Raw genomic sequence first — 57,671 nt, forward strand, 5'->3', positions numbered from 1 at the left:
CCCGGGTCCCCAGTCGTTCAGATCGCTTATCGTTTGCCAGATCGTGTATCGCAAGGTGTCCCAGATCACCCCACCGGTGACACAGGCGTCCCCCGCCTCGGGAAGGTTGACCTCCCAGATCCACTTCCACACAGCCGTCAGGGCCGCCGTGTCCACACTGTGCAAAACAAGCGACGAAACGAAACATTCCAGCGAATCCACCACCGCCCCCGTCGAATCTCTCGCCTCACACACCCACCGGACATGAACCGTATCCCCAATCCGGAAATTCTTCGCCGTCAAAAAGGCATAGGCTGTGAGGGTGTCTGTCACCCGCACTGTATCCAGATGAACCGTATCTTCAATCACGATCCCATCCAGCGTATCCACAGGGACCAGCGTGCCCCACTGAAGATCCTGGAGTTCAAACACTTCCTCACTTTGCGCCCAGAGCGGAAGAGAAAACACCAAACACAGCAACCCGATCTTCTTCATCGCCTTGCTCCTGCGAGGAATCTTCCCTTAAAGGAACCCAGGGGACTCTGGACCCGAAAGAGATAGATCCCGGCAGGCAATCCCTGAAACCGAAGAAGATGCCGCCCTGCAGGAACGTGAATGTCCCGGGAAAGCACCCTTCGTCCGAGAACGTTGAACACCTCAAGATGGACCGATATCGGTTCCGGAAAAGAAAAGCGAAGGGCACCCGGAAGGCCGATCACTTCGGGGTGAACAGGCGGGGCTGAGGAGCCGGAAGAGAAGGGAAGGACGTCGGTTTCCCGGGTACGGACCCAGAATGTGCGAACGCTCACCTCCCGTGGAACAAGGTGGACCAGTGTCCGAAATCCCTGGCGACTCACCACCGCCTTCATGGGTTTTCCCTTCGGAGCCACTGCAAGGGGAATTTCCCGGGTCTGGACGGGGAGCGAATCGGGGAGAAGGGAAGGGGACACGGGGATCAGCGTGACAAAGAACAAGAGAGCATGCGCCATCAAAAACCCTCCTGTTTTATCCGGCCTTCATGATAGCCCCCCCCTGACGGTTTGTCAAGGGGGGTAAGGTTCGTCCACGATCTTCCCGGGCGGTTTGGGAATCGAGATAAATGGCCGAGCGCACGTTCATGCGCTCCCCGTAACATCCCCAGCTTTCTCGGTGCCAAACTTGCAGGTTCCGGCACGATTCCATACACTCCGGACATGCTGGTGGTTTCCCTCCTCCGGGATCTCCTGGATCTCTGGCGCACCCGGTGGCGCAGGCTCCTTGTTCCGGCGGCTCTGTCCGTGATCCTGAACCTGGTGGTGCGAGGACTGAAGGTCTTGGGGTCTCCCGAATTCCTGGCCTCCCTTCCCCGGGATCTCTATCTTCGCGTCGAAACACCTCTTTTGATCGTCAGCTTCTTCTTTCCCTTCGTCTTGCTGTTCCTTTTCGATGGACCCCTCCGATCCCTCGTTCTCACCCTTTTCTGGAATGGAGCCCACCGGGAACGGCTGAAACTGGACCGAAAGGAGTGGAATCACGCTGCCGTGTCGGGCATCCTCGGGGGATTGATCCTGCTTCTGGGCGTCTATCTTGTCGGCGGAGGCATCCTCGGGGGCATCGCCTGGTGGCGATGGAAGGTCTTTGCAAAAGACGCAATTTACTGGCCCATGTTCATGTTGCTGGGCCTCCCCACACTGGCGGCCTTCGTGCACGGAATCCTGTTTCCCCTTTTCGTCCTGGACGGATTGCAGTTCGGCCCCCGGGGATTTCTCGTGAGCCTTCGCTCTCCCTGGCGGTGGATCGGGTATTCCCTCCTCCTCGATCTTGTGCTGGCCCTTCCGGCCCTTCCCATTTTCGCACTTTCCTTCGTCATCCCCCGGCACGCGCCGGCGCTGTCCTGGCTTCCTCCCCTCCTTTCCGCCGTGTTCGGGGCCACCCTCTCGGACCCCGGCCTTCTCGTGATCTATCGCAGGGTTCGGGGACGCGACCCGATCAGGTCTTGAGGTCTTTGCGCTGGGCCGCGGGGAAGAGGATGTTGTTCAAAATCAGGCGATAGCCCGGGGAATGGGGGTGTTTGGAGAGATCGGTGGGAGGGTCCCCCACAAAGTGCTGATAATCTTCCGGATCATGCCCTCCAAGATAACTGAAAAACCCTTCACCGAAGGAGCCGTAGATGTATTTCACCTCCTCCGTCCCCGGGACCTCGCCCAGGATCACCACACCTTTTTTGAGCCGGTTCCGTCGGAATCCCGTGTCCTGTCCGAGGAACTCTTTCACCGCCCGGGTGTGGTTCTGGGTGAGGATGGTGGGAACCTGATCCAGTTTGGCTGAGAATTCGTGGAGAACAAAGTAGGTGTTGGGTCCCCGCAGGGCTGCCTGCCGGGTCACGTCAATGTCCGAGTGCTCATACAGAAACGGCTGCGGAAACACCTGAAAATCCGTGAAAGCCAGGGTCTGGCTGTAGTCCAGTTTTTGCTGGTAGTCCGGATCCACGGGCGTCCCGTCATAGAAGGCGTCCACGATGTCCACCCCTTCCGCAGCCAGGGCAATGTCCAGGGTCACGGGTGCCGAACACATGGCGAAGAGAAATCCGCCCTTTCGCACGAACTCCTTGATTTTCCGGGCCACCGCCCCCTTCATGTCCGCAACCCGCCGGAACCCCAGTTTCGCCGCAAGCGTCTCGTCAATCTTCTTGTGTTCCTGATACCAGGCCTCCGCCGCATACATCCCGAATTTGCCAAACTGTCCGGTGAAATCCACGTGGTGAAGATGGAGCCAGTCATAGTTTTTGAGGGCGCCGTTGAGGATTTCCTCGTCATAGATGCGGTCATAGGGGATGTCCGCGTATTCCAGGGCAATGGTCACCGCATCGTCCCAGGGCTCAAAATAGGGGGGAACATACACCGCCACCCGGGGCGCTTTCTCCAGTTTCACCTTGTCCATGTTGCGCTGTTCAATCAGCGCCTCGATCTGAAGGCGTTCCCCGTCCGAAATCGTCTCGCAGGTCACCCCCATCAGGGCACACCGGCGCCGAACGCTTCCAGCATCGGCAAGGAGAAAACTTCCTCCCCGGTAGTTGAGAAGCCAGTAGGCTTCCACCCCCTCGGACACCGCATGATAGGCCACCCCATACGCCCGGAGATGATCCGTCTGGGCTTCATCCATGGGGATCAGAATCCAGGCAACCAAAAATAGCATCACGACACACCTTCCCGCACCGGCACAACCGTTCCTTCAAGATCCAGGGATGGAGCAAGCTCGGAGATCCGGACGGACACGATTTCGCCGAGAGGGGCAGAGTCCGGGAGGCTCACCGAAAAGTCCACGTCCGGTGCATCATAAGGGGTGCGCCCCTCGCCTTTTCGATCCACCAGAACCTCCAGCGTTCTTCCCACCAGGCGCTCCTGGGCTTCCCGCATCAGGTGCTCCGCAAGGGTCCGGAGTTCCTCCATCCGGGCTTCCACCACATCGGGCGGGATTTTGTCGGCATACGTATGGCTCAGGCTTTCCGGCTCATCGTGATAGGAGAAGATGCCGATGCGCTCAAACCGCGCTTCCTCCAGAAAATCCAGGAGTTCTTCAAAGTCTTCGTCCGTCTCTCCAGGAAAGCCCACGATCACCTCGGTGCGCAAAAAGGCTTCGAGCCACCGCGTCCGGAACGCTGCCACCGCTTCTTCCACCGCCTTCCGTCCCCCCGTCCGGCGCATCCGGTGGAGAACTCGAGGAGAGGCGTGCTGGATGGGGAGTTCAGCGTAAGGAACGACCTTTGTGTAGGCGCGGAGACGATCCACGAAGGCTTCCGTGATCCCGGAGGGATGGAGATAAAACAGGCGCACCCACCGGATCCCTTCGATATCCTCCAGGCCGTCAAGAAGCCGGAAGAGGGCATCGGGTTCGCCCCGGTCGTGACCAAAGCGCACGGTGTCCTGGGCCACCAGGTTCACCTCCCGCACGCCCAGGGCAGCCATGGCCCGGGCTTCCTCCAGGAGACGTTCCACCGGATAGGACACCTGTTTTCCCCGGATGGCGGGGATGATGCAGAAACTGCAGGTGCGATCGCACCCTTCCGCGATTTTGAGATAGGCGAACACGCCCGTGGTCAGGGTGCGGCTGAAGTCGTGGCGGAGGACGAAGCGGTTTCGGGACAGGTGCCCGTGGGTTTTGCGTTCCAGAAGGGCGGGAAGGGCATCCAGATCCTGCATGGTGAAGAACACGTCCACATCGGGATATTGCTTCACCAGAACCGGTCCCATCCGTCCCACGAGACATCCCCCCACCGCCACCGTCTGAACCGAACCGGAGCGTTTGCGTTCCAGGGCCTCTTCAATCGTGTCCCGGGACTCGTCCACGGCGGGTCCGATAAATCCGCAGGTGTTGAGGATGAGGACATCCGCTCCGTCCGGGTCTTCCACGAACTCAAATCCCGCCTCCAGGAGGCGGCCCAGAATGTGTTCGCTGTCCACCTCGTTTTTCGGACATCCCAGGGTGATCAGGGAAAACCGCATCGCTCACCTCATGTTTCGGGGGATCGCCCCGCGTTCCTGCGCCGGAGGTAGTGTATGGAAGATCCGAGAGACTTTCAATCGCTATCTTGTAGCATTACACAAGAGATTTATGGCGTGTTCGGGGTCGATCCCTTCTTCCCTGTGGTTCTTCTGGATGACCTGGCTGTGCTGTATACCACGGAGTTCCTCCCCGAAACGGAGGGGGGCAAGATCTGCTGAAATACTACGCTATTCTTTTTTCTGTGTTGGAAGCAGCATGCCCAGAATACCAATTCCTGCGGCGAGAAGAAGAGCGGATCCAAGCAACGTGTCAAAAGGGGCGATGGAGAGAGCGAACCCCATGGCAAAAACAAGGGGAATAAGTCCTTCTACCCTGGAGAACCCGATGTATCCCCTGGATTTGCGAAGTGCCTCATTTTCCCGGGTGAAAGGTGCCATGGGGAGCAAGCGCTCCATGTTGAGGATCTCCTGGAACTTTATTCGGTTAAGATTTTGGAATTGCAAGATTTGGGCCCACCACAGGATGGACAGGAAAAAGCCTCCCGCAAAGAGAATCCTTCGTGCAAGGGATACGGGACGGCCGAAACTCTCCACGACCTGGGGAAGCCATGGACTCCAGGCCAGAACAAACAACCCGGTCAACAGTGTGAGAAAAAAACCGTTGGTCTGGATACGTCGGGTGGAGACATTTTCCGCGGTCTCCACATACATGCGATAAATCGCCGCCATCATTTCCCGGTGCTGGATATCCTCCCCCGGTTGCTTTTCACGTGGATCCTTTTCCATGTTTCGCCTCCTTTAAAGGGCATGTTCCCGGATGGCTTTTACAATGCTGTGGGTATTCCATCCTACAATTTCCTTTGCGGTATTTTGAACCACTTCAGGAATTCGTTCCTGCCCCCAGGGTTTCACCCCAATGATGGGCTTACCCATCTCTTGAGCCATCTCGATCTCTTTCTGGATCCACTCGCGGTATGCGGCATACATACCCGAGAGAACAATCACGACGTGGACAGGCCGGATCTGTTCCCGGAGTTCTTTCTCAAGTTCTTCGGCATCGTCAGCGTCCAGCGGTTCGTGTTCCGGCACACTGAAGTTTTTCCATTTGAAGTTCGGGGCTTCATCGAGCATTCCCTCAAGGCGCTCATAGTCTTCGTCGTATTTCCAGGCATGGCTGATGAACACATGGTAGGTGCGGAGTTCGGGCATGGTTCACCTCCTGCTTCTTTTTCGGGGTTCACTTTCCCACCACCATCTTGATGGTTGTCTCTGGCAGGCTCACCACATACCCGCCAGGCAGAAGTCGGAGCGTGCGGGTTTTCCCCGAAAAAACTTTCCGGCCTGTCAGGTCATAGACCACTACGGGATAGGGTTGACGCAACGCGAACCCTCCCGGAATCAGGCGAAAACCATGATCACTTCCGGGTTCGGGACGGGTTTCTTCCACGTCGGTGGGGCGGTCCAGAACCCACACCCCCGCTGAACTGCTCATCACGATCTCCGATTTTCCGTCGTTGTCCACATCCCCGGCGCTGGCATGGCACGACCCCGCTCCACTGTATGGAAGACCCCACAGAATGTCCCCCCAAGCGCTCAAAAGATACTGGTTGTTCGTGGTGCAGACAAAGATCTCCAGGCCCGAATCCGGTGAAAAATCGCCCACCAACAACCGGCCCACGATGTATTCCGATGCCGGCAGCGTTCGCTCCCAGATGAGCCCACCCGTGTCATCCACCAGCCGGACGGTTTTGAACCCCACCCAGCAGGGCATCTCCAGACGGCCATCCTGATTGACATCCGCATAGGCCGCACTTGCACACAGAACAAAATCCTCCTTGAGGTTTCCTGTGGGACCATCCAGCACATAGGTGTGACCGATAAGAAACCCGGCGCTTCCCCCTGCGATCACATCAGGAACGCTGTCCCCATCCCAGTCGACGATGGCAGCGGGGGTCAGGATGCTGTCGTCTCCGAACGGCATCTGACTCCAGAGTGTGTCCCCGGTGGCGGTGAACACGATGAGGGGAACGTACCATCCCCGCCAGACGGCCAGTTCAAGCGAATCGTTTCCATCCAGATCCCCCATGGGAATGAACAACGGATGGGGAGAGGGCGCCAGTTTCCACACCAGGCTGTCCTCACAGGCGCCACCGGAGCAGGTGATGCGAAAATAATAGATGCGCGTTCGGTATCCCGGATCCAGGGAATCCTGACCCGTCACCACAACACCGGGCGTGCCATCGCCTTCCAGATCCACCGCATACAGCGGACTCCGGGGGCAGGCCTCGGGAATGGGGTCAAACACCGGCAGCCGGATCATGTGGTCCACCCGCCCATCCCGCCCGTCCAGAATCCACACCCGGCTGGAGTCTTCTCCCGCCACCACCTCCAGCACCCCATCCCCGTCCATGTCCCCCAGGGTAGGAGTGTTGTAGTGGCAATATCCACCAAAGCGCGCAGAGTCCGGCGGAGAAAAGCGCCAGAGAAGGGTGTTCGCAGGCACATTCACCGCGTAGATCTCTTCATGATGCATCACCACCAGCTCATTTTGACCATCTCCGTTGATGTCCCCCACCAGAGCCTCCACCAGTCCCTCTCCAGTTCCAAACGTATCCCGAAAGGCCACGGCCACCTGACGGAGGTCCTCCCCGGGTGCCGTTTGAACCCCCGTCAACCCCAGACTCCCCCGGTGGGTCATCCACCATCCGTTGTGGGCCGCATCCACCGGGGGAAGCAGAGGCTGGGCCAGAAACAGCACAAGCAGCATGGCACGCTCCTTCCGGGGGAGGGGAGGTCCCTCCCCCACCCGTTCATCGTGCAAACACCACCTTCTTCTGAAGGGCGCGCCCATCCGGCAGCGTGGCCCGGAGGACATACACTCCCGAACGGGGCACCGGCAGAACCGCCCGGATTCCTTCCACCCGAACGTCGGCAACCCGACGACCCGCCACGTCAAACAGGGCATACCGCACCCCTGGCCATCCGCTCCCCACCTGCACCGCCAGACCCCCCGGAAGAGGCCGCACCACCAGCACGGGATGCACCCGCACCTCCCCGGCCTGGGATCCGCCTACCCCCGTTTCCGCAAAGTCGATCACACGATAAGGAGGCGACCCGGGGAAATTGGAAGGGTCCCACCCCGTGGGCTGGACGGCGACCATGCGGATCTGGCCATCTCCGGTGGGGGCGATGTGGAAGCCGGTGAGGTTGCCCGGGTCCATGAGATAGTCCTCTGGACCCCAGGATGTCCCGTCATACACCCGTTTGAACAGGCCTGACGCAGGCGGCTGGAGAGGCGAACGCCGATACAGCACCACCCCGCCTTCCAGGGCCAGCAGGGTTCCGTTCGTGAGTCCATAGGGGCTTCCCCCCTTGCCCCGATCATCCCGCCAGACCACCCGGATGGAGTCCCCTTCCTGCCAAGCAAAGAGATAACCTCCCGCCAGGGTGTCCACCAGGGGCGTGGTGCCGGAGGTGGAAAGGAGGAGACGATTCCAGGTGCCACCGGAACGGAAGGCCGCCCAGATCTCCGGTCCTTTGGCATACACCAGGGCCACCCGCCCGCTGTCCAGCGCCGCCACGTCGGCCTCGCCCGGACTGCCTTCAAACCGGTCCACCAGCACCTGGTGGTGCACCTCCTGGGGCCCGCTCTGCAGCCAGTACACACCGATGGCCGTGCCTTCCTGAAGAAGCACAACATGATGGAGGAAGGTGTCCGTGGTGGTGAGGGTGTGGAAGACGATGGGCAGGGTGAAGGTGCGGAGGGTTTCCCGGGGCACCCAGCGCCACACCGTGCTGCTGCCGGTGGTGTCTTCCCACCAGCAGGAGCGGAACAGATGGGTTTCCCGGACATACACCGCACACAGCCGCCGGACGGGAATGAGGGAGGCGGTGGGGTCGGTGGAAATCCATTCCGTGAAGCGGGCCAGGGCGGGATGGTGGCCCAGGGTGTCCATGGGCCAGCCCGCCTCCCAGGTCCATCCCAGGTCGTCCGGGGCTCCGGTGGCCCGGGCGAGATAGATCACATTTCCGGATTGATAAAGCATGAACAGGGTGTCGCCCCAGGAAGGCCCGCCGGCCAACAGACGGCGCTCCTGGGGATGACCCAAGGCACTGTCCCGATCCGTCTGGATGAAGTTTGTGTACAGGTCCAGCATGACCTGGCGATTCTGCTCATCCACTCTGACGTTCCGGATCACGACGTGGGTGGCCAGGAGACGGGCGATGTTGCGTTCCTTGTAGGGGAGATAGGTGTAGGTGTGGCCACAGGTGTCCCGTGCTGTGCTGTCATACAGCACCCCTCCGGGGAAGGAATCCCTCCGAACATAGCCATGATACATCAGGGTGTCCAGGCGGGAAGGCCAGGTGTATTCGGCCACGGCATAGCCCCTTGAGGAGGGGTTCGTGAAGTCCGTCAGCGCTGTGCGGATGATGTTCCCAAATTCCGTGTTGATCTCCGTGGGAAAGAGGTCATAGGGAGAGGAGGCGCTGTAATCGGGATTGTGGTCAATCACGTGATCGGCCACGAAATTGCCGAAACCTTCCGGGAGATAGCCCCATTCCGCAATGCCCACATCGTGAAGATCATAGCCCCACACCGGATCCTCAAAGGAACCCGGCAGGGCCACCCCCGTCGTGTCCCACAACCCCACCGCCAGCAAATTGTCTGCCGGAGGGTATTTCTCCCCAGGCCATTCACTGATATATTCGGGTTGCCCTCGCGTCAGCTGGACCAGGAGGCCGCCTTCGTCCATCAGGGGCCGGGTAAAGGCGGTGGTATCCTGAAAATAGGCCGCCAGCAGCAACGACTGCTCCGGCACGTTGAACTCCGCCGGGACCGGGATGGGAATGCGATACACCACACCTCCGGAAGCATAGAGGTCCGGAAGAACCAGGTTCTGCAACGCGTTTTCTCCAGGAAGGTCCACCACGGGCACAAAAGGGGACGATCCGCCAAACACCTCCTGCAACCGCCAGTGGTCCCAGGGACTCAAGGGGACGAGTTTCGGAAACGGTCGGGGCTTCAGGGTGACCATGAGGGAATAGATCCCTTCCCGGCTGCTCTTGCTGTGGGGATGTTCCACCCGGCACTGGGCCAGATTCCGTCCTTCGCCGAAGTCATAGCGATCTGGCAGGCCCAGATGATGGCCGTATTCATGGGCTGCTCCGTATTTGAGGTTCTGGATGCCCTCCGGGTCGAACAACTTCCGCAAATTGCGGGCATAACTCAGCGTGCTCCCGCTCCGGAACCCAACGGTCACCCCGTCCTGGGTCACATAGGTCGTTCCCAGGTTGGGATGACCGGCCACATAGCCTCGATGCCGGTACCGGGGGATCACCACGGTGATGGCCCCCTCGTCCACCGTGCCATCTCCATCTCGATCGTACCGGGAAAAGTCAATCCAGGGATCCAGAAGCCCAAACACATCCCGGACGAACCGGCCCCGGTCAAAGGTGTTTCCATCACCGTAGACATCGGGAAGGAGGATCACCGTGTCCACGGCCAGTTCCCCCGCGATTTTCCACCGCCCCTGGGATGCCCAGTACCAGAAACTGGACAGACTCCACCGGTACGATCCCACATGGAGCAGGGACGTGTCGAAGGGCCAGGGGATGAGAAGAGAGTCCCAGGCAGGGGGAAGGGCGGTGGAAAAGCCACTGGTATCAAAATCCACATCAATGCCGGCCACCACAATGAGATGACGATGGGCATCGCTGATGTTGGTGAGGGAAGGGGCATTTATCTGCTGGGTGGTGTCAAAGACTTCGGCGCACAGCCATTCGTCATCCGTGTATGGCTGGGTCTGGGTGATGAGGAGGAGAGGAGAGGAGAGGAGAGGAGAGGAGCATGAGGCTTAAGGCAATCATGACAACCCTCCTGTTTGGACCAATCACCGGGAAGATACAGGGTGGAGGAGAGATTGTCAAGACTTTCAATCTCCACCTTGAAATTCCACACCCTGCCCCGGATCATACGGATGATCCCCAAAAGCGACCAGGGGGTGTGGCCCATGAACAACGTCTGGCCCTGGTTTGTCGCCGCTGGAACGCCCTTCGGGATTTTGCTCCTCTTCACCCTGGCCTACATCTTGCTGTATTCAGCGAGAGTCCCGGAGTCCAGAATCAAGGAGATCCTCGCCCGGTGGGGGGTTGTGCTGATCACCCTCAACATCATGATATGGACCCTGATTGCCCTCTGGAGAATCGAGAAGGATCTGGCTTTCGATCCCTTTGTGTGGAAAGGAACAACCGAGTTGTTCACTTTTCTCGTGGCGTTCCTTGGCCTTCATCTTCAGAGGCAAGTCTTTCGCCTGTTCCGTTTCGAAATTCCAGGTTCCGTCCGCTTCGATTTTCCCCTGGGTCTTTTGAGCGTTGTGGGTGCGTTTGAAGAAGTGATTTTCAGGGCATATGTGCAGAACGCCTTTGGAGGGGTCCCGGGATACCTCATCTCCACCCTCTCCTTCGGGCTGCATCACATCGGTGCGAGCTTCCAATACTTCGTGTACGCCTTGGTGGGCGGCCTCATCCTTGGGGGAATCTACTGGATCACCGGAGCCTTCTGGGGCGTGTTTTTCGCCCACGGTCTTTATAACCTGAGCGCTGTGATTCTGAAGCATCGTCGTCAAGCAACAAAATAAGGGTATCCGTTAGCCGGGAGGAGAAATCGCCATGTCGGGCTGGTTTCTTTTTATGATCGCGCAAATCGGGACACCGTGGGGACTTGAATACATCCGTGCCGATCAACTCCCCGATTCTGGTGTGGTCGCCCTTTTCATGGCTACAGCGCGGGGCGACACCCACGTCCTTGCGGAATTTCTCGCCCGTGGAGGCGATCTCGATACGGTTCGGGACGCGCAATGTCGGGGGATCGCCCATGTGGCTACAGCCACAGGTCAGACAGACCTGCTCCACTGGCTGTTCCGGCACAGAAACCGTGTATGGTTCCACGATTTCGGAGGCCAGGATGGAACCCCCCTCTATTTCGCCCTTCAAAGGCGGGACCGGGACATGGTCCGGTTCTGGACAGAGGTCTATATGGATCGGGCGCTTCAGGCTTTGCCTGAGGTGATGTGGGGCGCAGCCTATGTGGGCGATTCCATCATGGTGATGGGCATTCACGAAGCGGGGGTAAAGGAAAAAGATCCGGAGGCTCTCCGGTGGGCGCTGGAGGGAGGAAATCCTTCGATCGTGAACCTTCTTCTTTCAAGAAGATGGATGCTTCCTCCTCCCGACGAACAGATCGCGCAGGACCTTCTTCACGCGGCGGTGCGTTCGGGGAACCTGGAAGCGGTGCGTTTCCTGGAAAAGGTGTGGGGAAGGCTTCCGGTGGAAGATTCGGGCTGGACAGCCCTTCATGTCGCGGCATCCCGGGGCTGGGCCGAGATTCTTGAGCATTTGCTTGCCTATGCCTCCACACCGGATCCGGTCGTTTACAGCACGTATCTATGCAACGGAACACCTTTCCTTTATGCCCTGGCACAGGGGCACCTGGACGCAGCCGGGGTTCTTTTGCGCCATGGCGCTTCCTGGAGTCCCCCGGTGGTCAACCGCGCATGTGACGGATTCACCGCCATCCATGCAGCGGTTCGGAGCCAGAAGGAAGCGGTGGTGCAATGGGTTCTCAGGCGATGGAACGGTGCGCTGGAATCAAAAACGTTTCTGGGGAATTCCGCCCTGCATGTTGCTGCGGGGGAAGGGTGGCTGGAAGGTGTGCGCTTTTTCCTCCGCAGGGGGCTGGATCCCTTCATGCCGGGGCGGAATGGCGAAACCCCGTATGACGTTGCCGTCAGGAACTTTCGAAAAGACGTGGTGTTCTTCTATCTCGACTCCCTGCAGGCAGACCCCCTGAAACCCCTTTCGGTGTGGACGGAACAATTCCTCAAGGAGCTTTTGCGCCTCGAGTGGATTTACGGTGCCCCTGAACCTCTGAAACGCCTTGGTCTGCGGGTGCTCGCTTCCCGTGACGCGGCTGACGCTTTTGCAAAAAACGTGATCCGCGAGCTTCTTGCGCGCGTGTCGCCTGAGGTTTTGAAATCCCTTCCGAAGGAGAGAGAAGCGCTTCTTCAGGCCTATGCCTTTGTGGGAGATGCGGAGGGAGTTCGCAGGGTTCGCCCCCAACTTCCTCCGGATGCATGGTGCAGGGCGATCCCGTATGCCGTATATTCCGGGGATCTCAACGTGCTTGCGCTGCTCCTTGAGGGGGATTGTGACGCGGCATCCGTGTGGAAGAAAGCGGTTTCTCATGGAAAACCGGAGACGATACGGGAAGTGGCCCGGTGGTTTCCAGAGGTCGTGAGGGAGAAAAGACCTGAAGTTCTGTTTATGGCACTTGGCAATCCCCATCCCGGGGTGATGGACGTTTTGCTGGATCTGGGCTGGTCTTCCCAAACCCGGCATCCACGGTCCGGGATGCCTGTCCTGTATGGTGCGGTGATGCGGTGTCATCTCGATGCGGTGGACGCCCTGATCCGTCGCGGGGCGTCGCTGAACGTCACGCATCACGGGTCCACCCTTCTTGATGCTGCGATGACGGGGATATGTCCGGAAGGGGTGCGTTTGCTGCTTCGTCGGGGAGCGCGGGTGGTGTCCGTATCGTCCATTGGGAGTGCGCTCTGGGTGAACTGGCGGATGGTTCAGGACGTTTTGCGAACGGAAGGAATGAAGTTTCGCAAGGATCGAAATTACAGCGCGTGTGATGCGGTACGACGCATGGTGGGGTGCATGCGGAGGCTGTTGCGCCCATACTGTGAGGGGGAGGAATGAAAAGGGGGGCGTACAGAACCGAAGATCGGACATTCCCCTCCGTGGTCCATTTTTTCGGGATGAACGAGCGTATGCGTGTTTCCGTTGTCCTGAATCCTCCCCGTCCCCCAACCCCTCCCGCTATGGGAGGGGAGAAAACACCCCATGCAATTCTTTTGGGGAATTGCATGGTGACCCCGTCAACGTTCACGGAAAAACTCTCTATATTCGGGGTCCCCACGTGGTTTTCCAAAGAAAACCGCGTGGGGTGCACTCTGTGGGGGTGTCCGAACCCATGTCCGGAGTTCTGCATGGGATCGTTGAAGATCCCGTCCGGGCGCTGGATCATTTGTTCACACGAACAGGAGGTGACGGGATGAAAACCTTTGTCCTCAAGGTGGATGGCATGACGTGTCAGGGATGTGTGCGGACAGTGACGAAGGTGCTGGAGAAGGCCGGCGCTCAGGAGGTGCAGGTGAGTCTGGACGAGGGACGGGCTGTGTTCAAAGCCGACGGAGATCCCGCCACCTTCATCCAGGCGGTGGAACGGGTGGGATACGGCGCTGCCCTGGAGGAGGTGAGGGAGGGGTAACACCCCGGTTTTCTCAAAACAGGAGGAATGAGGTATGCGCCGTCTGTTTGCTCTTCTCATGGCGGTGGGGATGCTCGTGCTCCCCGCATGTAACATCCTCACGAAGCCCGGGAACGACGATACAGGGGGGAACGGTGATACGGGAACGACAGGTCCCATTGACAGTGTCTGGGTGATCATTCTCCTGGATTCGATTCGTCTTCCGGACTCGATCACAGGCTACACCCTGTGGTCGAGGAGGTACCGGTATGGGCCAGGGGAATCCAGGGTGTTTGACCAGGCGTTTGACCGGTCGCAGGACTGGACAATGGCCAATGCGTTTGTGGGGGTGGGTGCAGCGGACACGCAGTACGGGTGGATCAGCCGGGAGATCGGTTATGTTGGGAGCGAGGGGAGTGATACCCTGTTTGCGGGGTTTGCTCCAGCCCCCTTCGGACCCGTGGGCTGGCATATTCCGGAGGATTTACCGGATACGATGGACCTGAGGTGGTTTTGCTTGGCCGTGTATGGTCCGATTATCGAGGTGTATACGACGTCTGGAGACACAGGGTACGACCCTGTTTTCCCGGAGGCGGGTCCTAACGATAGTCTCTTGTATATCTGGCTGAACGACCGTGCGAATTATCCCTGGTGGCGCCCCTTTGTGCTTACCAACGACACGCTGGTGATTGGGGTTGGAGTGGATTACGGCATGGATGGATCGTCTCTGGTCTTTAAGTCTGGATGTACAGGACCGTATGCGGGGCTTTATTACCGCATCATCAGTGGGGGGCAGGAGGTGGTGCTACCATGAAACGGTGGGGGACCGCTCTGGTTTCCGCAATCTCTGGAGGATTTTCTTCGGGGTTGCACAGAACTTCTCCCGGACCTCTGGAGGTTAGGGTCACGCTGGATGAAGTGTACAATTGACGGAACGATGGCAAACCCGTATGTTCAGACTGGTCGCAGACGAGTCAAAAGGAGATGGGCGAAATGCCTGAAATTGGAGCCTGTGAGGCAAGAGCGAGATTCGCCGAACTCCTTCGGCGGGTCGAGAAGGGAGAACGATTTGTCATCACCCGTCATGGCGTCCCCATCGCGGTCCTGGAAGGCCTGTCGCCCCGCCGTCAAAACGTAAAAGAAACGATTCAGGCCATCCGGAAATTGCGCAAAGGACAAAGACTTCAGGGATTGAACATCAAGGAGCTCGTGGAGGAAGGCCGGATGTGAAGGCCCGAGCGACCTTCGTGCTGGATGCGTCAGCAACGCGCTTCTCATGACAGAACGACGGAAAAGACGAACCCGGGCAACCGTCATGGCTTTTCTGGAACAATGGATAAAAAGGTGAAACGGCGAATTCTGGCCATCGGAGGCATGGGGGACCGGGAGACCGGGGATCGCCTGTTCCGGGCGTTTCTGGACCTTGTGGGCAAACCCTCTCCCGTGGTGGCCTATCTCGGCACGGCAAGCGGAGACCGCATGGGAGGGGTGGAACTCTTCGTGTGGCGGTGCGTGCGGATGGGGGCGGTTCCCCGGGTGGTTCCCCTGTTTCAGCGCACCCCCGACCTGGAAAAGACGTTCGCCGAAGTGGACGCCGTCTATGTCGGCGGAGGCAACACCTTCAGCATGCTGGCCGTGTGGAAAGCATGGGGGCTGGACACCATTTTGCGCATGCGGTATGAAGAGGGTATCCTTCTCGGCGGTGTGAGCGCCGGCGCCATCGGCTGGTTTGAACAGGCCCTCACCGATTCCTGGGAGGAAGAACTCCGGGTGATTCCGGGACTTTCCTGGCTTCCCGGGTGCGGGATCCCCCACTACCGCCTGGAGAAAGACCGCAAACCCGCAACCCGCCGGTTCCTTCAGGAAGGCGTGATCCGGGAAGGAATCGCCATCGACGACGGTGCCGCCGTGCTCTTTGAAAACGAACAGCCCGTAGGCGTCATCCAGGCCCACCCCGATGCCCGGGCCTATCGGGTGCGCTGGCAAGACCACGATCTTGAAGAAGAACCCCTTCCCCTCCTCCGTCACCCGAAGGACCTGGTTCCATGAAAACCCTCCTCATCGCCACGGGCAACCCGGACAAACTCCGGGAGATCCGGGAGATCCTGAAGGACCTTCCCGTGGAACTCAAAAGCCTGGGGGATCTCGGGTTTGAAAGCCCGGAAGAAACGGGACTCACCCTTGTGGAAAACGCCCTGATCAAGGCCCGCAACGGATTTGAACGCACAGGACTTCCCACCCTGGCCGAAGACACGGGTCTCGTGGTCCCCGCCCTTCACGGGATGCCCGGCGTGTTTTCCTCCCGGTTCGCCGGAGAACAGGCCACCTATGCCGACAACCGCCGGAAACTCCTGGCCCTCATGGAAGGGGTGAGCGATCGCCGGGCGGCTTTCGTCTCGGTGGTGGCCTTTGTGGACGGCAGGCGGGAAGCCCTCTTCGAAGGGAAGGTGGAAGGCTGGATCGCCCGGGAGGAACGGGGAGAAGGGGGATTCGGTTATGATCCGGTGTTCATCTATCCTCCCTGGGGCTTATCCTTCGCCGAAATCCCCCTCACCTGGAAAAACCGCATCAGTCACCGGCGGAGAGCATGGGCAAGCGCAAAACATTTTCTTCAATCCTTAATATAAGATTACTTGACAATGCCCGCCCTGTCCTTTATCCTTCCGGGCGAAACAACATCGTGCAAGGAGGTGGACGATGAAAGGACTTCAGGGATTTTCCCTTTCAGAACAGGCCAGGAAGCTCCTTCACCGGGCAGAAGAGGTCGCCCGGGAAGAAGAGTCCCCTGTGGTGGACACGGATCATTTTGTGGGGGCCCTTTTCCGGGAGAAAGAAGACAACCCCTTTGTGAAGTGGCTGCGCAACCGGGGGATTGCCCCCGAAGCCCTTGAAGGGGAAATTGCCAAGGCGCTGTCTCAGCTCCGGGATCAGATGGATCGCGCAACCCGGAGCTACCGGGAGGCGCTGGATCAGGTGGGCACGCAGCTCGCCGGATCCTATGGAGTTCGTCTGGCGGAAAAGACTCTCGTGGCCCTGCTGGAGCACCTGGATCAGGTGCTGGGGGATCACCTGGCCGGACGGCGAATCACGGATTTCGAGCGGGTGCACGTCCGCCGGTGGGTGCCGGTCACCAGCCGTCCCCGAAGCCTGATCGAGAGCCTGTTCCCGGAATTCGGTGCGCTGTTTGAAGAATTTGAGCGGTCCACCCGGGAATGGACCTTTCGGGAAGACGTGGTGGAGGTGCCCCGTGCCTTCGTGGAACGCATCCGGAAGCTTGCCGCAGAAGAAGGGCTGTCGTCGGAAGACACCGACCAGCTCCTCTATCAGATGGCCGACGTGGAGGAGAAATTCCGGGAAGCCTTTATCCAGGTGGCGGACAACGGGCTGGATCCCCGACGGATCATCCGGAAGCTGCTGGTTCATTATGAACCTTCCCGCAAAACCGAGCCCGAGGCATCGGCCTTTCTTCAGGAGATGCTTCGCAAAGCCCGGGGACGGGGGGACGGCAAGGCCATCGGCGTGAGCCAGATGGTGGACGCCCTTCTGGAGATGCCCCGGACGGTGGGCGGTCAGATTCTTTCGCAGGTCATTCAGGCCATGGATCGTGCAAGGGGGGAAACCATGGACAACAAACGCATTTCTCAGGAGCTCCAGGAAGAGGAAAAATCTGCTCTCGAACGTTTCACGGTGGATCTCACCCAGTTGGCCCGGGAAGGGAAGCTGGATCCCGTGATCGGACGGGACCGGGAAATCGCTCAGGTGATTGAGGTCCTTTCCCGGAGGCAGAAAAACAATCCGGTGCTGGTGGGTGATGCTGGCGTTGGAAAAACGGCCATCGTGGAGGGTCTCGCCCAGCGGATCGCCGCGGGAGATGTGCCGGACCACCTCAAGAACAAACGGATCCTTCAACTGGATATGGGCGGACTCCTTGCGGGAACCAAATATCGTGGGGAGTTTGAGGAGCGCCTGAAAGCCATCCTGGAAGAGGTGAAGAAGGCCGGTGACGTGATCCTGTTCATCGACGAGATCCACACCGTTGTGGGCGCCGGAAAAGCCGAGGGCACCGCGGTGGACGCGGCCAACATGCTCAAACCCGCCCTGGCCCGTGGGGAATTCCAGGTGATCGGGGCCACCACGCCGGACGAATACCGCAAATACATCGAAAAGGATGCCGCGCTGGAGCGGCGGTTCCAGCCGGTGTGGGTGGACGAGCCTTCTCCGGAAGACACCCTGGAAATCCTCCGGGGGCTTCGCCCCAAGATGGAAAAGCACCACGGGGTGAAGATCACGGACGACGCCCTGGAAGCGGCGGTGAAACTCACCCACCGGTATATCCAGAACCGCAAACTCCCGGACAAGGCCATTGATGTGCTGGATCAGGCGGCGGCCCGGAAGCGGATCCAGACGCAGTATTCCGACGAGCTGTTCAAGCTCCGGGAGCGTCTGCGCCGGGTGGAGGAAGAACTGGAACGGGCGGAGCGGGTGAAAGATGAGGAGGCGCGCAAGAAACTCCAGAAAGAAAAATCCGAACTTGAACGCCGGATTTCCGAACTCACGGCTGAATCGGAAGATGCCCGCCTGGCCGCCCTTCGTCAGCGGGTGGAGATGCTGGAGAAACAGGTGAAGGAAGCTGAGGAGGAAGGGGACATCTCCCGGTGGGAGAAACTTTCCGACCAGCTCAAGGCGGCGAAGAAAGAGTATCTGGAGAAGAAAAAAGCCGTGGAAGGAGAAGAGTCCCTGGTGGAGGTTACGGCCGAGGATGTGGCGGAGGTGGTGTCGGAACTCACCGGAATCCCGGTGTCCCGCATGCTTCAGGAAGAGCGGGAGCGGCTCCTCTCCATGGAAGAGCATCTCCACAAACGGGTGATTGGCCAGGATCACGCCATCCGGGCGGTGGCGGAGGCCATTCGCCGGGCACGGGCCGGCGTGTCCGACCCGCGGCGTCCCCTCGGATCCTTCCTGTTCCTGGGACCCACGGGTGTGGGAAAAACGGAGCTGGCCAAAACCCTGGCGGAGTTTCTCTTCGGGGACGAGGATGCCCTGATCCGCCTGGACATGTCCGAGTTCAAAGAGGAGCACTCCGTCGCCAAGCTCATCGGAGCGCCTCCGGGCTATGTGGGCTATGAAGAAGGCGGGAAACTCACCGAGGCGGTTCGCCGCAAACCCTATTCGGTGATTCTTCTCGACGAGATCGAAAAGGCCCACCCCCGGGTGTTTGACCTCTTCCTTCAGGTGCTGGATGACGGCCGGCTCACCGACTCCCAAGGACGCACCGTGAGCTTCCGGAACACCGTGATCATCATGACCTCCAACCTTGGGAGCGAGCACCTGGTCCGCCTGATGGAGCAGTTCAACCCGCGGTTTGAAGCCATCCACAAGCGGTATATGGAGCTGGAGCAGAAATTCCGGAAGGGCGAGGTGGACGAGGAAACCTATCGTAAAGAAAAAGAAGAGCTGGATCTGGAGTATGAGCGGCTGAACCGGGAGTTCGAGGAAGCCTTCGAGCAGGCCAAAGAACGGGTGCTGGAGCGGGTCCATGCCTATTTCCGGCCGGAATTCCTCAACCGGATTGACGAGATCGTGGTGTTCCATCCCCTCCGGTTTGACCATATCCTGGCCATCGTGGACATCCTGATCCGCCGGGTGAACGAGCGTCTGAAGGATCAGGGGATTGAGCTGGAACTCACGCAGGCGGCCAAGGAGTGGCTTGCCCGGAAAGGGTTTGACCCGATGATGGGTGCCCGGCCGCTCCGGAGGGTGATCCAGCGGGAACTGGAGAACCGCCTGTCCGAGGCCATTCTCAAAGGCGAGATCACCGAAGGGAAGGTCCGGGTGGACGTCGGACCCGAAGGGCTCGTGCTGGAGCAGGTGAAGGAAGGCGAAGAAAGCTGAACGTTTGCGGGATTGAAAAACCGGGCGGGCCCTGCCAGAGGCAGGGCCCGCCTTTTTCCTATGCAACCTTTCTACCGACCGTGTGAGAATGAAACGGTTCCAGATGATTGTACTGAATGCGATGTTTTCCCAGCGTGCGATCTATGGGCGAGAATGTGCATGGATTCTGTACATGTCCATACACAGCGTTTTGGCGCCCTCGTACAGGACATACACCGTGTCCCGGTTAAAAAGGAAATCCCGTGGTAAGAGTCCCGCGCAGTCAAGCCGATGGCTTTCCACGACCTTTCCGCCCTGAATGATCTGAAGCTGATTCAGATCACGTTTGAGGGCAATTCCATCGTACACATCATCCGGTTCCTGGACCCCGCTTGTTTTTCCCAGAAGATCCCAGGTCCTGAGGTCCCGGAGTTCCGCCTCTCCGGGAGAGGCTCGGCACAAAAAGGTCCCTCCGTAGTGGCGGAAATGGTAAACATCCTCCCAGCGGACGCGACAATGTTCAGGAATCCTTCTCCAGGTTCCTCCGGGGAACACCACAAACCACTCTCTCCGGGGGCTGCGAAGGAACAGGAATTTGCAGGGATACCCTTCGCAATCGTCCGCGTGTCCATAGAGGCCCAGAGGCTGTGGCTCCAGGGAGTCGTCAACCCAGAAGCACTGTTGCCTTTGCTCAACGCAGAAGACAAAACCTCCTTCCATGGGATAAAGGGAAGCTCGGGCGGGGAGCGTGAGCCTCCGAATCACTCGACCTTCGGGAAACTGGATGACTTCGGCAAGTCCGTTTGAAGAAATCCAGAAGACGCACACATCGTCATCAGTGAGAAGTTTGCATTCTTCCACGGGATTCGAAATGCTCATGACTCTGTCATCGCTCAGGGGAAGGAAAAAATGTCTCTTGAAGGGAATTTTTTCCTCCACAAAGAAGAGCCGTGCCGTGTCCCCCGTTCGGGGGTTGAAGGTCACCAGTTCATATCCCACACGGGGCTTATAAAGAGTCAAAAAGAGCACACCCCTCCTGGATGCAAGGAAAGCGAGGGGCTGGTCCAGTTCGATGGAGCGGAGAGGGTTCAGCGTTTTGTCCAGCACCACGAGGCGATCGACGTACCGGGATGCCTCAGGGTGGCTCATATAAAGGATGATGTCTTCGAGAAGTCCGATGAAGCCCGAGGGAAACCGGATCCGTCCGATCCGCTGGACCCTTTGTTCGGGAGAAAGGCCGTGAAATGCCTGAGTGCAGGCCACAAACAAAAGCAACAGAAGCGAAAGGATCCACACCCTGCTGCGGCGCTCAGGCATCGTATGGAAAGGATACAGCACACATCGGAATGAAACAAGCACATCCTGCGGCCTTTGCGCAAGGCCGGTGCAGCCATGTGTCCTTTTGAACGTCCCCCCCGGGACGTGTACAATTGCCATGTCAACGTTACCGGAACAACCATGCAGAAGCTTCAGACCATCCCAAAAGGTGAAATCCTGCAATACCGGGTGAGGCAGGTCCCCCGGAGCCTCTGGGGCCTCCTCTTCCTGGAGCGCAGGCGGGTGATCCTCGGGGTGTTCACCCTCCTCCTGGTGGACATCCTGCAATACGGTATTCCCTATGTGCTGAAGGTGGGGGTGGACGAACTGGAGCGGGGGGAGGCCACCTTCCTGGGTCTTCTGCGGTGGGGCCTGGTGATCCTGGGGCTCGGGCTGGGGGTGGTTCTCCTCCGGGTGCTCTGGCGGCGGACCCTGCTTGTGGCGTCCCGGCGGGTGGAAGCCTGGCTCAGGGACCGGCTGTATGCCCACATCCTCACCCTGGATGCCACCTTTTTCCAGCGCACGTCCCTCGGAGAGGTGATGGCCCACCTCACCAACGACATGGAAGCCATCCGTATGGCCCTGGCGTTTGGCCTCATCGCCTTTGTGGATTTCCTGCTCTATACCCTCTTCTCCATCGGTGCCATGAGCCTCCTTTCGGTGAAGCTCATGGTGGTGGCCATGCTTCCTCTCCTTCCCCTCACCTTCCACGTCCTGGTGCTGGGACGTCAGATCCACCGGGTGTTTCGCAGGGTCCAGGCTGCCTTCGGGGATCTCACAGAAGAAACACGAAAAATTCTGTCCAACATCCGGATGCTCAAAGCCTACCGGCAGGAACAGGGAGTGGTCCGGTATTACGCCGGTCACAACGAGCGGTTTGTCCGTCTCAACCTGGTGCTTGCCCGCCTGTCCGCCCTGTTTGAACCCACCATCCGGACCCTTTCTTCACTGGGTGCCCTGCTCGTTCTCGTCTATGGCGGGAGGCTGGTGGCGCAGGGCGAACTCAGTCTGGGGTCCTTTGTGGCCTTTTTCAGCTATCTTGGCATGATGGTCTGGCCCATGATGGCGCTGGGCTTCACCGTTAACCTGTATCAGCGGGCCAACGCGTCCCTGCGGCGGGTGCTCACCCTCCTTGAAGAGAAACCCCGCATCCAGTCCCCTCCCGATGCCCACGCGGGAAGGATGATAGGGGACGTGAGCATTCAAAACCTTTCCTTCCGGTATCCGGACGCACCGGAAGACGAATACGCCCTGTGGGAGGTGGACCTTGCCGTGCCCGCCGGAACCTTCCTGGGCATCACCGGTCCCACAAGCGGAGGGAAGACCACCCTGCTCCGTCTGCTTTTCCGGTTCCTGGATCCTCCTCCGGGGACCATCCGGATGGACGGAATTGACATTCGGCAATGGGACCTCACCGCACTGCGGCGCCAGATCGGATACGTGCCCCAGGAACCCCTGCTCTTCTCCGCCACGGTCAGGGAAAATCTTCTTCTCGCCCGACCGGATGCCACGGAAGAAGAACTCCAGGACGTGCTGAAGATTGCGGGGATTGCCGGAGAAGTGGACCTGGATACGGTGATCGGGGAGAAGGGTGTGACCCTTTCGGGAGGTCAGAAACAGCGTCTCTCCATTGCCCGGGCCCTTCTGAAACGGCCCCGGATCTACCTCATGGACGATCCCCTTTCCCATGTGGACGCAGAAAAGGAGCAGGAAATCCTTCAAAAACTTCTTCCCCGCCTCCGGGAGGAGAAGGCGACAGTGTTCTGGGTGGCCCATCGGGTGTCTCAGCTCCTGGAGGCAGACCGGGTGGTGGTGCTCTCCGATGGAGTGATCCGGGAATCAGGGGCTCCCGGGGATCTTCTTGCCCGGGACAGCGTGTTTGCCGCCCTCTTTCGTCTCCAGACGGCTCAGGATCCCACGCCCATGCATGAGGAGAGAGGATGAAGAAGAAAAGAGGAAAACGGAAAAGAACATCCAGTCGAAGCCTGTCCGAGCAGGCCCTTCTTGATCTCTTTGCGTCCACACCCCGGCCCTATCTGTCCCTCCGGTCCGTGATGTCCGCGTTGGGACTTCAGAAAGCCCACCGGGATGCCCTGAAGGCAAAGCTGGAAGCCCTGGTCCGGCAGGGGAAACTCCGGTATGTGGGACGCAACCGGTATGCCCTGATCCGGGAAGACCGCATGGTGGAAGGTAAGCTCCACCGCCATCCTGCGGGCTTTGCCTTTGTGCTCCGCAAAGACGGTCCGGATCTCTTCGTGCCCCCTCCCCTCGTGGGACGCGCCCAGCACGGTGACCTGGTGCTGGCCGAAATCACCCGGGAACGACCGGGACGGAACCCGGAAGGAAGGGTGGTCAAAATTCTGAAAGCGGGGCCCCGGAAGTTTGTGGGTACCCTGGCCAGAGAGCGAAACCGGTGGGGGGTGATCCCGGACGATCCCGTGCACGGGGAATTCCTCCCCCTTGCGTCTTCCTCGCTCAAAGCCTTTCGGGACAAACTCCAGCATGACTTCAAGGTCCTGTTCCGGATCCGAAAGGGCCATGCCGAACTCCTTGAAGTGTTTGGGCACAAGGACGATCCCTCCATTGATACCGACGTGGTCATCGCCCGGTTCGGCCTCTCGGAAACGTTTCCCAAGAAGGTGGAGCGGTTCCTTACGGAAGTTCCCAAAAAACCGGGCAGGCGGAAGGACCGGAGGGACGTGTTCATCTGGACCATTGACCCTTATACGGCCAAAGATTTTGACGACGCCATTTCGGTGGAACGGCTGGATTCCGGTTATCTTCTGGGCGTTCACATCGCCGACGTATCCCACTATGTCCGAACAGGCACCCCCCTGGACAGCGAGGCCTTCCAGCGGGGTCTTTCGGTGTATCTCCTGGACCGCGTGATCCCCATGCTTCCCGAGATCCTCTCCAACGATCTGTGTTCTCTCCGGCCGGCGGAAGATCGTCTGGCCTTCTCCGTGTGGATCACGTTCGATGAGGAAGGCCGGCCCGTTCGCGCCTCGTTCGAGCGCACCCTCATCCATTCCCGTGCCCGCCTCACCTATGAGGATGCCCAGCGGATTCTGGAGGGCGGGAAGCCTGAAGACGAGGTGAGCGTTGTGGCTTCTCCCGCCCACACCCTCCCGGAACTGGAGCGGCGGATGGGGTGGGCCAGCGACCTTGCCCATCTCCTCCACGAACGGCGCTCCCAGCGGGGGAGTCTGGACTTTGACCTTCCCGAGTCCTACGTGGAGGTGCTTCCGGAAGGAACGGTCCTGGCGGTGCGTCCCAAAGAGCGGCTCTGGTCTCACCGGATCATTGAGGAATTCATGATCGCGGCCAACGAAGCGGTGGGGCGGTTCCTCGCCTCCCGTAAGATCCCCACCCTCTATCGGGTTCACGAAGCTCCCGATCCTGCCAAACTGGAAAACTTTTTCCGGATTGCCCGGGCGGTGCTTCCGGAGGAGGCCGAATCGAAGGATCTCCAGCGTATTCTGAAAGCCGCCGAAGGCAAGCCCCAGGAGCCCCTTCTGAACTATCTTCTCCTGCGGTCCATGAAGCGGGCGGGCTATGCACCGGAGCCCCGGGGGCATTTTGGGCTTGCATCCCCTTCGTATCTTCACTTCACATCCCCCATCCGGCGCTATCCGGATCTTGTGGTGCACCGCACCCTGTGGGCAGCGCTGGAGGGGAAGCCCGTCCCCTATACGGTGGAGGAGCTCACGGAAATGGCTCTCCACGTGAACGAACGGGAACAGATCGCCGATGAGGCGGAACGGGAACTGCTTGCCCTGAAGAAACTGGAATACATGAAACAGCATATAGGGGGAGTGTTCCGGGGTCTGGTCACCCACATCGCCGAATTTGGATTTTTCGTGGAACTCGTGGATTTTCTGGTGGAAGGGCTTGTGCCGGTGGAAACCCTGGAGGGACGGTGGCGGATGGATGCGGACAACTACGAACTGGTGGGGCCGGAGGTGATCCGGATCGGGGACCTGGTGGAGGTGGAGGTGGTGGAGGTGAACAAGTGGCGCAAACGGATGACCCTCCGCTTCGTGCGCAAACTTCCCGCATAAGCCATGAAGGAATCCCTCCGCAGGGTTGTGATTCTGGCGTCCGGTTCAGGAAGCAACTTTGAGGCCATCGTCCGGTATGCCCGGGAGCACGGGTGGCCCGTTCAGTTTCAGCTGATTTCCGATCGCCCCCGGGCCCGGGTGATCCGGCGGGCCAACCGTCTGGGGGTGCCGGTTCTGGTCCTTCCTTCCCGCACATTTCCGTCCCGTGACGCCTATAACCGGGCACTCCTCCGGGAACTTCAGGCCCTGGAACCGGTGGATCTTGTGGTGCTGGCGGGGTATATGAAAATCCTTCCGCCGGAGATCGTCCGGGCGTTTCAGGGGAGGATCGTGAACATCCATCCGTCTCTGCTCCCCGCCTATCCGGGATTGAATGCCATTCAGCGGGCTTTTGAGGCAGGAGAGCAAAAAACGGGGGTCACGGTTCACTGGGTGGACGAGGGGGTGGATACCGGTCCGGTGATTGCCCAGGTGGACGTCCCCATCCGTCCGGACGACACCCTCGAAACGCTTGAAGCCCGGGTGCACGAGGCCGAACACCGGCTGTATCCGAGGGTGATTGGAGAGATTCTGGGGCTTCCTACGGACGGGTGAGATCCCACCCCCGTTTTCTCGCCTCCTCCACCAGCGTGCGGGTCCGGGGGTCGTGATGATATCCGGACGCCCAGGGGAGGACGTCCAGATGTCCCAGCGCCCGGTTCACCGCAAGCATCAGGAGTTCCCGCACATATTTTCCCACAATGGAGGCCATGGCCACGGGGAGAAACCGGCTGTCCGCGTTTTTGAGAAAGGCGAGAGTTGCGTCGCCCACCCGGTAGATGGATTGCTCACGGCGCTCTTCAAGGACTTCGCAGGGGGCCGGGAGATGGGGCCCATACCGGATCATGCCCCCGAGTTTCCCCAGGAGGGCCACCTGGGCACCCGAAGCCTCCACATGTTCAAGAAAGGCGCGCAGATTTTCCTGATGTTTGTTTTTCCCTCGCAGGTGGTCGGGTAGAAGCACGCGCGTCCGGATGTCCACCACCCGGGCGAACGCCGAGAGACGAGGGGCCCGCAGAGGTCGGTTCTGCCAGACGGGGAGAGGGAAACTGGCCCCATAGGGACTGGACCGGATGAGGGGGGCTTCCGCCGGTGCAAGCATCTCCCAGAGTTCATGGGTGTTTTGAGGGTGCAGTCCGGCCTGCTCAAGGAGCCACAGGGCGACGGCTTCTCCCCGGGCATAGGAGGCCCGGCTTCGCCGAAAGACCTCCTTGCTGTCCCGGATGGGAAGGGTGGGAAAATACCGGAGTTGAAGGTCTTCCAGGGGATCGTCTCCTTCGTATTCCAGCACCACCCGGGTGACCACGAGGGGACCGGCGAGGGGACCGTATCCGTTTTCGTCCACCCCCACCACCCGCAGGGTCCGTCTGGAAAACACAAAAGGTCCTTCCTTCATCATGGTGTTAGGATACAGGATTCCCCCGGAACCAGCCGGGGTCTAAGCCATTTTCATCCCCATGTCGCTTTGAGATATGCATTTCGCTTCGAGGTGGGTTTCCCAGAGAAGGTGTGTACCTTGCCCGTTCGGGCGGCTGTCCTTATGCTTAAAGCAAAAAGGAGGCCCTGACCGATGCGTCGATTTGAAGAGGCTCGGGATGTTCTTTCTCTTCCTGAAGGAGATGTGACCATTGTTCGGCTGGACCGCCTGGCCGATACCCTGGGGATTTCTCTGGATCGTCTGCCCTTTTCCATCCGGGTGCTCCTGGAAAACGCCGCGCGGAATGTGGACGGTTTTCTGGTCCAGGAGGAGGACGTGGAAACCATTGCCCGATGGAAACCGAAACCGGAACCCAAAGAAATCCCCTATTTGCCGGCCCGGGTGGTTCTCCAGGACTTCACAGGTGTTCCGGCCGTGGTGGACTTTGCGGCCATGCGTTCGGCCATGGCCCGGATGGGTGGCAATCCCGAAAAAATCAACCCGGTGATTCCCGGTGACCTCATTATCGATCATTCCGTTCAGGTGGATTTCTTTGGCACCACCTATGCCTTTTTCAAAAACGTGGACCTGGAGTACCAGCGGAACCGGGAACGCTATACCCTCCTCAAATGGGCCCAAAAGGCCTTTCGCAACTTTCGGGTGGTCCCCCCCGGCACGGGAATCATCCACCAGGTGAACCTGGAATATCTGGCTCAGGTGGTCATCGTTCGTGATGGCATGGCGTTTCCGGATACCCTTCTGGGAACAGATTCCCACACCACCATGATCAACGGCATCGGTGTGATGGGCTGGGGTGTGGGGGGCATCGAAGCCGAAGCGGTGATGCTGGGACAGCCCTACTATATGGTTCTCCCCGAGGTGATCGGCGTTCGCCTGGTGGGCGCCCTGCCGGAAGGTGCCACAGCCACAGATCTGGTGCTCACCGTGACCGAAATGCTCCGTCAATACGGCGTGGTCGGGAAATTCGTGGAGTTCTTCGGCCCCGGGCTTTCCAACCTCACGGTGCCCGATCGGGCCACCATCGCCAACATGTCCCCGGAATACGGCGCGACCATGGGTTTCTTCCCGGTGGATGCGGCCACACTGGATTATCTGAAAGGCACGGCCCGGGGACACCTGGTGGAACGGGTGGAACGGTATCTCAAAACGCAATACCTCTTCCGCACCGATGAAACCCCCGATCCCGACTATACGGACGTTCTGGAACTGGACCTTTCAACGGTGGAACCTTCCGTGGCCGGCCCCAAACGCCCGCAGGATCGCATTCCTCTCCGGGAGGTCAAACAGCGATTCTATGTCACGCTGAAAGAAGAGTTCGGTCACGAACCACCGGATCATGAAACGTGGGAAGACGAAGGGGGGGCCATCGCTGGATCTCCTGCGACATCTTCAGGAGGCACAGCCACCCTTCCACGCCACGCCGTTCCCGTGCGGATCGGAGACGAGATCGTGACCCTCCGGGATGGAAGCATTGTGATCGCCGCCATCACAAGCTGCACCAACACCTCCAATCCCACGGTGATGATCGGGGCCGGGCTTGTGGCGAAAAAAGCGGTGGAACGGGGACTTCAGGTCAAACCCTACGTGAAAACCAGTCTGGCCCCCGGATCCCGTGTGGTCACCGATTATCTTGAACGGGCAGAACTTCTGGAGTTTCTGGAGGCCCTCCGGTTTCATGTCGTGGGCTATGGGTGCACCACCTGTATCGGGAACTCCGGTCCCCTTCCGAAGGTGATCGAGGAGGCCATTCGGGAAGGAGACCTGGTGGTGGCGTCTGTGCTTTCGGGGAACCGGAACTTTGAAGCCCGCATCCATCCCCTGGTGAAAACCAACTACCTGGCCTCTCCCATGCTGGTGGTGGCCTATGCCCTCGCCGGTCGCATCGATATCGACTTTGACACCGAACCTCTGGGCTATGATCCCAACGGTGAACCCGTGTTCCTCCGGGACATCTGGCCCTCCATGGAGGAAATCCGGGAAACCATGCAGAAGGTTCTGGACCCCGAACTCTTCCGGAAAAAATACGCCACTGTGTTTGAGGGAGACGAGCGCTGGAAGGCCCTGAAGGCACCGGAAGGCGTGCTGTACGAGTGGGATCCCGATTCCACCTATATCCAGGAGCCACCCTATTTCAAAGACATGCCTCTGGAACCCGAGGATCCGAAGGACATCGAAAACGCACGGGTGCTGGTGTTTCTGGGAGATTCCGTGACGACGGATCACATCTCACCCGCCGGTGCCATTCCCCCCGACAGCCCGGCTGCGAAATACCTGATGGAACGGGGGGTGAAACCCCATGAGTTCAACACCTTCGGATCCCGGCGGGGGAATCACGAGGTGATGATCCGGGGAACCTTCGGAAACGTGCGGCTCAAGAACAAACTGGTTCCAGGTGTGGAAGGGGGCTACACCATCAACTTCCTGAACGGCCAAAAGACCACCATCTTTGAAGCTGCGGAGGCCTATAAAAAAGCCGGCATTCCCCTCATTGTGATTGCCGGCAAAGAATACGGAACGGGAAGCTCCCGGGACTGGGCGGCCAAGGGGACGGCCCTTCTGGGGGTGAAAGCGGTCATCGCCGAAAGCTTTGAGCGGATCCACCGGAGCAATCTGGTGGGCATGGGTGTGCTTCCCCTTGAATTCCTTCCCGGGGAGAACGCTGAAAAACTGGGACTCGATGGAACCGAAGTGTATTCCATTCGCGGGATTTCCGAAGGCCTCACCCCCGGAAAACGGCTCACCGTGGAAGCGAAAAAAGCGGATGGCTCGGTGGTGACCTTCCAGGTGAAAACCCGGCTGGATACGCCGGTGGAGGTTGAATACCATCGTCACGGAGGGATTCTGCAATTTGTTCTGCGCAGGATGATGAAGGCCTGAGGGCAGGCCGTTGTTCGTTCGGATGCCCGGGAGGGGAGATTCTCCCCATCCCGGGCTGTTTTTTTTGAACCAGGAGGTTGTGGATCATGGAGGGATCCTCAGAGAGGCGGTTTGGCACCCTGGCCGTTCGGGGTTCGGGGCGGGTGATCGACACCGCCTATCACGCCCACCGGACCCCGGTGTATCAAACCTCAACTTTTGTGTTTTCCTCTCCTGAAGAGGCCGCCCGGCGCTTCGCCGGCGAGGAGGAAGGTCCCATCTATTCCCGTCTGTCCAACCCCACCGTGGATGCGGTCGAGGAGCGCATCGCCCTGCTTGAAGGGGCTGAGGTGGGCATGGCCTTTGCCTCGGGGCTCGCGGCCATCCATGCCCTGGTGGTGAGCCGGACCTTCCCCGGGGCCAACCTGGTGATGCAGTCACCCGTCTATGGCGGAACGTGGGCCCTCCTCGAAAAACTTTCGCCTCACCTCGGCTTGGAACTCCGGACGTTCCGGGCATCCGAGGTGGAACGCCTCCCTGAGCTGGTGGACGGGCGCACGGCCTGGGTTCTTCTCGAAATTCCTGCCAATCCCACCCTGGATGTGGTGGATCTGGAACGGGTGGTGGAGATCGCCCACAAACGGGGGGTTCCGGTGGCGGTGGACTCCACCTTTGCAACCCCCTACCATTTCCGCCCCCTGGCCTGGGGAGCCGATGTGGTGATCCATAGTGCCACAAAATATCTCGGAGGGCACGGTGACCTCATCGGGGGCCTTCTGGCCGGAAGCCGGGAACTTCTGGAGCCCGTTCGGGAGCTCCATATCTCCATCGGGGGGGTGATGAGCCCCTGGAATGCCTATCTTCTCCTGCGGGGCATGCGGACCCTTCATGTACGGATGGCACGGCACAGCGAAAACGCGCAACACGTGGCGGATGTTTTGCGCCGGCATCCCGCCGTGGAACGTGTGTATTATCCCGACCGGGATCCCATGGCACAGAAGTATTTTGAGAACGGGTTTTCCGGCATGGTGTCCTTCGTGGTGAAAGGTGGGGACGAGGCGGCTTTCCGGCTGATGCGCTCCCTTGAGCTCATTCTCCTCTCGGTGTCTCTGGGTGACGGCGATACCCTGATCACCCACCCGGCCTCCACCACTCATGCCAAGGTTCCGGAAGATCTCCGGATCCGGAGCGGCATCCTTCCCGGATTTCTCCGCCTTTCTGTGGGTCTGGAAGACGTGTCGGATATCCTGGATGACCTCACCCGGGCCCTGGCTTCCTCCCAGGAACCCCATGCCTCGGGCCTGAACGCTTGACAAACATGGGTCATGCCTGTACAATTATACGATGAGGTCGGTTTTTTCTTAACAGGAGGGTCAGAATGGCTCGTCAAGGCCTCACCAAAAGTGATCTGGTCCGGGAGCTCGCCAAAGAGACCGGACTCACCCTCAAGCAGGCCCGGGAAGTGATCGACGCCCTCTTCGCAACCGAGCCCGGCAAGGGCATCATCGCGAAGGCGCTGGATGCGGGCAAAGCTGTGCGAATCCCCGGTTTTGGTGTGTTCACCACCCGCCGGCGGGGCGCCCGCACCGGACGGAACCCGGCAACCGGTGCACCCATCCGGATCCCGGCCCGGAACTATGTGGTCTTCCGTGCCGGAAAGGGATTGCGGGAGCGGGTCAAAGTCTGAGAAAACCCGGACAGGCTTGGACGAAGAAGGGGGGCCCGGAGGGCCCCCCTTCTTCGTTTGGATGGCGTGTCGTATCAGAGGGCGGGCTGAATGGGATTGCCATTGAAGGTGGCCTGGTATTGCCCGCACGCGGTCCAGGTGATTTCCAGCACGTTGCTGGCCCCGTCTGTGATCCGGAGGGTCCCGGAAACCGGTTCACCACTGTTGCAGGACGCGCTCAGGGTGAGGGGCGTGGGTGTGGACACCGAGAGACCGGTGATGAGGGCGGACATACCGGAGGTGGACCAGTTTAGCGTATAGTTTGCCGAAAGCGTTCCATCCGCGGGGTCGCCGGGGTTCCAGCCGGGCGAGGAAGGCGTGAACGTCAGCGTGCCGTTCAACTCTGCCGTATAATCTTCGTTGTCGGCCGTGGATGTGACGGTTTCAGAGTAGTTCCCGGTGATCACATAGGCACCCGAGGAGCGTGAGGTCTCCACGTAGCCGAGGTTCTGGATGGTGGTGGATTCCGTCTGTCCCCCGTAGCTCCCCTCATAGAAAAACTCAAAGGGCTCGCCAGGGTTCAGGCCCGCAAACTCCACACGGCCCACCCAGGGATCGCTGTCGTCGTTGTCCGTGGTGGTCACCGAACCCTGAACCCGCAGATGAACACTGTAACCCGACCCGGACATGGTGGTGTCACAGTTCACCTGGAAGGTGGCCTGGACATACACCCCGTCGCCGTCGTTGTCCGCGGTGTTTCCACTCCAGGACCCGGCTTGATCACATCCCTGCGGAAGGGTTTTCTGGGGAGGGTTGGTGGTGGCACTCACCAGTGCACCGAGATCAACCACTCCCATCCCCCCATCTCCATAAAAACCCGCAAGGCTTGCTGCTGATGCCGAGTCCAGGGTGGTGGTTCCACCTCCACCTCCGCCTCCACCGCCTCCTCCATTCCCGCCACCTCCGTCATTTCCCCCGCCGCTGCATGCCGCGAAGGTGAGGGCGACCAGCATCATGAGTCCATACCGCCGCATCGTACACCTCCTGTGTTTGTTGTGCGACGCAACCGTTTCATTCCTTCCCTTCCCCATATCTTCTATACCTTCTCCCCGGCCTCCGGATGGAGACCGATCCGGGCTAGGGCGGCCCTGGCCTCCCTCTGGATCCACAGGGCAAGCCGAAGGGCCCGCAGACCGTCCCTCCCGCTCACTTCCGGAGGTTTCCCGGTCTTCACGCTCTCCACAAAGGACTGCAATTCCAGCTTCAGGGGCTCCTGCAACCGGTCCACCATGGGGAAATAGGGCAACACCGTGCCGTCGTCCCGCCGGATGTAGAGCTCCACATCCCGGGCCAGGAGATTGACACTGGCATACAGGTTTTCTTTGAACACCCGGAGCTTCCGGGTCCGCTCCATGGACGTGCGGCTCGCGGTCACATCCACCAGCGTTCCGTTGTCAAAGGTGATCCGGGCGTTAGCCAGATCGATTTTGTTCGTCAAAACGGGAACCCCCAGGGCTTCCACCTTGACGGGTTCAGCTTCCACAAGCCAGAGGACCAGATCCAGATCGTGAATCATGAGATCCAGGATCACGTCCACATCCGTTCCCCGGGGATTGTAGCGGGCCAGCCGCCGGATTTCCATAAACCGGGGGTTGCGGATTCGGTCTTTCACGGCAAGAAAAGCCGGGTTGAATCGCTCCACATGTCCCACCTGGAGGACCAGCCCTTTCTCTTCGGCCATCCGGACCAGCACCTCTCCCTCTTCCACGGTCCGGGTGATGGGTTTTTCCATGAAGAGGTGGCACCCCGCCTCCAGCACGGCCTTTCCCACCTCAAAATGTGCCGAGGTGGTCACAACACAGCTGACGGCCTCCACATCGTTCAACAGGTTCTCAAGGGACTCGTAGGCCCGCGTGCCATACCGGGACGCGATTTCCCGAGCCCGATCCCTGCGCAGGTCATACACCCCCACAAGCTCCACGCCCGGCATCTGGGCAAAGATCCGGGCATGATGCTGACCCAGGGATCCAACGCCCACCACACCCACACGAAGACTCATCGCTGTGCTCCTTTTCGATAGACGCCCCGTCGGGAGGACGACACAAACGCCAGAAACTCCGTGACCAGAGGGTGATCGCCAAGATCCCGAAGGGAAGCCAGCGCCTCTTCCAGTGGATGATCTCCCACAAAGCGGTGATAGATCGCCTTCACAAGGGAGATCTCTTCTCTCGTGAACCCGTTCCGGCGAAGCCCCACGAAGTTGGGACCCACCACCCTCACCCGGTCGGTGCCGGAGGTGATCATGAAGGGCGGTGCGTCCTGGGAAAGGCGGGCCATCCCTCCGATCATGGCATAGGGTCCAATGCGTGCAAACTGATGAACGGCCACCAGACCGGACACCACCGCGTGATGCCCCACGGTCACATGACCGGCCAGCTGCGTCCCGTTCACCACCACGATATGATCTTCCAGAACGCAGTTGTGGGCCACATGGGCATAGGCCATGAGAAAGTTGTGATTTCCAATGCGCGTGGCCTCTCCTTCCCCCGTCGCCCGATGAACGGTCACAAACTCCCGGATCACGTTGTGGTCCCCAATCACCACAAAGCTCTCTTCACCCTGGAAACGCACGTCCTGCGGAAGTCCTCCGATCACCGCCATCGGACCGATGCGGTTGTGCTTCCCGATCCGTACATGGGCATGGATCACCGTGTGGGCAAGGATCTCCGTCCCTTTCCCGATCTCCACGTCTTCCTCAATCACCACCCCCGGACCCACACGGACCCCCTCAGCGAGTTTTGCCGAGGGATGGACAACAGCGGAAGGATGGATGTCGGTCATGGGCGATCCACCACCACGGCGGAAAGAACGCCCTCCGCCGCCTTTTCTCCGTCCACCCAGGCCACCGCTTCGATCCGGGCGAAGCGCTTCCGGAAAGCAACCAGACGGGCTTCCAGCAGAAGACGGTCTCCAGGACGGACGGGGCGACGAAAACGAACCCCGTCCATGCTCGCAAAATACATCAGTTTGTCCTCCTTGTCCTCCACCCGGGAGAGGAGGAGAAACCCTCCCGCCTGGGCCAGGGCTTCCACGATCAGCACCCCCGGCATCACCGGGTCTCCCGGAAAATGCCCCTGAAAAAAGGGCTCGTTGAATGTCACGTTCTTCACCCCCACCACCCGGTCCTCGGAGAGGGAGAGAATCCGATCCACGAGAAGAAAGGGAAACCGGTGGGGGATCCACCGCAGAATGTCGTGAATGGAAAGACCATCCCCCGTATAGACCCAGCGCTCCATTTCCCGGACGGCCCGAAGGTGAAAAGCGTGGCCCGTTCGCTGGGCCACAAGATGGGCAGGAACCGGAACCCCCAGAAGAGCATAATCCCCCAGAACGTCCAGGGCTTTGTGTCGAACCGGTTCATCTGGAAACCGCAGTCCCTCCGGATTCAGGATGCGGTCCCCCTCCAGCACCACCGTGTTTTCCAGGGAGCCCCCACGGGCAAGCCCGGCTTCCCGAATCGCTTCCACTTCATGGGCGAACACAAAGGTCCGTGCAGGGGCAATCTCCTTGAGGAAAACCTCCGGCGTGACTTCCGGAACATCGAGAAACTGATTCAATCCCCCGGGGAAACGGATGGAGACGGAAAGCCGGAGGGTGCTGTCCGGCACGGCGATCCACATCCGACCCTCATCCCGAATCACCACCGTCTCCCCCAGCGTATGGGGCTGGAGGGCAACGTCTTCCCGGGGCGCTTCATGGAAGGCCTCGGCGAAGGGGAGGGCGCTTCCATCCATGGCCGGAATCTCCGGGCCTTCCACCTCCACCAGGGCATGATGGATGCCCATCCCCCAGAAAGCGGCCAGGAGATGTTCCACCGTGGCCACCGACACACCGTCTTTCTGGAGAACGGTGGAACGCTCGGTGCTCTCCACATACCTGTGATCCGCCGGGATCCGCACACCCTCCCGGCGAAACACGATGCCTTCCAGGCGCTCAGGAGGATGGACACGGATCCGGGCCGGTTCACCCGTATGGAGTCCCGTGCCTTTAAACACCACAGTGTCCTTGAGAATCTGGCTGGTCATGTTCCCCTCACCTTTTTCTCAAGGGCTTTCAGACGCTCCCACAGTTCGGGAAGCCGACGGTACAGCGCCTGCAAACGGAGATGGTCTTTATGAGGTAGCGCGTGAAATCCTGAAGACACCACCTGTCCGGGAGGCACATCTTTGGAAACCCCTGTCTTGGCGGTTGCAATCACCCCATCCCCGAGTCTGACATGATCCGCGATCCCCACCTGCCCGGCAAGGATCACCCGACTCCCGACCGTCGAACTCCCCGCAATCCCCGTCTGGGCGGCAATCACGGTGTTTTCCCCAATTTCCACGTTATGGGCGATCTGAACCAGGTTGTCGATTTTCGTGCCCTTTCGTATCCGGGTTTCACCCAGTGTTGCCCGATCCACGGTGGTGTTGGCGCCGATTTCCACATCGTCCTCGATCACCACCCGGCCGATCTGGGGGATTTTCCGGGGGGGTGTTTCTTCCAGAACATAGCCAAACCCATCCGAGCCGATCACGCATCCGGCGTGGAGGATCACCCGGTCGCCGATCACTGTGCCCGGATAGAGGGTCACCTGGGGATAGATCCGGCAGTTTTGGCCGATCCGCACGCTGTCTCCCACAAACACGTGAGGATAGATCCAGGTCCCATCCCCGATTTCCACCCCCGGACCGATCCACGCCCCTGGACCAATCCGGACGCTTCTTCCGATCCGGGCGGTGGGGTGAACCCATGCCCCGGGGTGAACGCCTTCCGGAAGAGCCGGAGGCCGCTCCCACCGGACAAGCAGGTGCGCAAGGGTCTGGCGGGGATTGGACGACAGGAGATAGGCCCGTGCCTGGATGGATTCGGGAATGTCCGGAGCCAGGAGGGCCAGGACCCGCTTCTCCGGTCCGCGGTAGGGGAGGGAAAACAGAACCGCCCAGTCGTTTTCTCCGGCTTCTTCCAGGGGACGGGGCGGCCCGGAAAGGATGACGTCTTCACCCTTCCATGTGAGATCCAGCTCCCGGGCCAGTTCGCTTGCGCGGAGGCCTTTCATCCGAATGCCATCTTCCGGGCGAATTTCACAAGATGATCCACATCCGGCTTCGGATCTCCGTGACGTAAATGAAGAAACGCATAGACCAGACCCGAAATCGCCCGCATCAGATGAGGCAATTCATCCGGGGGTACCCGACCCTCAAGCACACGGTAATAGGGAGTAAGATACCGCCTTCGTGCGTTCTGGAGCTTTTCCAGAGCCCGGGGCCGAGCCTGATAGATTTCCTGAATTGCCCGGGCTTCGCGAAACAGAACGTCGAAGAGTTCGGGATGGGAAAGGTACACCCGGGCATGATGGCGAAGGAGAGCCTCAAAGGCCTGTTCGGGAGAAAGGTCTTCCGGAACCGGCGGGGTTTCCACAAGGAGCTCCCATGCCCAGTCCACCAGTTCCGTGAGAATCTGGGTTTTCCCACCCGGAAAATAGTAATACAGCGCGGCTTTGGTGATCCCGCAGGCCTCGGCGATATCCTCCATGCGGGTGGCGTGATACCCCTGCGTGCTGAACAGCTCAGCCGCCTGCACAAGAATCTCTCGTTCCCGTGAGGGCTTTTCTGTTCCTGATGGACGACGTGGACTCATCGGACGTAGATTCCGCCGTTCACGTTGATGGTTTCACCGTTGACATAGGAAGCGTCGTCGGATGCAAGAAAAGCCACAACCTTCGCGATTTCGTGGGGCTGGGCCTCCCGGCGGAGGGGGATCTGGGCACGGATTTGATCCCCCTTCTCCTCCAGGGCTTTCCGGGTCATGTCCGTGAGGGTGTATCCCGGAGCCACCGCATTCACCGTGATCCCGAATGGTCCCAGCGCCAGGGCCAGAGACTTGGTCAGGCCGATGATGCCGGATTTTGCCGCAGCGTAGTGAGGCCCGTGAGGAGACCCGGTCATGGCCCGAAGGGACGAGATGTTCACGATACGTCCCCAACGGGTTTCTTTCATGAAGGGAACCACAAGGCGAGAAAGATAAAAGGCGGAAAACAGGTTCACGGCAAAGGACCGGTGGAGCTCTTCCGGATCCAGACGCTCAATCTCGTAGTGCGATGAGTAGCCCGCGTTGTTCACGAGCACAAGGGGAGGACCCAGGGTGTGCACGGTTTCTTCCACAAGCCGTTCACACGCATCGGGAAGGCCCACATCAGCGGGAAGGGCCACGGCTTTCCCTCCCCGGGATTGGATGGTCTCCACCACTTCTTCCGCTTTCCCCGGGTTCTGGAAATAGTTCACCACCACGGCATAGCCTTTCTCTGCAAGCTCCAGGGCAATGGCCCGTCCAATGCCCCGGGAGGCACCGGTCACCAGCGCAACCTTCATGACTTTTTCCTCTTTTTGCGTTTCAGAAGCCACTGTCGGATCAGCTCCTCCCGATCTCTGGTTTTCTCCGGAGACCCGGCCGATGGCGCTGGGCCGGGCTTGCGCTCCGGCGTTTCGGAAGGACGTGAGGGTTGGGGTGGTTCAACGGGAGGAGATGGTGGTTCGGACGTTTGTTTTTCAGGAACTTCTTCCACCGTTTCTGGAGGAAGCGTCCCCTGAGAGGGCTCCGCGGGTTCAGAGGGTTTGCTTTCCTGCTCCGACCCAGACATCATCGGTGGGGTATGTCTGGGGTCGGATGATTCCTTGTCCAGATCAGAAGAGGTGGTCCGGGAGCCCGACGGGGTCATACGTCCAGGTTCCGGTGGTTTCCTTTCCTGTTCAGGAGGAGATGATGAGGAAACTTCCAGATCATCCTGGGGAAGGAGGGCTTCGTCCAGTTCCACATAGAGGTCTTCCTCTTCCTCCTGCATCTTCGGTCTGGGTTCCGGTGGAGTATGGGGCATCTCTTCTTCCACCTGTGCCGGAATGTCCTTCACGTCCAGCATGTCCAGAGGAGAAGCTTCAACTTTTCCCTCCGGAGCCGCTTGCTGAAAGAGAAGGGAGGAAGATTCATCGGTTTCCGGTTCCGGCGATGAAGACGCGGGGAGAGAAGGTTCTCCTTCAGGCTCCGACGGGACGTCGGCGGGGAGTTCGGATTTGGGTTCTGGTTCAAGCCCGGGCTCGGGGGCATGCACGGTCTCGGGTTCCGAAGGCTCCGGTGGAGAAGGAGGGGTCTCAAGGTCTGCCTCAGGGGCGGGAAGACGCGCTTCCCCAAGAAGATCCTCCTCAATGGACCGTGCCTCGCCCCGTTCGCCAAGAAGTTGCTCTTCAATGGAAACCGGTCCTTTTTCTCCCAGAAGGGAATCCGATTCGGGTTCAGATTCGGGGTCAGGTGAGGGCGGGAACTCCTCCCTCCCGGTCAGGCCCGCCACATCCCCCGGTTCTTCCGCCGGGATGCCCACCTCCATCCCCAGGTGGAGAAGGTCGGTTTCTCCCTCCGGGAGGGGTTTTTCTTCCGCCGGCGGGGGGGCAGACTCGACCTCTGTCTCTCCCGAAGGCTCACCCACCACACCCAGCTGGGCAAAGGGGTCGGTGAGGAGAGAGGGCTCCTGGGAGGAAGGAGGTGCGGCTTTTGGCGTGATGACGTCCGGAACCGGTTCCCCTTCGAGTTCGGGTTCAGGAGTAACCTCCTGGGTTTCCTCCAGCGTCTCCTCTCCAGGAAGTTCTTCCTCCGGGATGTCTTCCAGGGAAGGAGCAGGATGCCGGCGCCGCCAGAGCAAAACAGACCCTGCGACGAGAGCCAGCAGAAAAATTACCCCCGCAACCATCAAAAAGACCAGGGGCTTTCCTTTCCCGAGAGGGATAACAAGGGGGAATCCCCCCGAAAGGGCATACACGGCGAGTTTTCGTCCACGGAAATCCACCTGATCCACAGGTTTCTCCGGAAAATCCCAGCCTTCCGGAAGAAACAGTCGAATCCCCGAAGCGGGAAGATCGGAAAGGAACCGAAGGGCCCCCGTGGGATACCCTTCAATCTGGGCCGAGAAAGAGTGGGTTCCCGCCGGGATAGACGTCACGAGCCGAACTGCGTCCACACCGGACGTCCATTTCCATTCGTCGGGGGCAAAGAACTTGATCACCGGGCGGCGGATTCCCTCAAGATGGAGAAGGGTGAGGGGGCGGGAGGGGGTCACCTCCTGGACTTCTCCCCGGATATCCACCAGGATTCTTCCCTCACTCCGGGGAAGAACGGTGATTTCGAGGGTTTCCAGACGTGCCCCCCAGAGGGGAATGGCCACCAGCCATCCTGCAAGCAGAAGGAACCTGATCCTCATGGCGCCTATATTGTGGGGCTTTTTCCCCGGTCTTGCAAGCCGGCGCATCCTTCGAGATCTCCGGAGGCTTTGACACACCGGAGGAACCGGAGCAGTTCGCCAGGACGCCAGGGGCGTTCGGGCAGTGCGGGGAGATCCATGGACAGGCGATCCGCAAGCGCCCGGGCCGCCTTCAACGCCCGTTCTCCCTCAAGGGGAGGAAGAGAAAGAACTTCGGTGATTCCCGTGAGTTCCGTCCCGGCCAGAATGATGCCCACACGAAACGGGAAACGGATCCAGCGATCCCCCATCCGGCCCACCACAGGATCGTCCATGGGGGGCAGGGCAGCGCCCGGGGGGACATCATCCACCCCCAAGATGCTCCCCGCCGCCACAAGGGGAAGCCCCGGAACCCACACCCGGAGATCCGGATCATACCGGGTCTCCCACGCCTTCACCACCTGTGCATAGGAGAGATGAAGGACGGGGGTACGCATTCGGATCCACCGGGGGTCTTCCTGAACCCGCTCGCCTGGACCATGGAGGCCCGGAGCATACATGCGAAGTGCACCCGCATCGGTCCAGGCCGTGTGGGGCAGAACCACTTCACCTTCCACAAAGTTCTCCAGCGTGTTGAGGACAAACGTTTTTCCGCTTCCCTCCGGCCCGGATATGCCGACGGGCTCGCCCTCGTGGAACGCCTCCAGCCAGATGGCGAGGTCACGGGAGGGAAGGCCAAAGTGTTCGTTCATCCAGTCCACCCATGCGTGCCGAATACTGGGGCGAAGGCCCTGGATCTTTTCGGCCACCTCCTCCAGGGTTACGGGCACCGGCCCCACATAGGGGTCTTTACGAAGCGCGTCGGAGGCCCGTTCCAGCCCCTTTTCCGTGAGGGAATAGAGGGCAGCACCCGTGGTGGTGGAACCCCGCTGGATTACAAACCCCTGGTGCTGGAGATGCTGGAGAAGGGCGGTGAGCGTGCCGGGCGGGAGGGCCACCTGCTCAAAGATCATCTGGGGGGTGAGCGAACCGTGCATGTAAAGCGTTTTGAGCACCAGATCCACCACCGCTTCCTGGTGAATTCCCCGGAGACCCGCCATGGTTATTTCCCCTTCCGAAGGGCGTTTTCAAACTTCATGAGCTGCTCTCTGAAAAACGGGTTGTCTGGATCGGCCTGAAGGGCCTTTTTCTCCATTTCCACGGCCTCCCGGTATCGTCCGGCAGCATACAGGGCTTCCGCATAGGTGTCCATGATGTTCGGATCGTCCGGTGCAAGAAGGTGGGCCCGACGCGCGGCTTCCAGAGTCTCCTCCGGATACATTCTCAAAAGGGCAAAGGACCAGGCCAGGCTGTTCAGCACCTCGGGATCCCGCACGCTGTCCCGAAGGGCTTTCACAAGGAGATCATGGGCACGCTCGATCAGGGCTGATCGGTGGAGGGAGTCTTCTTTCGCGAGGCGGAGATAGGCCGGTGCGAGAAAGGCGTATTGCCACTTCTCATAGAGTCTGCGCAGCTCTTTCACAGGTTCGCGCTGGTCCACCACCTTGAGGTCCACCAGGCGGTCGTCCACACCCAGATATCCACCCCGTGACCGGACCACATAGAGGGCGGCGGACTGCTTCCCCCGACGGTCTCCACCGGCCGCCTCCCCGGCCTCCAGGGCCCGGAGCAATCGCTCGGCAAGGGGGCCCCGGGTGGACGTGAAAACCCGGAGCATGGTGTCCACCACGTCCGGCCCGGTCAGGATGTTCCCCTGCACACAAACATAAGGCCCCGACCGGTGTCCCGCCCAGGGGAGGGTGCCCTCGCCCGTGAAATGGACACACCGTCCGGTTCTGTCCATCACGGCCACCTGGCGGAATTCCGGTGCGGTGTCACGGGAAAGGAGAACATGGAGGACGCTGTCTGCGGGGAGACCCTCCTTCAGGAGTTCCAGTCCCCAGGGACCGTAATAGGGATTGGCCAGGGCCTGGGTGGCCACCGCCCCCACTTCGGCTTCAAGCCAGGGAACGATATAGCCCACATCCAGCACGCGGGAGGCCACCGCAATGCCCCACTCCCGGGTTTCGGGGTCATGGCCCACAATGGAAAAGGTCCCCACAGGGGGAAGTGTGACCAGCAACCACAGGCCGATCATGGCCGCCTCCTGGTTTCAGATCTGGTGCGTTTCCTCCGGAAGGGCTTCAAACACCGGATGGCGTTCCCCCTCCCGGAGAAAGCCCAGGGTGGGAAGGCGTTCGTGCTCAAACACAAGAAGCCATTCTTCCCGGATCATCCGGGGATAGAGGGCTTTCCGGGCCTGGAGGCTCACCAGGGGCTCCAGGTCATAGGCCATAATGTAGGGAAGAGGGAGGTGGTGGCGGGTGGGTGCCAGATCCGCAAGAAACACCGCCTTCCGCCCTTGCGATTCCACAAGAACCACCTGATGCCCCGGGGTGTGCCCCCCGGTGGGCAGGCACCAGATGCCCGGGAGGATCTCCGTGGTGCCGGAGAGGGGTTCCAGACGGCCTTCCCGATAGAGGGGCTCGAAAAAGCGGGGGAGGTAGCTTGCCCGGTTCCGTTCATGGGGAAAGAGGGCATCGGCGAGTTCCCGGGCCTGGACCACATAGCGGGCGTTGGGATAGCGGGGCCGGATCTGTCCTTCCTCCTCCACCACGTTTCCGCCGATGTGATCGAAATGGAGATGGGTGAGGATCACGAGATCCACATCCTCGGGGCTGTAGGGGGTGCCGTCCAGCGGGTCGCGGGGCTGGATGGCATAGATATCCCGTTCCTTCTCGCTCCAGATCCACCCCAGGCCCGTGTCCACCATCACCAGGTGATCGTCCGTTTCCACCAGCAGAACGTTGCTTCCCAGGGGAATCCGGTTGCGCTCGTCCGGTGGAAGAAGCCGGCTCCAGATCACCCGGGGCACCACCCCGAACATGGCCCCCCCGTCCAGCGCAAAGGTTCCCCCCGAAGAAACGGTCAGTCGAACCGAACCCATGGTGAGGCTGCGAACCATTGATTCCTCCTTTGCGTGTGATTATCGGGGAGGGAAGAAAAACCTTCAAGGTCTCGCGCGCACTCAACGCCGGGCAGGCGTTCGGACACGTCCGCCATACCCTCACAAAAGTACCGCCTGCAGCAACGCCCGTGTCCTCGTCCACTGCAGGGGCAATCGTGGGAGGCTGACGGCCTCCCATCTATCACGACCTAATGGGAAAATCTGAGCCTATTCTAAAATATCGCGAGGTTATCTACGATGCCGGACGACCATCGCTCCCTTCGCTCTTTTGGGAACATGGTAATGACCACCACCCCTCACCCATGGTTTTCAGGGCATGTCAAGGTGCAAACGGGGCCTCCGTCCCCTCATCCAGGAGATCGCGAGGAGGACGGACCCGAGGAACATCGTGACCGCCATGAGATGATCGTGCCTGTCCATCAGGAGGGTATAATGGCGCAAATGATGAAAGGCAAAAGCAGGAGGGAAGGCTTTTCTTTGAGGAGAAGCATTGACTTGTTCTACTTGGTTACAAGGACCTTTACCGTCGTCTCCGGCAACGTGATGAAATATCCCCCCGGGGGGAGAAAAAGCGTACGAGCATCTCCCGAAAAAACTTTCCGTCCGGCAAGATCAAAAACCGTCACGGGACGGGAGCGCCGGAAGGCCAACCCTCCCGGAATCAAGCGAAAACCGTGATCGTTTCCAGGTTCGGGACGGGTTTCCTCCACATCGGTGGGGCGATCGAAAATATAGGTGCCATAAAGAATGGAGTTGACCACAAGCTCCGAAAGACCGTCTCCGTCCACGTCTCCTGCAGCAAGGGCACAACCCGAGGTGTTCAGTGTGGTGTCGGACCAGAGAACCTTCCCGGTGGACGATAGCAGGAAAAGCCCTTCGGATACCGTGCAGAACACGCTTTCCAGTCCCGGCGCAGGGGAAAAATCTCCCACAATGGGACCCTGCAAAAGGAATCCTGCTCCACTTGCGGTGGGCAGGGCGGTTTCCCAGATCAGGTATCCCTGAGATGTCAGGGCTCGCGCGATGAATCCACCCACACCGCACACAATTTCCATATTCCCATCGTTGTTGATGTCCGCAAAGGCCTGAAGGTGCCCCATGCACTGAAAATACTGGTTTTCAAGGGTTCCTGTGGCTCCATCTAAGATATACGTGTAGTTGATCAACATCCCACCGGTGCCAGCAGCAAGCAGTTCCTTGCTCCCGTCACCGTCCAGGTCCAGCACCGCAAAGGGACCGGCCACGCTGTCCCCATTGGGGGGAGTGCGGGACCATACCGTGTCTCCCTTAGCATTGTACATCACAAGCCTCAAATCCACCACACTCCACAACGCAAACTCCAGAGAATCATCTCCATTGATATCCCCGAATGGAATCCAGTAATAAGGGTAAAAGGTTGAAAGGCGTATTTTCGACCAGACCAGCGAGTCCTGGCATTGCCCACCCGAGCGGGATGCGCAGGGAATCAAATAGTACAAATTGGAAGGCGCGTAATGGGCCATACCGCCGATGACAATTCCGGGAACGCCGTTCTTTTCGAGGTCCACAACATACACAGGTGTTCGTGGACACCGCGTATCGGAAGTGTTGTAGACCGGCAGCTGGATCATCCCGTCCACCGCCTGGCGGGCTGCGTCCAGAATCCAGATACGATGGGAATCCTCCATCGCCACGATCTCCACCACCCCGTCCCCATCCACATCCCCAAGGGCAGGGGTGTTTCTGCAGAAACGTGCCGAATCCGGCAGGGGAAAGCGCCACTCCACCCTCCGATGGGGAACATCCAGCACCTGAAGTTCCAGGGCCTTTTGCACGACCACTTCATTGATCCCGTCCCCATCCACATCGCCAATCACCGGCTGCCCAGCCGCTGCTCCCCCCACCGTATCCATCCAGAAAAGCACCATTTCCGCAAGATCCTCTCCCGTTTGCGTCTGCACCGCCCGTCGGGACAGCGATCCCTGATCCACCATCCACCACCCCTCCTTCGCCACCTCCACCGGCGGAATCATCTGACTTATGAGCGAGAGTAAGCACAGCATAATGCGTTTTTCTCGAGGAAGGGGATCAAATACTTCAATCAGGAATTTCTTCCAGCATTTTCTGAAAAGGATCGCGCAGGGGTGGAATCTCCTGGGTGATAACGGCCCAGATGATTTCCAGATCCACGCCGTGGTATTCGTGAATCAATTTGTCCCGCATACCGGCCATGGACTTCCAGGGAATGGATGGGTAACGTTCCCTAAGATTCTGAGGAATCTTCTTCGCTGCTTCTCCCATCACCTCCAGACTGCGGATCACCGCGTTCACCGTTTTTTTGTCGTTTGCAAAGGCTTCAAAATCCATCCCCGCGATAAAATCTTCGATGTCTTCGATCGAGGAAACGATATCCAGAAGATAGTCCCTGATGGTGCGTTTCATACTGGAATGGCCTCTTTCAGGATGTTCCGGCCGATGTGGGGTTTGAGGGCTTTTCGGGTCACAAGGTCCACCTTTCTTCCAAGAAGATGACTCAGATATTCTTCCAGTTCAAGAAACTGGAACAGCCCGATGGGGTGTTCAAACTCCACCAGGAGATCAATGTCACTGTCCTCTGTAGATTCACCCCGCGCAAACGATCCGAACACCGCCAGAGATCGGACACCATACCGTTCTCTCAATTCTTTCTTGTGTTCGGCCAGAACCTTCAGGATGCCTCTGAGCGTATCCATTGCACGCGCATCCTCCCTTTTGCAGGCATTCATAGTATAAAGGGTGTGTCCCGGGCCTGTCTATCCCTGCCCATCCTGTTTCTCTGCTTGTGGGAGTGTCTTTTTCACGTCCTTCACGTGAGCCGGGTGACCTCACTTCCCCACCACCATCTTGAGGGTTGTCTCTGGCAGGCTCACCACATACCCGCCAGGCAGAAGTCGGAGCGTGCGGGTTTTCCCCGAAAAAACTTTCCGGCCTGTCAGGTCATAGACCGTTACGGGAGAGGAGCGTCTCAGCGCAAACCCTCCCGGAATCAGGCGAAAACCGCGATCGTTTCCGGGTTCGGGGCGGGTTTCCTCCACGTCGGTGGGGCGGTCCAGGATGTAGGTGCCATAAAGAATGGAGTTGACCACAAGCTCCGAAAGACCGTCTCCGTCCACGTCTCCTGCAGCAAGGGCACAACCCGAGGTGTTCAGTGTGGTGTCGGACCAGAGAACCTTCCCGGTGGACGATAGCAGGAAAAGCCCTTCGGATACCGTGCAGAACACGCTTTCCAGTCCCGGCGCAGGGGAAAAATCTCCCACAATGGGACCCTGCAAAAGGAATCCTGCTCCACTTGCGGTGGGCAGGGCGGTTTCCCAGATCAGGTATCCCTGAGATGTCAGGGCTCGCGCGATGAATCCACCCACACCGCACACAATTTCCATATTCCCATCGTTGTTGATGTCCGCAAAGGCCTGAAGGTGCCCCATGCACTGAAAATACTGGTTTTCAAGGGTGCCTGTGGCTCCATCTAAGATATACGTGTAGTTGATCAACATCCCACCGGTGCCAGCAGCAAGCAGTTCCTTGCTTCCGTCACCGTCCAGGTCCAGCACCGCAAAGGGACCGGCCACGCTGTCCCCATTGGGGGGAGTGCGGGACCAGAAAATCGAACCATCGGCTTTCAAAACCGTAAGCAGATCCGGATTCGGAACGAAATTCCAGAAACTCATCTCCAGTTGACCATCCCCATCGTAATCCTCAATGGGCATAGGTGGAGGTTCCGTAACCGAGATCTCTTTCTGCCAGATCACAGTATCCCGACACTGGCCTCCGGTACGGGCATAGCAGGGGAGAAGGTAATACAGATTGGTACGTGTGTCCGACGTGGGTCCCTGTCCTCCCACCACAATGCCCGGTGTGCCGTCCCCTTCCAGATCCACCACATACATGTGGGTTTTGGGACAGGTGAGACCAGGACTCCGAAAGAACACCGGCAACTGGATCATCCCGTCCACCGCCTGGCGGGCTGCGTCCAGAATCCAGATACGATGGGAGTCCTCCATCGCCACAATCTCCACCACCCCGTCCCCATCCACATCCCCCAGGGCAGGGGTGTTTCTGAAACAAAATCCCCCAAAACGTGCGGAATCGGGAGGTGTAAACTGCCATTCGATGGTTCGATCCGGGACATCCAGCACCTGCAACATTCTGTGTTTCAGAACCACCACCTCGTTCATACCATCGCCATCCACATCCCCGATCAGGGGGGACCCTGTTGCTCCAGCCCCCACCGTATCCATCCAGAAAAGCACCATTTCCGCAAGATCCTCTCCCGTTTGCGTCTGCACCGCCCGTCGGGACAGCGATCCCTGATCCACCATCCACCACCCCTCCTTCGCCACCTCCACCGGCGGAATCATCTGCACAGCAAGCAGAAGCAGCCACATGGTTTCACCTGCGTTTTTCCCCCTCCCCCAGCCCCTCCCACCAGGGGAGGGGAGAATGCATCCCATCCAATTCCCTTCGGAGATTGCCCGGATCCCCCGTGATGCGTCGCAGGGATATTTCGTGGACACCGGAAAGCATACCCCCCCTCCCCCTTGACGGGGGAGGGAAGGGGTGGGGGTGACGGATTTCCCCGGGACTCAGCCAAGTTGCCCTCACCAAACCGTCACCACCTTCTGTTTCGCCACCCGACCATCCGGAAGCACCGCACGGATCACATACAACCCCGGACGGGGTGCCTCAAAGCGCGCCCGCAATCCATTGTCCACCACCCCAACCCGCCGGCCCAGGGCATCCAGCAACTCAAACCGCGCCGGAATCCCGCTCCCCACCTGCACCTCCAGCGCACGTCCCATTCCCCTCACCACAAGATGTGGCACCACCTTCACCGCCCCTTCATACGGATTCCGGTTGATGTCCAGCTCCGCATAATCCATCACACGATAGGGAGGAACACCGGGTTCCTGCAAAGGATCCCATCCTGTCGGCGTCACGAAGACCATCCGGAGTTTGCCGGCACCGGTGGGGGCGATGTGGAAACCCTCTTTGTCCGCCGGATCGGTCACAAAGGTCTCCGCTCCCCACCTACCGTTCGCGGCATCCCACACCCGTTTGAACACACCAGCGGGGAGGGCGTTCCAGGACTGGAGACGCCGGTACAGCAACACACCTCCTTCCAGCGCCAGCAGTTCGCCCACCGTCAGACCATAGGCCGGACCCCAGCTGCCGTTCGTGAAGGTCCTGTAGCGGAGGGTGTCCCCATCCTGCCAGACCACCCCATAGCCTCCACCGGGAAGGGTGTCCACCAGGGGTGTGGTCCCGATGCCGAGAAGCGTCTTCTCCCAGCCTTTTGAGGTCTTCCAGGCGGCATAGACGCTGCCGTCCCGGGTATACACCACCACACCATCGTCTCTCGAACGGGCGGCCCCATCCACCCTCGTTTCGCCTGTTCCCGTCCACTGGTCCACCGTCTCCCGGGCAAGCGTGCCGGAAGGAGTGGCGAGAAGCCACACCACTTCGTGGTGGTTCTGGAAGTCCCGCGCTGCATAGGCATGGAAAAAGAGAGAGTCCAGGTTGGTCATGGCGTGGGATTCAAACCCCCATCCGGGAGAAAGACTTGCAAGATCCACTGGATCCTGCCAGTTCCAGCGCACCGCAGTGGAGGTGGCGCGCCTCCGGCACCGCAGACGCAGGGTGGACCCCCGGGTGTAGCCCACACAATACCGGGGACGCAGACCGCGAACCGTCATTTCCTCATAATACCCCGCGGAGGCAAAGTCCACCCCCGAGTCCACCGGCCAGGCCGCCTCCCACAGCCATCCCAGGTCATCGGGACCGGCATAAGAAAGGGCGGCATAGAGATACCCTTTCGCCCGGTACAGAAGCAGCAAACGGTCGGACCAGTCCGGCCCCCACGCCACCAGACGCCGTTCCGCCGGCGTCCCCAGCGCCTTCCCCGTGTCCGTCTGGATAAAGTTCGTGTAGATGTCGGCGGTGACTGTATGAGCACTTTGATCCACCCGAATATTCCGAATCACGACGTGGGTGGCCAGAAGCTGGGCCACGTTCTCTTCGTCAGCCTCCGGATAGGTCAGGATGTTGCAGCCAAAATAACGTTCCCCTGCCGTATCGTGCAGCGTGCCCGAAGGAAACACGTCGATCCGGGAGATTTCGGATCCGCTGCGCTCGATGCCGTATCCGTCTGATGAAGGATTGGAAAAGGTGGAAAAGATGTTTCGGACACGCTGGCTGAACTGAACCGATGGATTGAACAGGTCATAGGGGGAGCGGGAACCGTACATCGGGTCATGATCAATCACGTGATCGGCCACAAATCCCCCGTATCCCTGCGCCAGATAGCCCCACTCGGCGATGCCGATGTCGTTGAGATCATACCCCCACACCGGATCTTCCGTGGAGTTGTTCACCGCCACCCCGATGGTGTCCCACTGACCGATGGCCAGCTCGTTGTCCTCGGGTTTGGATTTTTCAAGAAAATACGAGGGAAAGGCATTCAGGATGTGCTGGATGAACAGTCCACCGTCACTCGCCAGAAACCGCGCCCAGGTGGAATCGTTTTTGAAATAGGCCCCCATCAGGAAATACTGCTCGGCGGCAAAACTGGTCCCCGGACCCGTGCCTGTGGGAATGCGATAGATGGGACCACCAGAAAAGTAATCCGGAATCACCGCACCGGTGAGGGTGGTTCGGGGCGCCACGTCGATGACGGTGGCATAGCCTTCAATCCGCGCCCGGTCCCAGAGGCTCAGAGGCCACAAGCCCGGCTCCGGGCGGGGCCAGTGGGTCACCATCAGAGAATAGGCCCCCACACGAGCACTCAAACTGTGGGGATTGGGCACCGAACAGGAATCGGTGGTGTCCCGAACACCAGGATCGTATTTGTCTGGCAGGCCCAGATGGTGGCCAAATTCATGGGCCATGCCATACCGAAATCCTTCAATGCCCCAGGAATGGAAAAGTCTTCCAATGTGATGGGCATAACTCAAGGTGGTTCCGCTTCGGAGCTCAACGGTCACCCCATCCTGGGTCACATAGGTCGTCCCCAGATCGGGGTGTCCCGCCGCATAGCCTCCGAACGTGTAACGGGGGATAATCACGATGATGGCCCCTTCGTCCACTTTGCCATCCCCATCCCGATCGTATCGGGAGAAGTCAATCACAGAATCCAGCCGTGTCAGGACATCCCGAACAAAGCGCCCGCGGTCAAAATCGCTGGTGTCGCCATATTGATCCGGCATGAGCAGGACCGAATCCGAAACCAGTTCTCCGGCAATTTTCATCCTCCCCTGCGAGTCCCAGAACCAGAAACTGGACAGACTCCACCGGTACGATCCCACGTGGAGCAGGGACGTGTCGAAGGGCCAGGGGATGAGAAGAGAGTCCCAGGCAGGGGGAAGTTCCTGTCCCCATCCGTCGTTGTTGAAATCTTCCAGAATTCCGGTGACCACGATCAGGTGGCGCATCGTGTCGGGGAGATCCACGAGGGAGACAGCGTTCAGGGACTGGGAGGTGTCGTAGGCCTGAGCGCAGATCCACGCATCAGGAGAGGAGAGGAGAGGAGCATGAGGCTTAAGGCAATCATGACAACCCTCCTGTTTGAAAAGCCACCGGGAAGATACAGCGAGAGACGGAGATTGTCAAGATGCGGGGGTCAGCCCCTTGCAGCAGGTGGGTCAGGATCCGCTGAAAGGCTGTCTCACGGTACGAGAAACCGCCAGCCCGAATCCCCCGAGTCCTGCAAGGCCCATGATCAGCGCGGCGGTGAACGCGCCCTCCACGCCGGATACCTCCGCCACCCCACCGCCCACCAGGGGGCCGGAGGCAAACCCGATGGCGAACGCGCTTTCCAGCACACTCACCGTGGACGCAAGCCCCAGACGCCTGCCCCGACGGGCCATCAGGGCCAGAGCGCCCGGAACGGCCAGACCTCCCCCCACACCTGTGATGAGGGATGCAAGGAAAAAGCCCGGATATCCCCCGGAGAGGATGAAGATCAGAAGACCCCCCACCACCAGGACATTCCCCGACAAAATCCAGAGCACCTCCTTCCGGAACCGGTCAATCAGCGCTCCCACGGGATACTGAAACAGGGTCATCAGCACCAGCTGGAGGGTGATGAGCGTGCCCACACCCGCGGCCGAAATCCCCCGTTCGAGACCCAGAAGGGGCAGAAACGCCATCACCACGCCCCGACCGAAGGCAATGCCCAGCCGGAGGACAAACAATCCAAACACAAAGGGGTCTCTGAGAACAACCCGGATGGACTCCAGGAAAGACCGGGATCGACGGGCTCCCGTCACCGGCATCTCCGGAATGCCCAGAAGCAAGATCACAAGGGTGCACCCCATCAAACCGGCCATCCCCCAGAAGGGTGCACGCCAGGTCAGGTGTTCCAGCAACCATCCTCCCAGTCCGGGCCCCAGAGAGAAACCGAGGAAAAAGGCAACGTTCAAAAGGGCGAGCCGTCGGGTTTCCGTTTGTTCCGGGCCTCCGTACACCGTGTAGACATAGATGGCCGGAAGATACAGCGCCATGCCCAGTCCCTGAAGGAGACGCCCCCCCACCAGGATCCATGGCGTGGACGCCCGGGCCATCCCGATTCCAGCAATCACGCCCAGGAGGAGTCCTCCCGCGAGGAACGCCCGGGGCCGGGCCACCCGGTCCAGGAGATGGCCCGTTCCGGACAGGGCAATGGCGCGGGCCAGAGAAACGCCGGAGAACGCCAGTCCCACAAGCACCGCGCTGCCCGCCAGGGCACGTACACCGATGGAAACGGCGGGAACGGTCAACCCGCTTCCGAAAAAGACCAGGGCGTGGAGGAGAAGAAGGCGGGAAATCCGGAGACGGGCTGGATCATCCATCGCGCGTTTCGTCCGAAAGAGAAAACCGGTAAACGGTCCATCCCTCCTCCTCTCGACCTTTCACCCCCAGCACCATGCGGATCCCCTCCGAGACCATCCGGATGGACGGGATCCGTATGGTCACCCGATCCCGCTGGACGTCCATGCTCACCGGGACACCATACACTTCTTCCGCAAGAAGGGCGAGTTTCCACCACAGGGGCTGGTGATTCCAGCCCTTTCGCTCCAGGAATGCCTCGAAACTCCGGGCGGACAATGTGGAAAGGAGCTCGTTCAGTTCATGTTCTTCCAGATGGGGGATGCGGGGCTCGAGAACGGTGGGTTCTCCCCGAAGAACCCAGACACCTGCCAGAACGAGGGGAAAACCCCAGACGAGGAGCACCTGATAGAGAAACGGTGCGCCCTGGGCAAGAAGGAAGAGACTCCCGGGGATCATCCAGGCGAACAGCGCAAACGAGAGGGCCACCAGCGCACCGTAGCGCTGAAGGACCAGCCCGAACGCCAGGGCAGACACCCCACCGATGACCAGTCTGTACAGGAAGGGAAGGGCTCCCCACCCCAGAGGAGGGGGGAAAAGGGGACCCGCCCCCAGAAGAACCAGGAAGCCCCACACCGTCCAGCGAGGAAGGATGGAAAAAGACAGCAGAACCAGCCACAATCCCGTGAGGAGGAAAGACATTTCAAAGGCCCTGTGGAGAAGGTGGAGGGCAGGGAGAGATCCTGCAAGGAGGAAGGGGTCCGGAAACATTCGTACCGATTGAGGCAAGAAACGCATGAATCCCACCGTGGGAACCGACCAGAACATGGCCAGCGCAACCCCCAGGAACACACTTCCCCCCACCCACCGGGGAGGGCGTTTCCGGAAGATGAGGAAATAATCCTGCACGAGGGTCGGCTGAATCCGTCTCAGACGTTCCAGCACCCACGCGAGGGCAAGCCAGAGCACAAGGATTTCGAGAAGAAGAACCGCCCAGTAGGGGCCGTGGAAAAAGAGTTCCATATCCGGTGGGGCATTTCTGCGCTCCAGAAACGCAAGCCCCTTCAAGCCGGGCACCATCTGAAGCCGGTTGAGCATGGAGAGGGTCCCCCACACCATACCCCAGCCCAGGGCCTCCCGATGGGCAAGGAGAGAGGTGCGACGCCGGATGCCCAGCATCAGGGCGACAAAAGCGAGAAGCCAGAAGATCCGGACATAGAACGGGCGGGGGGAAGAGGTCGGAACCTCCACGTGGCCGGGTTTCACCCGCCATCCCTGCTCGTCCACGTCCACATTGTCGATCCGGAAGGGGATGTTCAGGCGTTCAAGGCGCACCCGCCACATGCTCGGAGGCCATGCACCACAGAGGAGGTGCTCCCCCCGCAGAGATCCGTCAGGGTAGGCAAGCCAAACCAGGGTGTCGCAGGCGTGTTCCGGAAGAACCGCACCTTCCCGAACCGCCGGATGGCCCGGAACCCCGTATTCATCCAGAACAAGGGGTTTCTTTTGGGGAAAAGCGGCACGCTGGTATGGATTCAACCCCACAAGCAGGGCCAGAGAAACCACCGCCCCTGCGGCGAGGGTCAGGATTGTGAGCGGTCTCATGCAGACGGATGCTTCAGGAGGTCAGGTGCGCCACAATGGCCTCACCCATCTGGGACGTGGTGGATGTTCCTCCCATATCGGGGGTGCGCACCTTCCCCTCCCGCAGAACCGCGGCCACCGCATCCCGGATCCGCCGGGCCGCGTCGTGTTCTCCCAGGTGATCCAGCATAAGCGCTGCGGAAAGCACCATGGCAATGGGGTTGGCAATGTTTTTCCCTGCGATGTCGGGAGCGCTCCCGTGGACCGCCTCAAACACCGCGGCCTCATCCCCAATGTTCCCGCTGGGCGCAAACCCCAGCCCCCCCACCAGTCCGGCGGCCAGGTCTGAAAGAATATCGCCATACAGGTTTTCGGTGAGCACCACGTCAAAGCGCTCGGGCCGGATCACCATCTGCATGGCCGCGTTGTCCACGATGAGTTCCTCATATTCGATCTCCGGATATTCCACCTCCACCTTGCGGATGGCCTCCAGAAAGAGACCGTCGGAGAGCTTCATGATGTTGGCCTTGTGGATGGCGGTCACTTTTTTCCTTCCCCACTTCCGTGCGAGTTCAAAGGCAAACCGCGCAATACGCAGGGAAGCTTTTTCCGTGATCACTTTCAGGCTTTCCACCACCCCCGGAACCACCACGTGTTCCAGACCGGAGTACAGGTCTTCCGTGTTCTCCCGGATGATCACCATGTCCACATGCTGGAAGGGTGTGTCCACCCCCTCGAACTTGACCACAGGCCGGACATTGGCATAGAGTTCCAGCATCTTCCGGATCCGGACGTTCACGCTCCGGTAGCCCGTGCCCACGGGGGTGGTGAGGGGCCCCTTCAGGGCCACGCCGTTCCGGCGAATGGAGTCAATCACCCGTTCAGGAAGGGGGTCGCCGTACAATCCGAGGGCGGCTTCTCCAGCCTGGACTTCCTCCCATTCCACAGGAACACCTGTGGCTTCCACCACCTGAACGGCCACCCGGGTGATTTCCGGACCGATGCCGTCCCCGGGAATCAGTGTGACACGATAGGGTTTTGAATTCACTGTCAATCCTCCTCAATCCGTGCAACGTCCACAACCCGATCTTCAAGGTCCAGTTTGAACAGGCGAACGCCCTGAGAAACCCGCCCGGTCTCCCGGATTTGTTCCACCCGGATACGGATGGATTTTCCGCTTTGAGCAATGAGGAGCACCTGATCTCCGGAGGTCACCCGGAGCACACGCACCACCGGGCCGGTTTTCCGGGTGATTTCATGGATCTTCACACCCCGTCCGCCCCGGTGGATTTTCCGGATTCCCTGAACGGGCGTTCGTTTCCCGAACCCCCGTTCGGTCACGACGAGAAGGGTGTCGTCTGGAAGAACGGGGGTGGCATCCACCACCACATCCCCATCCCGCAGGAGAACGCCCCGAACGCCCCGGGCCGTGCGCCCCATGGGCCGGGCTTCCTTCACATCAAAGCGCACGCCCATGCCGTTGCGAGTGGCAAGAAGCACCTCTTCGTCCTCCCGCACGGGAAGGACCGTGACCACCTCGTCATCTTCGTCCAGGCGGATGGCGATGATGCCTCCCCGGTGAGCGTTCCGGAACGCCGCAAAGGGCGTGCGCTTCACAATCCCCTTCCGGGTGATGAAAAGAAGGTGGAGATCCTTTGGGATTTCCCGGAAGGGAAGGGCTGCCCGCACCACATCACCATCCAGCTGGATCAGGTTGGACACGGGACGGCCCCGTCCCGCGACGCTTCCCTCGGGCAGTTCATACACCTTCAGGGTGTAGGCTTTGCCGGAGCGGGTCAGGAAGAGCACGTGGTCATGGGTCCGCACGACCTCCACCAGAACCGGCCAGTCCTCCCCGTGGAGGCGGATGGCCTGTTTGCCCACACCACCCTTGCTCTGGCTCCGGAAGGCTTTGAGGGGCGTGCGCTTGATGTAGCCCGCATGGGTCAGGGTCACCACCACATCCTCATCCGGAATCAGGTCTGTGATATCGAAATCTTTGCGCAGACTTCCCGCCCGGATTTCCGTCCGGCGGCTGTCCCCGAACCGAACCTTGAGGTCCAGGAGCTCCTTGCGGATTTCCTCCATCCGGAGTTCGTGGGACGCGAGAAGGGCCCGGTACCGCTCGATGTCCGAAAGGAGGTTGCGATATTCCTCCTGGATCTTCTCTCGCTCCAGCCGGGTCAGCTGGTGGAGACGCATCTCCAGGACCGCCTTCACCTGGGCGTCCGAAAGGCCAAAGGCCTCTTTCAGCCGTTCGCTGGCCTGTTCCCTGTTTTCCGACGCCCGAATGATGGCGATGGCCCGGTCCAGGTCGTCCAGGATGGTGAGAAAGCCCTCCAGGATGTGGGCCCGCTCCTCGGCTTTCCGCAAACGGAACTGGGTTCGCCGGATGACCACGTTTTCCCGGTGGGCGAGATACTGGGAAAGGAGCTCCTTGATGTTGAGCAGTTTGGGTTCACCGTCCACGAGCACCAGGAAAATCATGCTGAAGGAAATCCGGAGGGGCGTGTGAAGAAGGAGCTGATTCCAAAGGATCTCCGGATCGTGACCCCGTTTGACCTCCACCACCAGGCGGATTCCCTCCCGGTCGGATTCATCCCGAAGGTCCGCCACGCCGTCCAGCTTTTTGTTTCGAACGAGTTGGACGATCCGGTCAATGATGGTGGACTTGCTCACCATATAGGGGATTTCCCGGATCACGATCCGGGCGTTTTTTCCCTTGGGGGTCTCGATTTCCGCCCGGGCCTCCACGATCACCCGACCCCGCCCGGTGCGATAGGCCTCAAAAAACCCCTCATCCCGATAAAGAATCCCGGCGGTGGGAAAATCCGGGCCTTTCAGATGCTGGAGAATGTCGGATATTTCCAGATCGGGGTTGTCAATCAGGGCAACCAGGGCATCCACCACCTCGGAGAGGTTGTGGGGAGGGAGACTCGTGGCCATGCCCACCGCAATCCCTGTCGTTCCATTGCAGAGCAGGTTGGGAAACTTTCCGGGCAGAACCACGGGTTCCTGAAGGCGCCCGTCAAAGTTGGGGATCCAGTCCACCGTCTCCTCTTCGATCCCCTCCAGCATTTCCAGGGCGATGGGGGACAACCGGGCCTCGGTATACCGGTAGGCCGCAGGAGGGTCCCCGTCAATGGACCCGAAGTTCCCCTGCCCCTCCACCAGGGGATAACGAAGGGAAAAATCCTGGGCCATCCGGACCAGGGCTTCATACACCGGGCTATCGCCGTGGGGGTGATATTTCCCGATCACCTCACCCACCACGGTGGCGGACTTCCGGAAGGGCCGTCCCGGCAGAAGGCCCAGGTCATACATGGCATAGAGAATCCGGCGCTGAACGGGCTTCAGGCCATCCCGAACATCGGGAATGGCCCGGCCCACAATGACGGACATGGCGTAATCAATGTAGGATCGTTTGAGTTCCTCTTCGATCACACTGTCCAGAATCTGTTCGGGCATTAATGGGCCTCCTTTTCAGCCTGCATGCGCAGCCACGCACGAATGAATTCGTCAATCTCCCCGTCCAGCACACGGTCGGCCTGGGGGATTTCCACGCCGGTGCGGTGGTCTTTCACCAGGCGATAGGGATGCAGCACATAGGAGCGGATCTGGTGCCCCCACGCGATGTCGGATTTTTCCCCCTCCAGGGCCTGGAGTTCTTTCTCCCGCTGCTGGCGATAATGCTCATACAGACGGGCCTTGAGAATCCGCATGGCCAGCTCTTTATTCTGGTGCTGGGAGCGCTCTGACTGGACCGCCACCGTGATCCCGGTGGGGATGTGAATGATCCGGACGGCGGTCTCGTTTTTCTGCATGTGCTGGCCGCCCGGCCCGCTGGATCGGAAGGTGTCAATCCGGAGGTCTTTGGGATTGATTTCCACCTCCACATCCGGCATTTCGGGGGTCACCCAAACCGAGGCAAAGGAGGTGTGGCGGCGCTGGTTGGCATCAAAAGGCGAGATGCGCACCAGACGGTGCACCCCCTTTTCCGCCTTGAGATAGCCATAGGCGTAGGGACCTTCCACCAGAACCGAGGCGTGCTTGATGCCCGCTTCCTCCCCGGGAATCAGGTCCAGCACCCGGGTTTTGTAGCCCCACCGCTCTGCCCAGCGCAGATACATCCGGAGGAGCATCTGGGCCCAGTCCATGGATTCCGTCCCCCCCGCCCCCGGGTTGATGGTCAGGATGGCGTTGTGCTGGTCCTCCGGGCGGTTCAGCATCGCCCGGATTTCCAGATCTTCCATGGCTTTCAGAATGTCTGCCCGCTCTCGCTCCACCTCCCCTTCCAGGGTGGGATCTTCCTGGAGCATCTCCTCCAGAACCTCCAGATCCTCCACCCGCTGACGAAGGGCTTCATATTCCTCCACCACCTTTTTGAGAAGGGACAGTTCGGCCATAAGTTTCTGGGCACGCTGGGGATCCTCCCAGAAGTCCGGACGGGCCGCTTCCTTCTCGATTTCCTGGATGCGTGCCCGCTTCTCCTCCACGTGGAGATAAACCGCAATATCCTCCATTCGCCGAAGAAGCTCTTCCCGTTCCACGGAACACTCCTTGTGGGTTTGACGCATGGAGTATACAGAAAAAGCCCGGTTCTATCAATCAAAACTGCTCCTCCGGAAGGTTGAAAGAACCGGTTGGATTCTGTATCTTTCCCATCAGCGTTGAGTTCCGAAACAGGAGGTCCAGGATGCGGGTGCAGGACGATTATTGTGAGGTGGTGGCGCTGGCCGCCTTTGCCCTGGGTGTCGTGATCGGGGGCGCCGTCGCCACGGTGTATCACCAGATCAACCGTCCCCCCACCCCTCAGGAGCGCATTCAGGAGATTGCGGAGCGCTCCCTTGAGGAGGTGAACCGTCTCCGGAAAGAGGTGCTCAAAAGGCTGGATGAATTGAAGCGGCGCTGATGCGCCGGCAGGGGTGATGATGCTGATCGGTCTCCTGGTGGCCCTGTCCGGGGTGGTGGCTTTC

At 59.8% G+C, this 57,671-nt stretch carries 51 protein-coding genes (2 of these 51 running past the window's edge); 21 read left to right on the forward strand and 30 right to left on the reverse strand.

Features of this window, described 5'->3' with window-relative positions; genetic code table 11:
* Window positions 1-474, reverse strand: partial view of a hypothetical protein gene (locus AC6HU3_RS10495; RefSeq protein ID WP_497473706.1) — the 5' end (the start) only. 1,422 nt of this gene lie to the left of the window's left edge; 474 of the gene's 1,896 nt are visible here — the first part of the coding sequence; its start codon is at window positions 472-474; its stop codon lies beyond the left edge, outside the window.
* Window positions 471-968, reverse strand: coding sequence for a T9SS type A sorting domain-containing protein (locus AC6HU3_RS10500; RefSeq protein ID WP_497473707.1), 498 nt, complete (start codon window positions 966-968; stop codon window positions 471-473). The genes AC6HU3_RS10495 and AC6HU3_RS10500 overlap by 4 nt, the downstream gene beginning before the upstream one ends.
* A 204-nt stretch (window positions 969-1,172) precedes the next feature.
* Here AC6HU3_RS10500 and AC6HU3_RS10505 point away from each other — a divergent pair, with 204 nt between their 5' ends.
* Window positions 1,173-1,958: a hypothetical protein gene (locus AC6HU3_RS10505; protein ID WP_497473708.1), complete on the forward strand. Its 786-nt coding sequence runs from the start codon at window positions 1,173-1,175 to the stop codon at window positions 1,956-1,958.
* Here the strand turns inward: AC6HU3_RS10505 and AC6HU3_RS10510 are convergent.
* Window positions 1,948-3,153, reverse strand: coding sequence for an asparagine synthetase B (locus AC6HU3_RS10510; protein ID WP_497473709.1), 1,206 nt, complete (start codon window positions 3,151-3,153; stop codon window positions 1,948-1,950). The two genes, AC6HU3_RS10505 and AC6HU3_RS10510, sit on opposite strands and share 11 nt — an antisense overlap.
* Complete coding sequence (rimO, locus tag AC6HU3_RS10515; RefSeq protein ID WP_497473710.1) at window positions 3,153-4,460, reverse strand: 30S ribosomal protein S12 methylthiotransferase RimO; 1,308 nt, start codon at window positions 4,458-4,460, stop codon at window positions 3,153-3,155. The genes AC6HU3_RS10510 and rimO overlap by 1 nt, the downstream gene beginning before the upstream one ends.
* 54 nt (window positions 4,461-4,514) lie before the next feature.
* Here rimO and AC6HU3_RS10520 point away from each other — a divergent pair, with 54 nt between their 5' ends.
* Window positions 4,515-4,679, forward strand: a complete 165-nt coding sequence (locus AC6HU3_RS10520) for a hypothetical protein (RefSeq protein ID WP_497473711.1) — start codon at window positions 4,515-4,517, stop codon at window positions 4,677-4,679.
* A gap of 9 nt (window positions 4,680-4,688) precedes the next feature.
* On the opposite strand, the gene AC6HU3_RS10525 is transcribed toward AC6HU3_RS10520, so the two are convergent.
* Genes AC6HU3_RS10525 through AC6HU3_RS10540 form a run of 4 tightly spaced genes read right to left on the reverse strand, consistent with a single transcriptional unit; the run spans window position 4,689 to window position 10,150 of the window.
* Window positions 4,689-5,246, reverse strand: coding sequence for a RipA family octameric membrane protein (locus tag AC6HU3_RS10525; protein WP_497473712.1), 558 nt, complete (start codon window positions 5,244-5,246; stop codon window positions 4,689-4,691).
* A 12-nt stretch (window positions 5,247-5,258) separates the two neighbouring features.
* A complete protein-coding gene (locus AC6HU3_RS10530; protein ID WP_497473713.1) occupies window positions 5,259-5,669 on the reverse strand; it encodes a TIR domain-containing protein in 411 nt (136 codons plus the stop codon).
* Between the two features lie 28 nt (window positions 5,670-5,697).
* Complete coding sequence (locus AC6HU3_RS10535; RefSeq protein ID WP_497473714.1) at window positions 5,698-7,227, reverse strand: FG-GAP repeat domain-containing protein; 1,530 nt, start codon at window positions 7,225-7,227, stop codon at window positions 5,698-5,700.
* 43 nt (window positions 7,228-7,270) lie between these two features.
* Window positions 7,271-10,150 (reverse strand): metallopeptidase domain-containing protein, encoded by a 2,880-nt coding sequence (locus AC6HU3_RS10540; RefSeq protein ID WP_497473715.1) that lies wholly within the window; start codon window positions 10,148-10,150, stop codon window positions 7,271-7,273.
* 9 nt (window positions 10,151-10,159) lie between these two features.
* Here AC6HU3_RS10540 and AC6HU3_RS10545 point away from each other — a divergent pair, with 9 nt between their 5' ends.
* The 14 genes from AC6HU3_RS10545 (at window position 10,160) to purN (ending at window position 25,616) form a co-directional block, all read left to right on the forward strand.
* A complete protein-coding gene (locus AC6HU3_RS10545) occupies window positions 10,160-10,312 on the forward strand; it encodes a hypothetical protein (RefSeq protein ID WP_497473716.1) in 153 nt (50 codons plus the stop codon).
* A 126-nt stretch (window positions 10,313-10,438) separates the two neighbouring features.
* Window positions 10,439-11,098 (forward strand): CPBP family intramembrane glutamic endopeptidase, encoded by a 660-nt coding sequence (locus AC6HU3_RS10550; protein ID WP_497473717.1) that lies wholly within the window; start codon window positions 10,439-10,441, stop codon window positions 11,096-11,098.
* Window positions 11,099-11,129: 31 nt separating this feature from the next.
* Window positions 11,130-13,223, forward strand: coding sequence for an ankyrin repeat domain-containing protein (locus AC6HU3_RS10555; protein WP_497473718.1), 2,094 nt, complete (start codon window positions 11,130-11,132; stop codon window positions 13,221-13,223).
* A 355-nt stretch (window positions 13,224-13,578) separates the two neighbouring features.
* Window positions 13,579-13,794 carry a heavy-metal-associated domain-containing protein gene (locus AC6HU3_RS10560; RefSeq protein ID WP_497473719.1) on the forward strand — a complete coding sequence of 72 codons (216 nt, stop codon included), beginning with the start codon at window positions 13,579-13,581 and terminating at the stop codon, window positions 13,792-13,794.
* A 34-nt stretch (window positions 13,795-13,828) separates the two neighbouring features.
* Window positions 13,829-14,587 carry a hypothetical protein gene (locus AC6HU3_RS10565; protein ID WP_497473720.1) on the forward strand — a complete coding sequence of 253 codons (759 nt, stop codon included), beginning with the start codon at window positions 13,829-13,831 and terminating at the stop codon, window positions 14,585-14,587.
* A gap of 179 nt (window positions 14,588-14,766) precedes the next feature.
* On the forward strand, window positions 14,767-15,003 hold the full coding sequence (locus tag AC6HU3_RS10570; RefSeq protein WP_497473721.1) for a type II toxin-antitoxin system Phd/YefM family antitoxin: 237 nt from the start codon (window positions 14,767-14,769) through the stop codon (window positions 15,001-15,003).
* 114 nt (window positions 15,004-15,117) lie between these two features.
* On the forward strand, window positions 15,118-15,822 hold the full coding sequence (locus AC6HU3_RS10575; protein ID WP_497473722.1) for a Type 1 glutamine amidotransferase-like domain-containing protein: 705 nt from the start codon (window positions 15,118-15,120) through the stop codon (window positions 15,820-15,822).
* A complete protein-coding gene (gene rdgB, locus AC6HU3_RS10580) occupies window positions 15,819-16,400 on the forward strand; it encodes an RdgB/HAM1 family non-canonical purine NTP pyrophosphatase (RefSeq protein WP_497473723.1) in 582 nt (193 codons plus the stop codon). The genes AC6HU3_RS10575 and rdgB overlap by 4 nt, the downstream gene beginning before the upstream one ends.
* A gap of 70 nt (window positions 16,401-16,470) precedes the next feature.
* Window positions 16,471-19,665, forward strand: coding sequence for an ATP-dependent Clp protease ATP-binding subunit (locus tag AC6HU3_RS10585; protein WP_497473724.1), 3,195 nt, complete (start codon window positions 16,471-16,473; stop codon window positions 19,663-19,665).
* 270 nt (window positions 19,666-19,935) lie between these two features.
* Entirely contained in the window at window positions 19,936-20,451 is a 516-nt protein-coding gene (locus AC6HU3_RS10590) for a hypothetical protein (RefSeq protein ID WP_497473725.1), read from the forward strand.
* Window positions 20,452-20,553: 102 nt separating this feature from the next.
* Window positions 20,554-20,994: a hypothetical protein gene (locus AC6HU3_RS10595; protein ID WP_497473726.1), complete on the forward strand. Its 441-nt coding sequence runs from the start codon at window positions 20,554-20,556 to the stop codon at window positions 20,992-20,994.
* A 108-nt stretch (window positions 20,995-21,102) separates the two neighbouring features.
* Window positions 21,103-22,905, forward strand: a complete 1,803-nt coding sequence (locus tag AC6HU3_RS10600; RefSeq protein WP_497473727.1) for an ABC transporter ATP-binding protein — start codon at window positions 21,103-21,105, stop codon at window positions 22,903-22,905.
* Window positions 22,902-25,022, forward strand: a complete 2,121-nt coding sequence (gene rnr / locus AC6HU3_RS10605) for a ribonuclease R (protein ID WP_497473728.1) — start codon at window positions 22,902-22,904, stop codon at window positions 25,020-25,022. Before AC6HU3_RS10600 ends, rnr begins: the two co-directional genes overlap by 4 nt.
* 3 nt (window positions 25,023-25,025) lie before the next feature.
* Window positions 25,026-25,616 carry a phosphoribosylglycinamide formyltransferase gene (gene purN / locus AC6HU3_RS10610; protein ID WP_497473729.1) on the forward strand — a complete coding sequence of 197 codons (591 nt, stop codon included), beginning with the start codon at window positions 25,026-25,028 and terminating at the stop codon, window positions 25,614-25,616.
* On the opposite strand, the gene AC6HU3_RS10615 is transcribed toward purN, so the two are convergent.
* On the reverse strand, window positions 25,603-26,460 hold the full coding sequence (locus AC6HU3_RS10615) for a ribonuclease H family protein (RefSeq protein WP_497473730.1): 858 nt from the start codon (window positions 26,458-26,460) through the stop codon (window positions 25,603-25,605). The two genes, purN and AC6HU3_RS10615, sit on opposite strands and share 14 nt — an antisense overlap.
* 171 nt (window positions 26,461-26,631) lie before the next feature.
* Between AC6HU3_RS10615 and acnA the strand changes: the two genes are divergently transcribed.
* The 3 genes from acnA to AC6HU3_RS10630 all read left to right on the forward strand — a co-directional run bounded on the left by acnA (window position 26,632) and on the right by AC6HU3_RS10630 (window position 31,042).
* On the forward strand, window positions 26,632-29,376 hold the full coding sequence (acnA, locus tag AC6HU3_RS10620) for an aconitate hydratase AcnA (protein WP_497473731.1): 2,745 nt from the start codon (window positions 26,632-26,634) through the stop codon (window positions 29,374-29,376).
* A gap of 86 nt (window positions 29,377-29,462) precedes the next feature.
* Window positions 29,463-30,668 (forward strand): trans-sulfuration enzyme family protein, encoded by a 1,206-nt coding sequence (locus AC6HU3_RS10625; protein ID WP_497473732.1) that lies wholly within the window; start codon window positions 29,463-29,465, stop codon window positions 30,666-30,668.
* Between the two features lie 65 nt (window positions 30,669-30,733).
* Entirely contained in the window at window positions 30,734-31,042 is a 309-nt protein-coding gene (locus AC6HU3_RS10630; protein WP_497473733.1) for an HU family DNA-binding protein, read from the forward strand.
* A 74-nt stretch (window positions 31,043-31,116) separates the two neighbouring features.
* On the opposite strand, the gene AC6HU3_RS10635 is transcribed toward AC6HU3_RS10630, so the two are convergent.
* The 21 genes from AC6HU3_RS10635 to prfB form a co-directional block, all read right to left on the reverse strand.
* Entirely contained in the window at window positions 31,117-32,055 is a 939-nt protein-coding gene (locus AC6HU3_RS10635; RefSeq protein ID WP_497473734.1) for a hypothetical protein, read from the reverse strand.
* 62 nt (window positions 32,056-32,117) lie between these two features.
* A complete protein-coding gene (locus AC6HU3_RS10640; protein ID WP_497473735.1) occupies window positions 32,118-33,080 on the reverse strand; it encodes a Gfo/Idh/MocA family protein in 963 nt (320 codons plus the stop codon).
* Entirely contained in the window at window positions 33,077-33,862 is a 786-nt protein-coding gene (gene lpxA / locus AC6HU3_RS10645; RefSeq protein WP_497473736.1) for an acyl-ACP--UDP-N-acetylglucosamine O-acyltransferase, read from the reverse strand. Before lpxA ends, AC6HU3_RS10640 begins: the two co-directional genes overlap by 4 nt.
* The gene (gene lpxC, locus AC6HU3_RS10650) at window positions 33,859-35,106 is read right to left on the reverse strand and encodes a UDP-3-O-acyl-N-acetylglucosamine deacetylase (RefSeq protein WP_497473737.1); all 1,248 of its coding nucleotides are present in this window, start codon (window positions 35,104-35,106) and stop codon (window positions 33,859-33,861) included. Before lpxC ends, lpxA begins: the two co-directional genes overlap by 4 nt.
* Window positions 35,103-36,119, reverse strand: a complete 1,017-nt coding sequence (gene lpxD, locus AC6HU3_RS10655) for a UDP-3-O-(3-hydroxymyristoyl)glucosamine N-acyltransferase (RefSeq protein WP_497473738.1) — start codon at window positions 36,117-36,119, stop codon at window positions 35,103-35,105. The genes lpxC and lpxD overlap by 4 nt, the downstream gene beginning before the upstream one ends.
* On the reverse strand, window positions 36,116-36,700 hold the full coding sequence (locus AC6HU3_RS10660) for a TetR/AcrR family transcriptional regulator (RefSeq protein ID WP_497473739.1): 585 nt from the start codon (window positions 36,698-36,700) through the stop codon (window positions 36,116-36,118). The genes lpxD and AC6HU3_RS10660 overlap by 4 nt, the downstream gene beginning before the upstream one ends.
* Window positions 36,697-37,431 (reverse strand): SDR family NAD(P)-dependent oxidoreductase, encoded by a 735-nt coding sequence (locus tag AC6HU3_RS10665; RefSeq protein ID WP_497473740.1) that lies wholly within the window; start codon window positions 37,429-37,431, stop codon window positions 36,697-36,699. Before AC6HU3_RS10665 ends, AC6HU3_RS10660 begins: the two co-directional genes overlap by 4 nt.
* Entirely contained in the window at window positions 37,428-39,305 is a 1,878-nt protein-coding gene (locus AC6HU3_RS10670) for a hypothetical protein (RefSeq protein WP_497473741.1), read from the reverse strand. The genes AC6HU3_RS10665 and AC6HU3_RS10670 overlap by 4 nt, the downstream gene beginning before the upstream one ends.
* Before the next feature lie 5 nt (window positions 39,306-39,310).
* On the reverse strand, window positions 39,311-40,384 hold the full coding sequence (locus tag AC6HU3_RS10675; RefSeq protein ID WP_497473742.1) for a winged helix DNA-binding protein: 1,074 nt from the start codon (window positions 40,382-40,384) through the stop codon (window positions 39,311-39,313).
* A gap of 2 nt (window positions 40,385-40,386) precedes the next feature.
* Window positions 40,387-41,421, reverse strand: a complete 1,035-nt coding sequence (locus AC6HU3_RS10680; protein WP_497473743.1) for a DUF1028 domain-containing protein — start codon at window positions 41,419-41,421, stop codon at window positions 40,387-40,389.
* A 15-nt stretch (window positions 41,422-41,436) separates the two neighbouring features.
* Window positions 41,437-42,288 carry an MBL fold metallo-hydrolase gene (locus AC6HU3_RS10685; RefSeq protein ID WP_497473744.1) on the reverse strand — a complete coding sequence of 284 codons (852 nt, stop codon included), beginning with the start codon at window positions 42,286-42,288 and terminating at the stop codon, window positions 41,437-41,439.
* Window positions 42,289-42,791: 503 nt separating this feature from the next.
* Window positions 42,792-44,333, reverse strand: a complete 1,542-nt coding sequence (locus AC6HU3_RS10690) for an FG-GAP repeat domain-containing protein (RefSeq protein ID WP_497473745.1) — start codon at window positions 44,331-44,333, stop codon at window positions 42,792-42,794.
* Between the two features lie 34 nt (window positions 44,334-44,367).
* A complete protein-coding gene (locus tag AC6HU3_RS10695; protein WP_497473746.1) occupies window positions 44,368-44,712 on the reverse strand; it encodes a HepT-like ribonuclease domain-containing protein in 345 nt (114 codons plus the stop codon).
* On the reverse strand, window positions 44,709-45,002 hold the full coding sequence (locus tag AC6HU3_RS10700) for a nucleotidyltransferase family protein (RefSeq protein WP_497473747.1): 294 nt from the start codon (window positions 45,000-45,002) through the stop codon (window positions 44,709-44,711). Before AC6HU3_RS10700 ends, AC6HU3_RS10695 begins: the two co-directional genes overlap by 4 nt.
* A gap of 132 nt (window positions 45,003-45,134) precedes the next feature.
* The gene (locus tag AC6HU3_RS10705; RefSeq protein ID WP_497473748.1) at window positions 45,135-46,694 is read right to left on the reverse strand and encodes an FG-GAP repeat domain-containing protein; all 1,560 of its coding nucleotides are present in this window, start codon (window positions 46,692-46,694) and stop codon (window positions 45,135-45,137) included.
* A 213-nt stretch (window positions 46,695-46,907) separates the two neighbouring features.
* Window positions 46,908-49,736 (reverse strand): metallopeptidase domain-containing protein, encoded by a 2,829-nt coding sequence (locus tag AC6HU3_RS10710; protein WP_497473749.1) that lies wholly within the window; start codon window positions 49,734-49,736, stop codon window positions 46,908-46,910.
* Between the two features lie 210 nt (window positions 49,737-49,946).
* Complete coding sequence (locus tag AC6HU3_RS10715) at window positions 49,947-51,134, reverse strand: MFS transporter (protein ID WP_497473750.1); 1,188 nt, start codon at window positions 51,132-51,134, stop codon at window positions 49,947-49,949.
* Window positions 51,127-52,716: a hypothetical protein gene (locus tag AC6HU3_RS10720; RefSeq protein ID WP_497473751.1), complete on the reverse strand. Its 1,590-nt coding sequence runs from the start codon at window positions 52,714-52,716 to the stop codon at window positions 51,127-51,129. Before AC6HU3_RS10720 ends, AC6HU3_RS10715 begins: the two co-directional genes overlap by 8 nt.
* A gap of 13 nt (window positions 52,717-52,729) precedes the next feature.
* Window positions 52,730-53,749 (reverse strand): isocitrate dehydrogenase (NAD(+)), encoded by a 1,020-nt coding sequence (locus AC6HU3_RS10725; protein ID WP_497473752.1) that lies wholly within the window; start codon window positions 53,747-53,749, stop codon window positions 52,730-52,732.
* The gene (gene gyrA, locus AC6HU3_RS10730; protein WP_497473753.1) at window positions 53,746-56,163 is read right to left on the reverse strand and encodes a DNA gyrase subunit A; all 2,418 of its coding nucleotides are present in this window, start codon (window positions 56,161-56,163) and stop codon (window positions 53,746-53,748) included. The genes AC6HU3_RS10725 and gyrA overlap by 4 nt, the downstream gene beginning before the upstream one ends.
* A complete protein-coding gene (prfB, locus tag AC6HU3_RS10735; RefSeq protein ID WP_497473754.1) occupies window positions 56,163-57,272 on the reverse strand; it encodes a peptide chain release factor 2 in 1,110 nt (369 codons plus the stop codon). The genes gyrA and prfB overlap by 1 nt, the downstream gene beginning before the upstream one ends.
* A gap of 119 nt (window positions 57,273-57,391) precedes the next feature.
* Here prfB and AC6HU3_RS10740 point away from each other — a divergent pair, with 119 nt between their 5' ends.
* Window positions 57,392-57,607: a hypothetical protein gene (locus tag AC6HU3_RS10740; RefSeq protein ID WP_497473755.1), complete on the forward strand. Its 216-nt coding sequence runs from the start codon at window positions 57,392-57,394 to the stop codon at window positions 57,605-57,607.
* Between the two features lie 16 nt (window positions 57,608-57,623).
* Window positions 57,624-57,671, forward strand: partial view of a DUF1573 domain-containing protein gene (locus tag AC6HU3_RS10745; protein WP_497536320.1) — the 5' end (the start) only. 660 nt of this gene lie beyond the right edge of the window; only the first 48 of its 708 coding nucleotides appear in the window; it begins with the start codon at window positions 57,624-57,626; its stop codon lies off the right edge, out of view.

It is taken from the genome of Caldifarcimen microaerophilum, from assembly GCF_055387105.1.

Coding starts and splice junctions, on each gene's coding strand:
- AC6HU3_RS10710 (WP_497473749.1), bottom strand. CDS start 49,736: ATGCGCCACCTGATCGTGGTCACCGGAATTCTGGAAGATTTCAACAAC.
- AC6HU3_RS10595 (WP_497473726.1), top strand. CDS start 20,554: ATGTCTCTTGAAGGGAATTTTTTCCTCCACAAAGAAGAGCCGTGCCGT.
- AC6HU3_RS10675 (WP_497473742.1), bottom strand. CDS start 40,384: ATGGCGGGTCTCCGGGGAATTCACCAGGAAGCGGTGGTGGATCTGGTG.
- gyrA (WP_497473753.1), bottom strand. CDS start 56,163: ATGCCCGAACAGATTCTGGACAGTGTGATCGAAGAGGAACTCAAACGA.
- AC6HU3_RS10535 (WP_497473714.1), bottom strand. CDS start 7,227: ATGCTGCTTGTGCTGTTTCTGGCCCAGCCTCTGCTTCCCCCGGTGGAT.
- lpxA (WP_497473736.1), bottom strand. CDS start 33,862: ATGACCGACATCCATCCTTCCGCTGTTGTCCATCCCTCGGCAAAACTC.
- AC6HU3_RS10695 (WP_497473746.1), bottom strand. CDS start 44,712: ATGAAACGCACCATCAGGGACTATCTTCTGGATATCGTTTCCTCGATC.
- AC6HU3_RS10720 (WP_497473751.1), bottom strand. CDS start 52,716: ATGAGACCGCTCACAATCCTGACCCTCGCCGCAGGGGCGGTGGTTTCT.
- lpxC (WP_497473737.1), bottom strand. CDS start 35,106: ATGACCAGCCAGATTCTCAAGGACACTGTGGTGTTTAAAGGCACGGGA.
- AC6HU3_RS10510 (WP_497473709.1), bottom strand. CDS start 3,153: ATGCTATTTTTGGTTGCCTGGATTCTGATCCCCATGGATGAAGCCCAG.
- AC6HU3_RS10615 (WP_497473730.1), bottom strand. CDS start 26,460: ATGATGAAGGAAGGACCTTTTGTGTTTTCCAGACGGACCCTGCGGGTG.
- AC6HU3_RS10660 (WP_497473739.1), bottom strand. CDS start 36,700: ATGAGTCCACGTCGTCCATCAGGAACAGAAAAGCCCTCACGGGAACGA.
- AC6HU3_RS10570 (WP_497473721.1), top strand. CDS start 14,767: ATGCCTGAAATTGGAGCCTGTGAGGCAAGAGCGAGATTCGCCGAACTC.
- rdgB (WP_497473723.1), top strand. CDS start 15,819: ATGAAAACCCTCCTCATCGCCACGGGCAACCCGGACAAACTCCGGGAG.
- purN (WP_497473729.1), top strand. CDS start 25,026: ATGAAGGAATCCCTCCGCAGGGTTGTGATTCTGGCGTCCGGTTCAGGA.
- AC6HU3_RS10525 (WP_497473712.1), bottom strand. CDS start 5,246: ATGGAAAAGGATCCACGTGAAAAGCAACCGGGGGAGGATATCCAGCAC.
- AC6HU3_RS10665 (WP_497473740.1), bottom strand. CDS start 37,431: ATGAAGGTTGCGCTGGTGACCGGTGCCTCCCGGGGCATTGGACGGGCC.
- AC6HU3_RS10600 (WP_497473727.1), top strand. CDS start 21,103: ATGCAGAAGCTTCAGACCATCCCAAAAGGTGAAATCCTGCAATACCGG.
- AC6HU3_RS10740 (WP_497473755.1), top strand. CDS start 57,392: ATGCGGGTGCAGGACGATTATTGTGAGGTGGTGGCGCTGGCCGCCTTT.
- AC6HU3_RS10690 (WP_497473745.1), bottom strand. CDS start 44,333: ATGCTGTGCTTACTCTCGCTCATAAGTCAGATGATTCCGCCGGTGGAG.
- AC6HU3_RS10700 (WP_497473747.1), bottom strand. CDS start 45,002: ATGGATACGCTCAGAGGCATCCTGAAGGTTCTGGCCGAACACAAGAAA.
- AC6HU3_RS10670 (WP_497473741.1), bottom strand. CDS start 39,305: ATGAGGATCAGGTTCCTTCTGCTTGCAGGATGGCTGGTGGCCATTCCC.
- AC6HU3_RS10705 (WP_497473748.1), bottom strand. CDS start 46,694: ATGTGGCTGCTTCTGCTTGCTGTGCAGATGATTCCGCCGGTGGAGGTG.
- rimO (WP_497473710.1), bottom strand. CDS start 4,460: ATGCGGTTTTCCCTGATCACCCTGGGATGTCCGAAAAACGAGGTGGAC.
- AC6HU3_RS10555 (WP_497473718.1), top strand. CDS start 11,130: ATGTCGGGCTGGTTTCTTTTTATGATCGCGCAAATCGGGACACCGTGG.
- AC6HU3_RS10680 (WP_497473743.1), bottom strand. CDS start 41,421: ATGATCGGCCTGTGGTTGCTGGTCACACTTCCCCCTGTGGGGACCTTT.
- AC6HU3_RS10550 (WP_497473717.1), top strand. CDS start 10,439: ATGATCCCCAAAAGCGACCAGGGGGTGTGGCCCATGAACAACGTCTGG.
- AC6HU3_RS10625 (WP_497473732.1), top strand. CDS start 29,463: ATGGAGGGATCCTCAGAGAGGCGGTTTGGCACCCTGGCCGTTCGGGGT.
- AC6HU3_RS10500 (WP_497473707.1), bottom strand. CDS start 968: ATGGCGCATGCTCTCTTGTTCTTTGTCACGCTGATCCCCGTGTCCCCT.
- rnr (WP_497473728.1), top strand. CDS start 22,902: ATGAAGAAGAAAAGAGGAAAACGGAAAAGAACATCCAGTCGAAGCCTG.
- AC6HU3_RS10640 (WP_497473735.1), bottom strand. CDS start 33,080: ATGAGTCTTCGTGTGGGTGTGGTGGGCGTTGGATCCCTGGGTCAGCAT.
- AC6HU3_RS10585 (WP_497473724.1), top strand. CDS start 16,471: ATGAAAGGACTTCAGGGATTTTCCCTTTCAGAACAGGCCAGGAAGCTC.
- AC6HU3_RS10560 (WP_497473719.1), top strand. CDS start 13,579: ATGAAAACCTTTGTCCTCAAGGTGGATGGCATGACGTGTCAGGGATGT.
- AC6HU3_RS10520 (WP_497473711.1), top strand. CDS start 4,515: ATGGAAGATCCGAGAGACTTTCAATCGCTATCTTGTAGCATTACACAA.
- AC6HU3_RS10545 (WP_497473716.1), top strand. CDS start 10,160: ATGACGATGGGCATCGCTGATGTTGGTGAGGGAAGGGGCATTTATCTG.
- AC6HU3_RS10590 (WP_497473725.1), top strand. CDS start 19,936: ATGGCTTTCCACGACCTTTCCGCCCTGAATGATCTGAAGCTGATTCAG.
- AC6HU3_RS10635 (WP_497473734.1), bottom strand. CDS start 32,055: ATGCGGCGGTATGGACTCATGATGCTGGTCGCCCTCACCTTCGCGGCA.
- AC6HU3_RS10565 (WP_497473720.1), top strand. CDS start 13,829: ATGCGCCGTCTGTTTGCTCTTCTCATGGCGGTGGGGATGCTCGTGCTC.
- AC6HU3_RS10685 (WP_497473744.1), bottom strand. CDS start 42,288: ATGGTTCGCAGCCTCACCATGGGTTCGGTTCGACTGACCGTTTCTTCG.
- lpxD (WP_497473738.1), bottom strand. CDS start 36,119: ATGAAAGGCCTCCGCGCAAGCGAACTGGCCCGGGAGCTGGATCTCACA.
- acnA (WP_497473731.1), top strand. CDS start 26,632: ATGCGTCGATTTGAAGAGGCTCGGGATGTTCTTTCTCTTCCTGAAGGA.
- AC6HU3_RS10715 (WP_497473750.1), bottom strand. CDS start 51,134: ATGGATGATCCAGCCCGTCTCCGGATTTCCCGCCTTCTTCTCCTCCAC.
- AC6HU3_RS10630 (WP_497473733.1), top strand. CDS start 30,734: ATGGCTCGTCAAGGCCTCACCAAAAGTGATCTGGTCCGGGAGCTCGCC.
- prfB (WP_497473754.1), bottom strand. CDS start 57,272: ATGCGTCAAACCCACAAGGAGTGTTCCGTGGAACGGGAAGAGCTTCTT.
- AC6HU3_RS10505 (WP_497473708.1), top strand. CDS start 1,173: ATGCTGGTGGTTTCCCTCCTCCGGGATCTCCTGGATCTCTGGCGCACC.
- AC6HU3_RS10530 (WP_497473713.1), bottom strand. CDS start 5,669: ATGCCCGAACTCCGCACCTACCATGTGTTCATCAGCCATGCCTGGAAA.